The 56,712-nt window shown below is 71.3% G+C and carries 50 protein-coding genes and 1 riboswitch (1 of these 51 running past the window's edge); of the genes, 36 read left to right on the forward strand and 14 right to left on the reverse strand.

What is annotated here, in order from left to right; translation table 11 throughout:
- The 4 genes from AB0C62_RS08500 to AB0C62_RS08515 all read left to right on the forward strand — a co-directional run.
- A protein-coding gene (locus AB0C62_RS08500; RefSeq protein ID WP_362970874.1) for an LLM class F420-dependent oxidoreductase crosses the window boundary here: on the forward strand, positions 1 to 443 show its end. The gene continues 571 nt to the left of window position 1, outside the view; the window shows 443 of its 1,014 coding nt (coding positions 572-1,014); its start codon lies beyond the left edge, outside the window; its stop codon occupies positions 441 to 443.
- Positions 444 to 509: 66 nt separating this feature from the next.
- Positions 510 to 1,652 carry an acyl-CoA dehydrogenase family protein gene (locus AB0C62_RS08505; protein ID WP_362970876.1) on the forward strand — a complete coding sequence of 381 codons (1,143 nt, stop codon included), beginning with the start codon at positions 510 to 512 and terminating at the stop codon, positions 1,650 to 1,652.
- 21 nt (positions 1,653 to 1,673) lie between these two features.
- The gene (locus AB0C62_RS08510) at positions 1,674 to 2,888 is read left to right on the forward strand and encodes an acetyl-CoA C-acetyltransferase (RefSeq protein ID WP_362970878.1); all 1,215 of its coding nucleotides are present in this window, start codon (positions 1,674 to 1,676) and stop codon (positions 2,886 to 2,888) included.
- Positions 2,889 to 2,926: 38 nt separating this feature from the next.
- Positions 2,927 to 5,119 (forward strand): 3-hydroxyacyl-CoA dehydrogenase NAD-binding domain-containing protein, encoded by a 2,193-nt coding sequence (locus AB0C62_RS08515; protein ID WP_362970880.1) that lies wholly within the window; start codon positions 2,927 to 2,929, stop codon positions 5,117 to 5,119.
- 158 nt (positions 5,120 to 5,277) lie between these two features.
- Here AB0C62_RS08515 and AB0C62_RS08520 read toward each other — a convergent pair whose 3' ends face one another.
- Complete coding sequence (locus AB0C62_RS08520) at positions 5,278 to 5,976, reverse strand: MerR family transcriptional regulator (protein WP_362970882.1); 699 nt, start codon at positions 5,974 to 5,976, stop codon at positions 5,278 to 5,280.
- A gap of 423 nt (positions 5,977 to 6,399) precedes the next feature.
- Between AB0C62_RS08520 and AB0C62_RS08525 the strand changes: the two genes are divergently transcribed.
- From AB0C62_RS08525 to AB0C62_RS08535, 3 genes are all read left to right on the forward strand, one after another.
- Positions 6,400 to 7,866: an amino acid permease gene (locus AB0C62_RS08525; protein WP_362970884.1), complete on the forward strand. Its 1,467-nt coding sequence runs from the start codon at positions 6,400 to 6,402 to the stop codon at positions 7,864 to 7,866.
- Positions 7,867 to 7,919: 53 nt separating this feature from the next.
- A complete protein-coding gene (locus tag AB0C62_RS08530) occupies positions 7,920 to 8,420 on the forward strand; it encodes an Appr-1-p processing protein (RefSeq protein WP_362970886.1) in 501 nt (166 codons plus the stop codon).
- Between the two features lie 111 nt (positions 8,421 to 8,531).
- The gene (locus tag AB0C62_RS08535) at positions 8,532 to 9,452 is read left to right on the forward strand and encodes an adenosine kinase (protein ID WP_362970888.1); all 921 of its coding nucleotides are present in this window, start codon (positions 8,532 to 8,534) and stop codon (positions 9,450 to 9,452) included.
- 131 nt (positions 9,453 to 9,583) lie between these two features.
- Here the strand turns inward: AB0C62_RS08535 and AB0C62_RS08540 are convergent, their stop codons facing one another.
- The gene (locus AB0C62_RS08540) at positions 9,584 to 11,104 is read right to left on the reverse strand and encodes a M1 family metallopeptidase (RefSeq protein WP_362970890.1); all 1,521 of its coding nucleotides are present in this window, start codon (positions 11,102 to 11,104) and stop codon (positions 9,584 to 9,586) included.
- A gap of 182 nt (positions 11,105 to 11,286) precedes the next feature.
- On the opposite strand from AB0C62_RS08540, the gene AB0C62_RS08545 reads away from it, so the two are divergent.
- Complete coding sequence (locus AB0C62_RS08545) at positions 11,287 to 13,245, forward strand: Xaa-Pro dipeptidyl-peptidase (RefSeq protein WP_362970892.1); 1,959 nt, start codon at positions 11,287 to 11,289, stop codon at positions 13,243 to 13,245.
- Between the two features lie 24 nt (positions 13,246 to 13,269).
- Here AB0C62_RS08545 and AB0C62_RS08550 read toward each other — a convergent pair whose 3' ends face one another.
- Entirely contained in the window at positions 13,270 to 14,232 is a 963-nt protein-coding gene (locus AB0C62_RS08550; protein ID WP_362970894.1) for an FAD-dependent oxidoreductase, read from the reverse strand.
- 66 nt (positions 14,233 to 14,298) lie between these two features.
- On the opposite strand from AB0C62_RS08550, the gene AB0C62_RS08555 reads away from it, so the two are divergent.
- Complete coding sequence (locus AB0C62_RS08555; RefSeq protein ID WP_362970896.1) at positions 14,299 to 15,318, forward strand: oxidoreductase; 1,020 nt, start codon at positions 14,299 to 14,301, stop codon at positions 15,316 to 15,318.
- 505 nt (positions 15,319 to 15,823) lie between these two features.
- A complete protein-coding gene (locus AB0C62_RS08560) occupies positions 15,824 to 17,464 on the forward strand; it encodes an ABC-F family ATP-binding cassette domain-containing protein (protein WP_362970898.1) in 1,641 nt (546 codons plus the stop codon).
- A gap of 159 nt (positions 17,465 to 17,623) precedes the next feature.
- Here the strand turns inward: AB0C62_RS08560 and AB0C62_RS08565 are convergent, their stop codons facing one another.
- The 3 genes from AB0C62_RS08565 to AB0C62_RS08575 form a co-directional block, all read right to left on the reverse strand.
- A complete protein-coding gene (locus tag AB0C62_RS08565) occupies positions 17,624 to 20,026 on the reverse strand; it encodes a Tex family protein (protein ID WP_362970900.1) in 2,403 nt (800 codons plus the stop codon).
- Positions 20,027 to 20,153: 127 nt separating this feature from the next.
- On the reverse strand, positions 20,154 to 20,285 hold the full coding sequence (locus AB0C62_RS08570) for an LPFR motif small protein (RefSeq protein ID WP_266617602.1): 132 nt from the start codon (positions 20,283 to 20,285) through the stop codon (positions 20,154 to 20,156).
- Positions 20,286 to 20,338: 53 nt separating this feature from the next.
- A complete protein-coding gene (locus AB0C62_RS08575; RefSeq protein ID WP_362970902.1) occupies positions 20,339 to 21,205 on the reverse strand; it encodes a hypothetical protein in 867 nt (288 codons plus the stop codon).
- A gap of 111 nt (positions 21,206 to 21,316) precedes the next feature.
- Here AB0C62_RS08575 and AB0C62_RS08580 point away from each other — a divergent pair, with 111 nt between their 5' ends.
- Both AB0C62_RS08580 and AB0C62_RS08585 read left to right on the forward strand, forming a co-directional pair.
- Entirely contained in the window at positions 21,317 to 22,270 is a 954-nt protein-coding gene (locus AB0C62_RS08580) for a GlxA family transcriptional regulator (RefSeq protein WP_362970904.1), read from the forward strand.
- A gap of 130 nt (positions 22,271 to 22,400) precedes the next feature.
- Positions 22,401 to 23,036 carry a DJ-1/PfpI family protein gene (locus AB0C62_RS08585; RefSeq protein WP_362970906.1) on the forward strand — a complete coding sequence of 212 codons (636 nt, stop codon included), beginning with the start codon at positions 22,401 to 22,403 and terminating at the stop codon, positions 23,034 to 23,036.
- A gap of 5 nt (positions 23,037 to 23,041) precedes the next feature.
- Here the strand turns inward: AB0C62_RS08585 and AB0C62_RS08590 are convergent, their stop codons facing one another.
- Positions 23,042 to 23,785 carry an enoyl-CoA hydratase/isomerase family protein gene (locus AB0C62_RS08590; RefSeq protein WP_362970908.1) on the reverse strand — a complete coding sequence of 248 codons (744 nt, stop codon included), beginning with the start codon at positions 23,783 to 23,785 and terminating at the stop codon, positions 23,042 to 23,044.
- 311 nt (positions 23,786 to 24,096) lie between these two features.
- Here AB0C62_RS08590 and AB0C62_RS08595 point away from each other — a divergent pair, with 311 nt between their 5' ends.
- Entirely contained in the window at positions 24,097 to 24,600 is a 504-nt protein-coding gene (locus AB0C62_RS08595) for an ATP-binding protein (RefSeq protein ID WP_362971114.1), read from the forward strand.
- A gap of 8 nt (positions 24,601 to 24,608) precedes the next feature.
- Here AB0C62_RS08595 and idi read toward each other — a convergent pair whose 3' ends face one another.
- The 4 genes from idi to galE form a co-directional block, all read right to left on the reverse strand.
- Positions 24,609 to 25,202 carry an isopentenyl-diphosphate Delta-isomerase gene (idi, locus tag AB0C62_RS08600; protein ID WP_362970909.1) on the reverse strand — a complete coding sequence of 198 codons (594 nt, stop codon included), beginning with the start codon at positions 25,200 to 25,202 and terminating at the stop codon, positions 24,609 to 24,611.
- A gap of 123 nt (positions 25,203 to 25,325) precedes the next feature.
- Complete coding sequence (locus AB0C62_RS08605) at positions 25,326 to 25,538, reverse strand: hypothetical protein (RefSeq protein ID WP_362970911.1); 213 nt, start codon at positions 25,536 to 25,538, stop codon at positions 25,326 to 25,328.
- A gap of 56 nt (positions 25,539 to 25,594) precedes the next feature.
- Positions 25,595 to 26,533: a cation diffusion facilitator family transporter gene (locus AB0C62_RS08610; RefSeq protein WP_362970913.1), complete on the reverse strand. Its 939-nt coding sequence runs from the start codon at positions 26,531 to 26,533 to the stop codon at positions 25,595 to 25,597.
- A 150-nt stretch (positions 26,534 to 26,683) separates the two neighbouring features.
- Positions 26,684 to 27,664: a UDP-glucose 4-epimerase GalE gene (galE, locus tag AB0C62_RS08615; protein WP_362970915.1), complete on the reverse strand. Its 981-nt coding sequence runs from the start codon at positions 27,662 to 27,664 to the stop codon at positions 26,684 to 26,686.
- Between the two features lie 321 nt (positions 27,665 to 27,985).
- Here galE and AB0C62_RS08620 point away from each other — a divergent pair, with 321 nt between their 5' ends.
- The 20 genes from AB0C62_RS08620 (at position 27,986) to AB0C62_RS08715 (ending at position 49,115) form a co-directional block, all read left to right on the forward strand.
- Positions 27,986 to 29,782 carry a DUF5941 domain-containing protein gene (locus AB0C62_RS08620; RefSeq protein WP_362971116.1) on the forward strand — a complete coding sequence of 599 codons (1,797 nt, stop codon included), beginning with the start codon at positions 27,986 to 27,988 and terminating at the stop codon, positions 29,780 to 29,782.
- Positions 29,779 to 30,531: a phosphocholine cytidylyltransferase family protein gene (locus AB0C62_RS08625; protein ID WP_362970917.1), complete on the forward strand. Its 753-nt coding sequence runs from the start codon at positions 29,779 to 29,781 to the stop codon at positions 30,529 to 30,531. The genes AB0C62_RS08620 and AB0C62_RS08625 overlap by 4 nt, the downstream gene beginning before the upstream one ends.
- On the forward strand, positions 30,519 to 31,580 hold the full coding sequence (locus AB0C62_RS08630) for an iron-containing alcohol dehydrogenase family protein (RefSeq protein ID WP_362970919.1): 1,062 nt from the start codon (positions 30,519 to 30,521) through the stop codon (positions 31,578 to 31,580). Before AB0C62_RS08625 ends, AB0C62_RS08630 begins: the two co-directional genes overlap by 13 nt.
- Positions 31,558 to 32,337 carry a CDP-alcohol phosphatidyltransferase family protein gene (locus AB0C62_RS08635; RefSeq protein ID WP_362970921.1) on the forward strand — a complete coding sequence of 260 codons (780 nt, stop codon included), beginning with the start codon at positions 31,558 to 31,560 and terminating at the stop codon, positions 32,335 to 32,337. The genes AB0C62_RS08630 and AB0C62_RS08635 overlap by 23 nt, the downstream gene beginning before the upstream one ends.
- An 8-nt stretch (positions 32,338 to 32,345) precedes the next feature.
- Entirely contained in the window at positions 32,346 to 33,218 is an 873-nt protein-coding gene (locus AB0C62_RS08640) for a glycosyltransferase (protein ID WP_362971118.1), read from the forward strand.
- Between the two features lie 98 nt (positions 33,219 to 33,316).
- Positions 33,317 to 34,246 carry an ABC transporter permease gene (locus tag AB0C62_RS08645; RefSeq protein ID WP_362970923.1) on the forward strand — a complete coding sequence of 310 codons (930 nt, stop codon included), beginning with the start codon at positions 33,317 to 33,319 and terminating at the stop codon, positions 34,244 to 34,246.
- The gene (locus tag AB0C62_RS08650; protein WP_362970925.1) at positions 34,239 to 35,018 is read left to right on the forward strand and encodes an ABC transporter ATP-binding protein; all 780 of its coding nucleotides are present in this window, start codon (positions 34,239 to 34,241) and stop codon (positions 35,016 to 35,018) included. The genes AB0C62_RS08645 and AB0C62_RS08650 overlap by 8 nt, the downstream gene beginning before the upstream one ends.
- 358 nt (positions 35,019 to 35,376) lie before the next feature.
- The gene (gene hpnC, locus AB0C62_RS08655; RefSeq protein WP_362970927.1) at positions 35,377 to 36,279 is read left to right on the forward strand and encodes a squalene synthase HpnC; all 903 of its coding nucleotides are present in this window, start codon (positions 35,377 to 35,379) and stop codon (positions 36,277 to 36,279) included.
- Positions 36,276 to 37,226 (forward strand): presqualene diphosphate synthase HpnD, encoded by a 951-nt coding sequence (hpnD, locus tag AB0C62_RS08660; RefSeq protein WP_362970929.1) that lies wholly within the window; start codon positions 36,276 to 36,278, stop codon positions 37,224 to 37,226. Before hpnC ends, hpnD begins: the two co-directional genes overlap by 4 nt.
- Before the next feature lie 8 nt (positions 37,227 to 37,234).
- Positions 37,235 to 37,366, forward strand: a complete 132-nt coding sequence (locus AB0C62_RS08665; RefSeq protein ID WP_362971120.1) for a DUF6380 family protein — start codon at positions 37,235 to 37,237, stop codon at positions 37,364 to 37,366.
- Positions 37,363 to 38,769, forward strand: coding sequence for a hydroxysqualene dehydroxylase HpnE (gene hpnE / locus AB0C62_RS08670; RefSeq protein ID WP_362970931.1), 1,407 nt, complete (start codon positions 37,363 to 37,365; stop codon positions 38,767 to 38,769). The genes AB0C62_RS08665 and hpnE overlap by 4 nt, the downstream gene beginning before the upstream one ends.
- Positions 38,766 to 39,896, forward strand: coding sequence for a polyprenyl synthetase family protein (locus AB0C62_RS08675; RefSeq protein WP_362970933.1), 1,131 nt, complete (start codon positions 38,766 to 38,768; stop codon positions 39,894 to 39,896). The genes hpnE and AB0C62_RS08675 overlap by 4 nt, the downstream gene beginning before the upstream one ends.
- Positions 39,897 to 40,048: 152 nt before the next feature.
- Positions 40,049 to 42,049 carry a squalene--hopene cyclase gene (gene shc / locus AB0C62_RS08680; protein WP_362970935.1) on the forward strand — a complete coding sequence of 667 codons (2,001 nt, stop codon included), beginning with the start codon at positions 40,049 to 40,051 and terminating at the stop codon, positions 42,047 to 42,049.
- On the forward strand, positions 42,049 to 42,690 hold the full coding sequence (locus AB0C62_RS08685) for a 1-hydroxy-2-methyl-2-butenyl 4-diphosphate reductase (protein WP_362970937.1): 642 nt from the start codon (positions 42,049 to 42,051) through the stop codon (positions 42,688 to 42,690). Before shc ends, AB0C62_RS08685 begins: the two co-directional genes overlap by 1 nt.
- Before the next feature lie 5 nt (positions 42,691 to 42,695).
- A complete protein-coding gene (gene hpnH / locus AB0C62_RS08690; protein WP_081220430.1) occupies positions 42,696 to 43,718 on the forward strand; it encodes an adenosyl-hopene transferase HpnH in 1,023 nt (340 codons plus the stop codon).
- A 4-nt stretch (positions 43,719 to 43,722) separates the two neighbouring features.
- Complete coding sequence (gene ispG / locus AB0C62_RS08695; protein ID WP_362970939.1) at positions 43,723 to 44,880, forward strand: flavodoxin-dependent (E)-4-hydroxy-3-methylbut-2-enyl-diphosphate synthase; 1,158 nt, start codon at positions 43,723 to 43,725, stop codon at positions 44,878 to 44,880.
- A 27-nt stretch (positions 44,881 to 44,907) separates the two neighbouring features.
- Positions 44,908 to 46,860 carry a 1-deoxy-D-xylulose-5-phosphate synthase gene (dxs, locus tag AB0C62_RS08700; protein WP_362970941.1) on the forward strand — a complete coding sequence of 651 codons (1,953 nt, stop codon included), beginning with the start codon at positions 44,908 to 44,910 and terminating at the stop codon, positions 46,858 to 46,860.
- Entirely contained in the window at positions 46,857 to 48,257 is a 1,401-nt protein-coding gene (locus AB0C62_RS08705) for an aspartate aminotransferase family protein (protein WP_362970943.1), read from the forward strand. The genes dxs and AB0C62_RS08705 overlap by 4 nt, the downstream gene beginning before the upstream one ends.
- Before the next feature lie 61 nt (positions 48,258 to 48,318).
- Complete coding sequence (locus AB0C62_RS08710; RefSeq protein ID WP_362970945.1) at positions 48,319 to 48,969, forward strand: XRE family transcriptional regulator; 651 nt, start codon at positions 48,319 to 48,321, stop codon at positions 48,967 to 48,969.
- Positions 48,966 to 49,115 carry a DUF6126 family protein gene (locus AB0C62_RS08715; RefSeq protein ID WP_239155109.1) on the forward strand — a complete coding sequence of 50 codons (150 nt, stop codon included), beginning with the start codon at positions 48,966 to 48,968 and terminating at the stop codon, positions 49,113 to 49,115. The genes AB0C62_RS08710 and AB0C62_RS08715 overlap by 4 nt, the downstream gene beginning before the upstream one ends.
- Before the next feature lie 28 nt (positions 49,116 to 49,143).
- Here the strand turns inward: AB0C62_RS08715 and AB0C62_RS08720 are convergent, their stop codons facing one another.
- On the reverse strand, positions 49,144 to 49,941 hold the full coding sequence (locus AB0C62_RS08720) for a tyrosine-protein phosphatase (RefSeq protein WP_362970947.1): 798 nt from the start codon (positions 49,939 to 49,941) through the stop codon (positions 49,144 to 49,146).
- Positions 49,942 to 50,140: 199 nt separating this feature from the next.
- Between AB0C62_RS08720 and AB0C62_RS08725 the strand changes: the two genes are divergently transcribed.
- The 3 genes from AB0C62_RS08725 (at position 50,141) to AB0C62_RS08735 (ending at position 54,660) form a co-directional block, all read left to right on the forward strand.
- Positions 50,141 to 52,213, forward strand: coding sequence for an alpha-galactosidase (locus AB0C62_RS08725; RefSeq protein WP_362970949.1), 2,073 nt, complete (start codon positions 50,141 to 50,143; stop codon positions 52,211 to 52,213).
- 302 nt (positions 52,214 to 52,515) lie between these two features.
- Positions 52,516 to 52,673: riboswitch (cyclic di-AMP (ydaO/yuaA leader) on the forward strand.
- Positions 52,674 to 52,677: 4 nt separating this feature from the next.
- Positions 52,678 to 53,592 carry a LysM peptidoglycan-binding domain-containing M23 family metallopeptidase gene (locus tag AB0C62_RS08730; RefSeq protein ID WP_362970951.1) on the forward strand — a complete coding sequence of 305 codons (915 nt, stop codon included), beginning with the start codon at positions 52,678 to 52,680 and terminating at the stop codon, positions 53,590 to 53,592.
- Between the two features lie 282 nt (positions 53,593 to 53,874).
- Positions 53,875 to 54,660, forward strand: a complete 786-nt coding sequence (locus AB0C62_RS08735) for an SGNH/GDSL hydrolase family protein (RefSeq protein WP_362971122.1) — start codon at positions 53,875 to 53,877, stop codon at positions 54,658 to 54,660.
- Positions 54,661 to 54,740: 80 nt separating this feature from the next.
- Here AB0C62_RS08735 and AB0C62_RS08740 read toward each other — a convergent pair whose 3' ends face one another.
- Positions 54,741 to 55,361, reverse strand: coding sequence for a TetR family transcriptional regulator C-terminal domain-containing protein (locus tag AB0C62_RS08740; protein ID WP_362970953.1), 621 nt, complete (start codon positions 55,359 to 55,361; stop codon positions 54,741 to 54,743).
- Between the two features lie 49 nt (positions 55,362 to 55,410).
- Positions 55,411 to 56,589, reverse strand: coding sequence for a Glu/Leu/Phe/Val dehydrogenase dimerization domain-containing protein (locus AB0C62_RS08745; RefSeq protein WP_362970955.1), 1,179 nt, complete (start codon positions 56,587 to 56,589; stop codon positions 55,411 to 55,413).
- Between the last annotated feature and the right edge of the window lie 123 nt (positions 56,590 to 56,712).

A 56,712-nucleotide genomic window follows, 5' to 3' on the forward strand; every position in this document is an offset into this window, starting at 1 on the left:
CCCACCAGGTGTGGGGGACCGCCCTGGCCGAGGGCAGGGCGCTGCGCGACCCGTCGCTCGGCCCCCTCCAGGTCGTCGCCGGCGGCCCGCTCGCGATCGGCGAGGACGCGGTGGCCCTGCGCGACCTCGTCCGCCCCCGCGTCGCCCTCTACGTGGGTGGCATGGGCGCCCCGGGCAAGAACTTCTACAACGACCTCGCGGTGGCGTACGGCTACGAGAAGGAGGCCCGGCTCATCCAGGAGCTGTACCTCTCCGGCCGCAAGGCCGAGGCGGAGGCGGCCGTGCCGGACGAGTTCTGCGAACTGATGTCGCTGTGCGGCCCCGAGGCCTACGTCCGCGAGCGCGTCGACGCCTTCCGGGCGGCCGGGGTGACGATGCTCAACGTGACGCCCGTGGGCCCGGAACCGGCCCGGCTCATCGAGACCGTCAAGGGCTGGCTCTGACCGGCCGTCCGGCCGACACGCCCCGACCGTGGACCCCCGCACGCACACCAGGAAGGCCGTTCCCGCATGAAGCGGCAGATCTTCACCGCCGAGCACGAAGCGTTCCGTGAGACCGTCCGCACCTTCCTCGCCAAGGAGGTGCTGCCCCACTACGAGCAGTGGGAGAAGGACGGCATCGTCTCGCGCGAGGCCTGGCGGGCCGCCGGCAGGCAGGGCCTCCTCGGGCTCGCGGTGCCCGAGGAGTACGGGGGCGGCGGCAACGCGGACTTCCGCTACAGCGCCGTCCTCGCCGAGGAGTTCACCCGCGCGGGAGCCGCCGGTCTCGCCGTCGGCCTGCACAACGACATCATCGGCCCCTATCTCACCGGCCTCGCCACCGAGGAGCAGAAGCGGCGCTGGCTGCCCGGCTTCTGCGACGGCTCGCTCATCACGGCGATCGCCATGACCGAACCCGGCGCGGGATCCGACCTCCAGGGCATCACGACGCACGCCGAGGACAGGGGCGACCACTTCCTGCTCAACGGCTCCAAGACCTTCATCTCCAACGGGATCCTCGCCGACCTCGTGATCGTCGTCGCCCGGACCACCCCCGAGGGCGGCGCGCACGGGCTGTCGCTGCTGGTCGTGGAACGCGGCAGCGAGGGCTTCGAGCGGGGCCGCAACCTCGACAAGATCGGCCAGAAGTCCCAGGACACCGCCGAGTTGTTCTTCAACGACGTGCGCGTGCCCAAGGAGAACCTCCTCGGCGAGCCGAACGGCGCCTTCGTCCACCTGATGACGAACCTCGCGCAGGAACGCATGGGCATCGCGGTCGCCGCCATCGCGGGCGCCGAACACCTGCTGGAGATCACCACCGAGTACGTGAAGGAGCGCGAGGCGTTCGGCCGGCCGCTCGCCAGACTCCAGCACATCCGCTTCGAGATAGCCGAGATGGCCACCGAGTGCGCCGTCACCCGCACCTTCCTCGACCGCTGCATCGTCGACCACTCCGACGGCCAACTCGACGCGGTGCACGCCTCGATGGCCAAGTGGTGGGCCACCGAACTCCAGAAGCGGGTCGCCGACCGCTGCCTGCAACTGCACGGCGGCTACGGCTACATGACGGAATACCGGGTCGCCCGGGCCTTCACCGACGGACGCATCCAGACCATCTACGGCGGGACCACCGAGATCATGAAGGAGATCATCGGCCGTTCCCTGCTCGGCTAACCCTCCCCGAAAGGCTTACCAGTGAGCACCGAAGCGTACGTGTACGACGCGATCCGCACCCCGCGCGGCCGCGGCAAGCAGAACGGCGCCCTGCACGGCACCAAGCCCATCGACCTGGTCGTCGGGCTCATCCACGAGGTGCAGCGCCGCTTCCCGGACCTCGACCCGGCCGCCATCGACGACATCGTCCTCGGCGTGGTCGGCCCGGTCGGCGACCAGGGCTCCGACATCGCCCGTATCTCCGCGATCGCGGCGGGCCTGCCCGACACCGTGGCCGGCGTCCAGGAGAACCGCTTCTGTGCCTCGGGCCTGGAGGCCGTCAACCTCGCGGCGATGAAGATCCGTTCGGGCTGGGAGGACCTGGTCCTCGCGGGCGGCGTCGAGTCGATGTCCCGGGTGCCCATGGCCTCGGACGGCGGCGCCTGGTTCGCCGACCCGATGACCAACCTCGCGACCAACTTCGTGCCGCAGGGCATCGGCGCCGACCTCATCGCCACCATCGAGGGCTTCTCCCGCCGCGACGTCGACGAGTACGCGGCGCTCTCCCAGGAGCGCGCCGCCGCCGCCGTGAAGGACGGCCGGTTCGAGAGGTCCGTCGTCCCCGTCAGGGACCGGGCCGGTCTCACGGTCCTCGACCACGACGAGTTCCTGCGCCCCGGCACCACCGCCGACTCCCTCGCCAAGCTGAAGCCGTCCTTCGCCGACATCGGCGACCTGGGCGGATTCGACGCCGTGGCCCTGCAGAAGTACCACTGGGTCGAGGCCATCGACCACGTCCACCACGCGGGCAACTCCTCGGGCATCGTCGACGGCGCCTCGCTCGTCGCCATCGGCTCCCGCGAGGTCGGCGAGCGCTACGGCCTCACCCCCCGCGCGCGGATCGTCTCCGCCGCCGTCTCCGGCTCCGAGCCCACCATCATGCTCACCGGGCCCGCGCCCGCCACCCGCAAGGCGCTCGCCAAGGCCGGCCTGACCATCGACGACATCGACCTCGTCGAGATCAACGAGGCCTTCGCTGCCGTCGTCCTGCGCTTCGTCAAGGACATGGGCCTGTCGCTCGACAAGGTCAACGTCAACGGCGGCGCCATCGCGCTGGGCCACCCCCTCGGCGCCACCGGCGCGATGATCCTCGGCACCCTCGTCGACGAACTGGAGCGCCAGGACAAGCGGTACGGCCTCGCCACCCTGTGCGTGGGCGGCGGCATGGGCATCGCCACGATCGTCGAGCGCGTCTGACCTTCCCAACGGATCACGGATCTACGGAGCATCCCCTGATGAGCACTGAGCCCACCACCATCCGCTGGGAACAGGACGAGACCGGCGTCGTCACCCTCGTCCTCGACGACCCCGACCAGTCCGCGAACACGATGAACCAGGCGTTCCGCGCCTCCCTCGCCGCGATCACAGACCGCCTGGAGGCCGAGAAGGACTCGATCCGGGGCGTGATCTTCACCTCCGCCAAGAAGACCTTCTTCGCGGGCGGCGACCTGCGCGACCTCATCCGGGTCACCCCCGACACCGCCCAGGACCTCTTCGACGGCGGTCTCGCCATCAAGCGCGACCTGCGCCGCATCGAGACCCTGGGCAAGCCGGTCGTCGCCGCGATCAACGGCGCCGCCCTGGGCGGCGGCTTCGAGCTCGCCCTCGCCTGCCACCACCGGGTCGCCCTCGACACCTCCGGCACCAAGATCGGCTGCCCCGAGGTCACCCTCGGCCTGCTCCCCGGAGGCGGCGGAGTCGTCCGCACCGTACGGCTGCTGGGCATCGCCGACGCCCTGCTGAAGGTCCTCCTCCAGGGCACGCAGTACAACGCGACGCGCGCCCAGGAGAACGGCCTCGTCCACGAGGTGGCCGCCACCCCCGAGGAGATGCTCGCCAAGGCGCGCGCGTTCATCGACGCCAACCCCGAGTCCCAGCAGCCCTACGACAAGCCGGGCTACCGCATCCCGGGCGGCACCCCGGCCAACCCGAAGTTCGCGGCCAACCTGCCCGCGTTCCCGGCCAACCTGCGCAAGCAGACCAACGGCGCGCCCTATCCGGCCCCGCGCAACATCCTCGCGGCCGCCGTCGAGGGCTCCCAGGTCGACTTCGAGACGGCCCAGGTCATCGAGGCCCGCTACTTCGTCGAGCTGGCCGCGGGCCAGACCTCGAAGAACATGATCCAGGCGTTCTTCTTCGACCTCCAGGCCGTCAACTCCGGCGCCAACCGGCCCCAGGGCATCGAGCCGCGCCCGGTCCGCCGGGTCGCCGTGCTCGGCGCGGGCATGATGGGCGCGGGCATCGCCTACTCGTGCGCCCGTGCGGGCATCGACGTCGTCCTCAAGGACGTGACGGCGGAGGCCGCGGCCAAGGGCAGGGAGTACTCCGAGAAGCTGTGCGCCAAGGCAGTGTCCCGGGGACGGACGACGCAGGAGAAGGCCGACGCCCTGCTCGCCCGCATCACGCCCACCGCGGACCCGAACGACCTCGCGGGCTGCGACGCCGTCATCGAGGCCGTCTTCGAGGACACCTCCCTCAAGCACAAGGTGTTCCAGGAGATCCAGAGCGTCGTCGAACCCGACGCCCTCCTCTGCTCCAACACCTCCACCCTGCCGATCACCGCGCTCGCCGAGGGCGTCGAGCGGCAGGAGGACTTCATCGGGCTGCACTTCTTCTCGCCCGTCGACAAGATGCCGCTGGTCGAGATCATCAAGGGCGAACGTACCGGTGACGAGGCGCTCGCCCGTGCCTTCGACCTCGTACGGCAGATCAAGAAGACCCCGATCGTCGTCAACGACTCGCGCGGCTTCTTCACCTCCCGCGTCATCGGGCAGTTCATCAACGAGGGTGTCGCGATGGTCGGCGAGGGCATCGAGCCCGCCTCCGTCGAGCAGGCCGCCGCCCAGGCCGGCTACCCGGCCAAGGTCCTCTCCCTGATGGACGAGCTGACGCTCACCCTGCCGCGCAAGATCCGCAAGGAGTCGCAGCAGGCCGTCGAGGAGGCGGGCGGCACCTGGGAGACCCACCCGGCGGAGGCCGTCATCGACCGCATGGTCGACGAGTTCGGCCGCCCCGGCCGCAGCGGCGGCGCCGGCTTCTACGAGTACGGCGAGGACGGCAGGCGCGGCCGGCTGTGGCCGGGACTGCGCGAGCACTTCACCCAGGCCGGCCACGAGATCCCGTTCGAGGACATGAAGGAGCGCATGCTCTTCTCCGAGGCGCTGGACACCGTCCGGCTCCTGGAGGAAGGCGTCCTGACCTCCGTCGCCGACGCCAACATCGGGTCCATCTTCGGCATCGGCTTCCCCGGCTGGACCGGCGGCGTCCTGCAGTACGTCAACGGCTACGAGGGCGACGCCGGCACCGGACCGGCCGGATTCGTGGCCCGCGCCCGGCAGTTGGCCGAGCGCTACGGCGACCGGTTCACCCCGCCCGCGCTGCTCGTCGAGAAGGCGGAGAAGGGCGAGCGCTTCACCGACGCGAGCTGACCCGGCACGTGCCACGGGGTGACCCGTCACCCCGTGGCACGTGGATGCGCTCCGCGGGACGGGCGCCGGACGCCGGCCGGCGAACCGGTGGCCCGTCCCTCACCGTCGGGACCTGCACCGTCGGGACGACGAGACGGTGAGTTCCGCGTGGAGCCCGGTCAGGACTCCTTGAGCCACTCACGCAGTTCCTCCTTCAGCGACCGCTGGAACGTCGTGAGCAGTGCCTGCACCACGAGCGGCTGCATATGGGCCGACAGCGACTTCACGGCCGCCACGGACTCGCGGTCGCCCACCGCTTCCCGCAGCAGGGTGGACAACGCGTTGGCCGCCGCCCGCGAGTGTTCCAGCAGCACGGTCCGGGCGGCGAGGATCGTCTCGTGCGCGAGGGGCACGTCGAGGAGTTCCACCCCGAGCCGCAGCAGCCCGGGGTCCAGCCGCACGGAGTCGCCGGCCCGTTCGACCACCCCCATCGCGGCGAGCCGTTCCAGGTCCTCGTCGTCGAGGGGACGCCCGGCCCGCCGCTCCAGCTCCGCACGGGTCACCTCCTCCGTCGCGTCGGGCGCCCAGGAGGCCACCACGGCACGGTGGATGGCGAGATCGTGCGCACTCAGGCCGGGCGGCAACTGCGTGAGATGACGTTCGATCGCGGCCAGCGTCATGCCCCGGTGCTGCAACTCCTCGATGAGGGCGAGCCGCGCCAGGTGCTCCTGGCTGTAGTGGCCGACACGGCGAGGTCCGATCACCGGCGGCGGCAACAGGCCCCGGGCGCTGTAGAAGCGGACCGTGCGGACCGTGACACCCGCCCGTGCGGCCAGCTCGTCGACCGTGAGCGTCGGCTCCCCGGTGTCCGTCGTCATGGCAGGTCCTCGCCTCTCGCGTCGTACCGCGTTCCGGTGAACCGGTGACCGCGCGGTGCAACAGTATTGCTGTCCCACCAGTGTTGTGAAAGCGGTTGCCCAGGACCGGGGCGCAGCGGGCACCGCGCGGGACGACGCAGTGCGCGGGGCGCCGGGCACCCGCCCGGGCGGCGTGACCTGCCGGGGTCGGCCGGGTGACGTGACGGCGGCCCGGTGCGGGCCCCACACACCCGTCACAAACCGTGTGTCCTGTGATCACCGGGTGAGAAGTTCCCTGGTGTGACGCGTGCCACCGCATGGGAGGTGATCCTCCTGGGCAGGCGGCGCCTTGGTCCGCGCATCGTCGGAGACAGCGCGGACCCGGCACATCCGGACACCCGCGCACCCCCGTGTGGCGGGGCGCACCAGAAGGTAGATCCACCCGTGAGCAAGGACGCCGTAGACACGGCCGGGGCCGCCTCCCGCACCGGTGCGACCCAGTCGCCCGCCGACGCGGGCGACGCCGGTTACAGCAAGGGCCTCAAGGCCCGCCACGTCAACATGATCGCCATCGGCGGCGCGATCGGCACGGGGCTCTTCCTCGGCGCCGGCGGCCGTCTCCACGACGCCGGCCCCGCGCTCGCCGTCGCCTACCTCGTCTGCGGCGCCTTCGCCTTCTTCGTGGTCCGCGCCCTCGGTGAGCTCGTCCTCTACCGGCCCTCCTCCGGGTCCTTCGTCTCGTACGCCCGCGAGTTCCTCGGCGAGAAGGGCGCGTACGTCGCCGGGTGGATGTACTTCCTCAACTGGTCGACGACCGGGATCGCCGACATCACCGCGATCGCGCTCTACACCCACTACTGGAGCTTCTTCACCGACATCCCGCAGTGGGTGCTGGCGCTGATCGCCCTCGCGGTGGTGCTGGCCGTGAACCTGATCTCGGTGAAGATCTTCGGCGAGATGGAGTTCTGGTTCGCGATCATCAAGGTCGCCACCCTCGTCGGCTTCATGCTGATCGGCATCTTCCTGCTGGCCACGCAGCACGAGGTCGGCGGCCACACACCCGGTCCGGGCCTGGTCACCGACCACGGCGGTCTCCTGCCGCACGGCATGATGCCGGTCGTCCTCGTGATGCAGGGCGTGATCTTCGCGTACGCCGCGCTGGAACTGGTCGGAGTCGCCGCCGGTGAGACCGAGGAGCCCGAGAAGGTCGTCCCGCGCGCGGTGAACTCGATCATGTGGCGCGTCGGCGTGTTCTACGTCGGTTCGGTCGTCCTGCTGGCCCTCCTGCTGCCCGGCTCGGTCTACACGGCCGACCAGAGCCCGTTCGTCACCGTCCTGTCGAAGATCGGCGTGCCGGCGGCCGGTGACGTCATGAACCTCGTCGTCCTCACGGCGGCCATGTCGTCGCTGAACTCCGGCCTCTATTCCACCGGCCGTATCCTGCGCTCCATGGCCATGGCGGGCTCGGCGCCCCGGTTCACCGCGAGGATGAACCGCAGCCAGGTGCCGTACGGCGGCATCCTGCTCACCTGCGCGGTGTGCGTGCTCGGTGTCGTCCTGAACTACCTCATGCCGAGCCAGGCCTTCGAGATCGTCCTGAACGTGGCGTCGCTCGGCATCATCAGCACCTGGGTGATCATCATGATCTGCCACCTGGTGTTCGTCCGCCGCGCCAAGGAGGGCCTGGTGACCCGTCCCTCGTTCCGCCTGCGCGGCAGCCCGGTGACGGAGATCGTCACCATCGCCTTCCTGCTGGCCGTCCTCGGCCTGATGTGGAACGACCCCGAGGTCGGCCGCAAGACCCTCCTCCTCGTCCCCCTGATCGCCGTGCTGCTCGTCGCCGGCTGGTTCGGCGTCCGCCGCCGGGTCACCAAGACCCAGGACGAGGAACTGAGCGGACTCACGAAGTAGCGCACGGGCGACGGGCCGGGGCCACTGTCCGTGGTCGCCTCCACGGTGGCGTCATGTCGGGGATCAGCTATGTCCGGGGTGACGCCACCGTTCCGTCGGTCAAGGGCGTCAAGGTCATCGCCCATGTCTGCAACGACCTGGGGGGCTGGGGAAAGGGCTTCGTGCCGGCCCTCTCCCGCCGCCGGCCGGAGCCGGAGGCCGCGTACCGCGCCTGGCACCGCGCCCGCGCGGGCAACGACTTCGGCCTGGGCGCCGCCCAGTTCGTGCAGGTCGGACGGGACCTGTGGGTGGCGAACCTGATCGGCCGGCGGGGCATACGCACCGGCAGCAAGGGTGTCCCCGTGCGCTACGAGGCCATCGACACCGCGCGCGGGCTGCCGACGGACAAGGCGGTCGGGCTCGGGGCGTCCGTGCGCATGCCCCGCATCGGCTGCGGGCCGGCCGGCGGCAGATGGGACCGGGTGGAACCGCTCGTCGAGGCGCGTCTGGTGAGCCGTGGGCCGGCGGTGACGGTGTACGACCACGGGGACCGGCCGACGGCCGCGCGGGCGTGACGCGGCCGTCAAGCGCCGCACCACCGCAAGGATTTGCGGAACATTGCGCAACTCCTTGCAGTGATCGTCGGAGCCTGCTTGACTCGCTGGTCGCATCCGACAGGGAGAGTCATGAGCCGCGACATCGACGTCCTCGTCCTCGGCGGCGCGGGCGTGGACACCATCGTGCACGTGCCCGAGCTGCCCCTTCCGTACGCCGACAGCCACATGATCCGCCCGGGGATCGAGACACGGGCCGGACAGACCGGGGACTTCGTCGCCCTCGGGCTGCACGAGCTGGGTCTGCGCACGCACCACCTCGACATGCTCGGCGACGACCCGGAGGGCGACCTCGTCCGGGCCCTGCACCGCGACCGGGGCATCCCGCTCACGGCGGTGCCCCAGCCCGCCGGCACCAAGCGTGCGGTCAACCTCGTCGGCCCCGACGGGCGGCGGCTGTCCCTGTACGACGACACCCGCTCCCGGGACGCCGACCGGTTCCCCGAGCGGACGGTGCGGGAGCTGGCCGCGGCGAGCCGGCACGCCCACGTGTCCATCACCCACCCCTGCGCGCACGCCCTGCCGGCCCTGCGGGAAGCCGGGGTGACCCTGTCGACCGACCTGCACAACTGGGACGGCGAGAACCCGTACCACGAGCCGTTCGCGTACGCCGCCGACATAGTGTTCGTCTCCACCACCGCGCTCGCCGATCCCGAGCGGACCATGCGGCGCGTCAGGGAGCGGGGCCGGGCCGAGGTGGTCGTCGCCACGGCGGGCGCCGAGGGCGCGTACCTGCTGGCCGGGGACGATCTGATCCACGTCCCCGCGGTACCGCCCCCGGCGCCCGTCGTCGACTCCAACGGCGCCGGGGACGCGTTCGCCGCCGGATTCCTCTTCGGGCGGCTGGCCGGGGAGCCGCTCCGGCGCTGCGCCCTGTACGGCGCGGTGGCCGGCGCCCACGCCTGCACCGTGCCCTCGACCCGCGCCGAGGCTGTCAGCCGTGCTGAACTGGTTTCCCGGACGGCCGAGTTGGAGACAGCGGCCCCGGCGTGACCGGGCGGAGCCCTGAAGGCGAACGCGGGTCGGACACCGGCTCGCACGTCGGGCGGTGCGGGCGCCCCAGCCGTGGTCTCCTCGACCCGCGGGGGCGCCTCGGCCCGTCGGCGACCTGTCGAGCGGACCCCTCAGCGCGCGTGGGCCGTACCGGAGTGGACCGAGTCGGTCGCCGCGATCTTCTTCCAGGACTTGGGACGTGGCACCGAACCTCGGGCCGCCGTCTCCGCGGACTTGACCAGACCCGCACCCCGCGCCGCCGGGGCCCCTGGCTTCGACGGCTGGAACAGCCAGGTGTCGAAGAGCGCGGCGAGCGACCGCCCGGACACCCGCTCGGCGAACGTCCGGAAGTCGTCGACCGACGCGTTCCCGTACGCGTGCTCCTTCGGCCACCCCTTCAGGACGGCGAAGAAGGCGTCGTCCCCGACCTCGTTGCGCAGCGCCTGCACCGCCAGCGCGCCCCGGTCGTAGACCGCCGTGTCGAACTGGTTCTCCGCCCCGGGGTCGCCCGGCGCGACCGTCCAGAACGCGTCGTCCGCCGGGTGGGAGGCGTAGGTGTAGTCCGCGAGTTCCTGCGTCGTGCCCTCGCCCTCGTGCTCCGACCAGAGCCACTGCGCGTACCGCGCGAAGCCCTCGTTGATCCAGATGTCCTTCCAGCCCTTCAGCGACACGTCGTCGCCGTACCACTGGTGCGCCAACTCGTGCACCACCACGGAGGTGTTGGAGCCGTTCGCGAACTGCCGGGGGCTGTAGTAGACCCGCGTCTGCGTCTCCAGCGCGTACCCGGTCGTGGTGTTGGGGACGTACCCGCCCGCGGAGCTGAACGGATACGGCCCGAAGTAGCCGCTCAGCCAGTCGACCAGCTCACCGGTCCGCTCGACACTGGCGCGCGCCGCGCCGTCGTTGTCGCCGAGGTCCCTGCTGTAGGCGTTGACGACCGGGACGCCGCCGTCGGACGTGCCGGTCGTGATGTCGAACTTCCCGACCGCGAGCGTCGTCAGGTACGTGGCCTGCGGCTTGTTCGACCGCCAGTTGTAGCGGGTCCAGCCGAGCCGTGAACTCGACGACTGGAGTGTGCCGTTGGAGATCGCCTGGGTGCCGTCCGGGACCGCCACGGACACGTCGTACGTGGCCTTGTCGAGCGGATGGTCGTTGCTCGGGTACCACCACCACGCCGACTCGGGCTCGTCCGCCGCGATGGCGCCGTCCGGCGTGCGGTGCCAGGTCGAGAAGCCGTACGCGGACTTCGTGGACGGCACTCCGCTGTACCGGACCACGACCGTGATCGGCGTCCCCTTGGCGAGCGGCTTCGCCGGGGTGATCTCCAGCTCGTGCTCGCCCGACGTCGAGAACGACGCCTTCGCGCCGTTGACCCGGACCTCGCTCACGTCGAGCAGGAAGTCCAGATCGAACCGGGACAGGTCCTGCGTGGTGGTCGCCAGCAGGGTCGCCGTGCCCTCCAGTTCATCCGTGCGCGGCTGGTAGGTGAGCCGCAGATCGTAGTGGGAGACGTCGTATCCGCCGTTGCCGTAGGCCGGGTAGTAGGGGTCGCCGATGCCCGGTGCTCCGGGTGTGTAGCTTGCCGCCGATGCCGGGATCGCCAGCAGCAGGGAGGCGGCCAGGGCGCCCGGGGCGATGAGTCTGCGGTGCACGTGGGGCTCCAAGTCGTGGGGGCATGAAGTCTGTCCGGAGCCTATTGAGTCCCTGTGGCCCCGGTCATGTCCACGGCCACCCCTGTCACACGATCGCCATTCGGCCGACATGTGACGCTCCACCCCACCCGTCGCTCATCTCCCCTCTTTTGCAAGGGAGTTGACCGGGGTACCTTCCGCGCATGCCGATACCCGTGCGCCGCATGCGCTTCACGACCTGGAGATCGCTCGCGACGGCCGCCGTGGCCGCCCTGATGGCCGCGTTCCTCGCCCCCACCGCCGCACACGGCGCCCCGCGCGAGAGCACCCCGGTCTACTCGTACGAGAACGCGATCCGGGAGTCCGTCTGGGTCGACACCGGGCTCGACGGCGACAGCGACGGACAGCCCGACCGGGTCGCCGTCGACATCGTCCGCCCCCGCGAACCCGCCCGGCAGGGCCGCAAGGTTCCCGTCATCATGGACGCCAGCCCCTACTACTCGTGCTGCGGGCGCGGCAACGAGAGTCAGTTGAAGACGTACGACGCGAACGGCCACGTCGTCCAGATGCCGCTGTTCTACGACAACTACTTCGTGCCGCGCGGCTACGCCTTCGTCGGTGTCGACCTCGCCGGCACCAACCGCTCCGACGGCTGCGTCGACGTGGGCGGCCGCTCCGACGTGCGGTCGGCCAAGGCGGTCGTGGACTGGCTGAACGGCCGGGCCAGGGCCTACACCACCCGCACCGGCGCCGTCACCGCCAAGGCGGGCTGGACCGACGGCAGTACGGGCATGATCGGCAAGAGCTGGGACGGCACCGTCGCCAACGGCGTCGCCGCCACCGGCGTCAGGGGTCTGAAGACCATCGTGCCGATCAGCGCCATCTCCTCCTGGTACGACTACTACTTCGCCCAGGGCGCCCCGCTCTACGACTCCGGCCCCGACTGGCTCTCCGGCTACGTCGACAGCCCCGACGCCCGCGCCAAGTGCGCCGCGGTACAGCAGAAGTTGGTGGACGGGGCTCCGCGCACCGGCGACTGGACACCGCTGTGGACCGAGCGCGACTACGTCAAGGACGCCTCGAAGGTGCGCGCCAGCGTCTTCCTCGTCCACGGCATGCAGGACCTCAACGTCCGCACCAAGAACTTCGGCCAGTGGTGGGACGCCCTCGCCCGGCACGGTGTCGAGCGCAAGATCTGGCTCTCCCAGACCGGTCACGTCGACCCCTTCGACGTCCGCCGCGCCGCCTTCGTCGACACCCTCCACCGCTGGTTCGACCATGAACTCCTCGGCTACGACAACGGCATCGACGACGAGCCGATGGCCGACATCGAACGCCACCCCGACCAGTGGACCACCTCGACGCTCTGGCCGCCCCGCACCACCGCGGCGACCACCCTGCGCCCGGGCACGGGCACCCGGGCCGGCGTCGGCACCCTCGCACTCCGCAGAGGCTCGGGAACGGAGACCTTCACCGACGACCGGGCGCTGAGCGAGACCGACTGGGCCGCGCACATCGACCGGCCGACCCCGGAGAAGGCGGGCTTCACCACCGGGCCGCTCACCCGGGACCTGCGGCTCTCCGGCTCCTCCCGGGTCACCGTCACCGCCACCCCCACCACGTCGACGGCCCATCTCTCCGCGGTCCTGGTCGACCTCGGCCCGGACACCATCCGCGACTACGCGGGCTCCGGCGAGGGCGTCACCACGCTCACCGACCGCACCTGCTGGGGCGCGAGCACCGCGGGCGACAGCTCCTGCTACCTGGGGACCAAGGCGGTCACGGCGGACGTCGACTTCACCGTCCTGAGCCGTGGCTGGGCCGACCTCGGCCACCGCACCTCGGGCCACGGCGTCCCGCTCACGCCCGGCAAGGCCTACACGATCACCCTCGACCTCGCGGCGACCGACCACGTCGTGCCGAAGGGCCACCGCCTCGCGCTGATCGTCGCGGGCACCGACAAGGACCTCATCGACCCGCCGTCCAGCACACCGACCCTGACCCTCGACCTGGCCCGTACGTCCGCGCGCGTCCCGCTCGTCGGCGGCGCGGCGGCCTTCGCGCGGGCGACGGCGGGTTCCGCCCCGGCTCCCGCCGCGTCCGTCCTCGACGGCGTACGCGATCCGGGCGCCGCCCTGCGCGTCCCGGGAGAGGGACGCTGACCCGCAGCCCCTGAAGGACCGCTCTCAGCGGGAGGCCGCCGCGCTCACGAGCCCGGCCGCCTCCCGCGCGCAGCCCCACGCCACGGTGACCCCGGCGCCCCCGTGACCGTAGTTGTGCACCAACACCCTCCCGTCGGCCAGGACTTCACGCTCCAGTCGGACCGTCTCCCGTACCGGACGCAGGCCCACCCGGTGGTCGAGCACCCGTGCCCCGGAGATCTCGGGCCGCAGCGCCGCGCACCGCTCGACGATCGCCGCCGCCACGTCCGGGTCGGGGTCCCGCGACCAGTCGTCCTCGTCGGTGGTGCCGCCGAGGACGAGCCGGTCCGGTTGCGGGAAGACGTACGTCGTGGTTCCGGCCGCCGGGTCCGTGGCGACGAGCCAGTCGCGTATCCCCGGGTTCTCCACGATGACGAGCTGCCCGCGCACGGGCCGTACGGCGGGATCCGGGACGAGCGAACGGGCCCCGAGCCCCGTGCAGTTGACGACGGCCGCCGCCGGCACCTCGGACAGGTCCGTCACCGCCCGCTCCTCGATCGTGCCACCGGCCTCGAGGAGCCGGTCCTGGAGCAGACGGAGATGTACGGGCATGTCGATCAGCGGGAGTCGCGCCCACAGCGCCGTCCCCGGGTACTCGTCCGCCGTCGCCGTGCGCAGCCCCGGCACCCGGGCCGCCCAGTCACCGAGTTCGTCCAGCCGCGTCTCGCCCATCACCCCCTCGACCACGCGTACGCCCGTCCGGGCGGGCCGGGCCGCCAACTCCTCGTACACGGCGAGGGAGGTGAGCGCCCACGCGCGGGCGCGGGCCTTCGGTTCGATGCGGTACGGCCACCACAGCGCTCCGGCAACCGCCGAGGTGGTCCGCTCGGCGGGCTCCCGCGTCCACACCCGGACCCGCCGTCCGGCCTCGGCCAGCACCACGGCCGTCGTCAGACCGACGACCCCGCTGCCGACCACGATCACATCGTCGTTCCCGGGCTGCTCCATGCGGCGACGCTAACGGAATGAGCCATGCCGTGCTCGGACCGGTCCCCGTGCGGGAATACTCACAGCATGTCTGCCGAGTACGCGACCTTCGGCCTGGCACCGGCGATGCGTGCCGGTGAAGTCCTCGCCAACGGTGACTTCCAAGTGCACCGGGACTTCGTCGACTTCGTCGTCGACGGACGCCCGCTGCTGTTCCAGCTCTCCGACCTCGACGCGGTGTCCCCGCTCGCCTCCGACGTCCCGCCCGCCATCTTCACCGCACAGGTGCGCGGCCTTCTGCTGGAGGCCGACGCCCCGCTCACCGACGGCCGTCACGTCATCTACGGCTGCCCCGAGTGCGAGGGCATCGAGTGCGGTGCCGTCACCGCGCGGATCGAGAGGGAGGACGACGACTACGTCTGGCGCGACTTCGCCTGGCAGACGGGGGAGCGGCCCGACCTGGAGCTCAACGGCTACCACGGGATAGGGCCGTTCCGTTTCCACGGCACCGAGTACCGCGCCGCCCTGAACTCCCTGCTCGACGGCGACGCGGGCCCCCGACCCCGCATCCTCCTGATCGGCCCCCGGGTCGCCCTGCTCGCCAAACTCGCCGCGGCGCTGCGCGCCATCGGCATCGGCGCCGACATCGCGCGCGACACCACCGGGGTCCCGGCCGACGAACTGCGCGTCTACGGAGCGGTGGTGTACGGACCGTCCGTGGGCGCGGCGGAACGGGCCGCCGTACGGGAGGCCTTCGACGCCGCGGACATCGAGGTCCCGCACGTCGAGGGGCTCGCGCCCATCGTCCCGCTGCTGGTCGCCCAGGTCGAGCACGCGCTGGACCGCGGTCCCCTGGAGCTGCGCCGCCTCACCCGCCTGGTGGCCGCCGACGGCGAGGCCGGGATCGAGGTCACCTCGACCTGCCGGGTCCGGCTGACCGCGTATCGGCTCGACCGCCTCGCCCGCGGCCACGCGCACGACGTCTTCGACGGGGTCCTGGAAACCGGGCGGCACCGGATCCCGCTGGAGGCCCGGGCGGTGAGGGGCGCGTCGTTCGTCGTGGCCCGGACGTCGGGGAGCGTACTGGTGGAGGCGATGGCCCGCTGACCCCCGGACCGCGAGCGCGGTGACGCCGGGAACAAGGAAGGCCGAGGCCGCCAGGAGCCGGCTGACCCCGGAACGAGAAACCGGCGAAGCGGGCCGACGCCGGCACCCCGGCCCCACCCGACCAAGCTCCGCCGAGCCGCCCGGCCCGACCAAGCCGCCCTGGTCCGGGAAAACGCCCGGCCGGACCAAGCTCTGCCGCGCGGCCCGGCCCGACCAAGCTTCGCCGAGCTGCCTGGCCCGCCGCTGCTCCGCCGAGCGGCCCGACCCGACGCCGCTCCGCCGAGCGGCCCGACCCGACAGCGCTTGACCAAGCCGTCGGCCCGGTCCGCGAAGCCGACCGGCCCGGTCTGGTCGGCCAGAGGCGCCGGTGACGCCAGCGAGGTAGTGCGGGGGCCCTGAGATCCGCGGAAAAGCCGGTCCGCCGGGGCTCCGCGGCGAGGGGGCGGAGGCCCGTCCGGATCGGCGGCGCGGAGTGCGGCGGCAGGCCGTTAAAATCGGGTCCCTGATGACTGCCACCCTCGTCGCCAAGAACCTCACCGCCGGACACGGCGACCGCGCCCTCTTCGCCGGACTCGACCTCGTCGTCGCTCCCGGTGACGTGATCGGGCTCGTCGGCGCCAACGGCGCGGGCAAGTCCACGCTGCTGCGCCTGCTCGCCGGCCTCCTCACCCCGGAGGAGGGCGAACTGAAGCTCTCCCCGCCGACCGCGACCGTCGGACACCTGCCGCAGGAGCCGGAACGCCGGGAGGGCGAGACCGTCCGGGACTTCCTCGCGCGCCGCACGGGCGTGGACGAGGCCCAGCGCGTGATGGACGAGGCGACGCAGGCCCTCGTCGACGGAGCGCCCGGCGCGGACGACGCCTACGCGAACAGCCTGGAGCGCTGGCTCGACCTCGGCGGTGCCGACCTCGACGAACGCGCCGCGGAGGTCGCCGACTCCCTCGGCCTCGGTGTCGGCCTCGACCAGCCGATGACCTCCCTGTCCGGCGGCCAGGCGGCCCGCGCCGGGCTCGCCTCCCTGCTCCTGTCCCGCTACGACGTCTTCCTGCTCGACGAGCCGACGAACGACCTCGACCTGGACGGCCTGGAGCGCCTCGAACGCTTCGTCTCCGGACTGCGCGCGGGCACCGTCGTCGTCAGCCACGACCGCGAGTTCCTCACCCGCACCGTCACCAAGGTCCTCGAACTCGACCTCGTACAGCAGCAGATCACGCTGTACGGCGGCGGCTACGAGGCGTACCTGGAGGAACGCGACACCGCGCGCCGGCACGCCCGCGAGGACTTCGAGGAGTACGCCGACAAGCGTTCGGCGCTCGAAGGCCGGGCTCAGATGCAGCGCGGCTGGATGGACAAGGGCGTCAAGAACGCGCGGCGCAAGGCGGGCAACGACAACGACAAGCTCGGCCGCAAGTTCCGCAGCGAGGCCAGCGAGAAGCAGGCGTCCAAGGCCCGGCAGACCCAGCGCATGATCGAGCGTCTCGACGTCGTCGAGGAGCCGCGCAAGGAGTGGGAACTGCGCATGGAGATCGCGGCGGCACCGCGGTCGGGCGCGGTCGTGGCCACCCTGCGGGACGCCGAGGTGCAGCGCGGTGACTTCACCTTCGGTCCGGCGACGCTCCAGATCGACTGGGCGGACCGCGTCGCCGTGACCGGTGCCAACGGCGCGGGCAAGTCGACCCTGCTGGGCGCCCTGCTCGGCCGGGTGCCGCTCGACGCGGGCCACGCCACCCTCGGCCCCGGTGTGGTCGTCGGTGAGGTCGACCAGGCCCGCAAGCTCTTCCACGGCCCCGAGTCGCTGATGGACGCGTTCGGCGCGGCCGTGCCGGACACCGAACCGGCCGAAGTCCGCACCCTGCTGGCCAAGTTCGGGCTGAAGGCGGACCACGTCACGCGCCCGGCGGCCACCCTCTCCCCGGGCGAGCGCACCCGCTCCGCCCTCGCCCTGCTCCAGGGCCGGGGCGTCAACCTGCTGGTCCTGGACGAACCGACCAACCACCTCGACCTGCCGGCCATCGAGCAGCTGGAGTCGGCGATGGACTCGTACGAGGGCACGCTCCTGCTGGTCACCCACGACCGCCGGATGCTGGACGCGGTCCGTACGACCCGCCGCCTGGAGGTGGCGGACGGCAAGGTGACCGAGCGCTGAGCCGGGACGGCACACCGCCGCGCCGGGGCAGGGGGCGTCGAGGGCGCCGCGACCACACGCCGGAGGGGCGGCAGCCGATCACGGCTGCCGCCCCTCCGTCCGTCTCACCGAGGGCGTTCACCCCCGCCGGCGCCGGGCACGGATGCCCAGGACCCGGTGTCAGCCCCGGCCGCCCTTGGGGTCGGTCAGGCCCGCGCGCCGCAGGGCGTCAGCCATCGCGCTGTTGGCGGGCGGCGGAGCCTGTCGCGAGCCCCCGCCGGTGCCGCCGCTTCCGCGACCGCCCCCGCCCTGTCGCTGGCCGCCCTGCCGCTGCCCGCGCTGCTGGGGCGGCCGTCCGCCCCGCTGCGGACGGCCGCCGCCCTCGGCGGGAGCCGGTGCCGCCGCCTCGTCGTCCAGCCGCAGCGTCAGCGAGATCCGCTTGCGCGGGATGTCGACGTCCTGGACCTTCACCTTGACGATGTCACCGGGCTTCACCACGTCACGCGGGTCCTTGACGAACGTCCTGGACATCGCGGAGACGTGCACGAGTCCGTCCTGGTGGACGCCGACGTCCACGAAGGCGCCGAACGCGGCCACGTTCGTCACGACGCCCTCCAGGATCATCCCGGGGGCCAGGTCGGAGATCTTCTCGACGCCGTCCTTGAAGGTGGCCGTCTTGAAGGCGGGTCGCGGGTCGCGCCCCGGCTTCTCCAGCTCCCTGAGGATGTCCGTCACGGTCGGCAGGCCGAACTTCTCGTCGACGAAGTCGGCGGGCTTCAGCGAGCGCAGCACGCCCGTGTTGCCGACCAGCGAACCGACCTCACCGCCGGCCGTCTTCACCATCCGCCGCACCACGGGGTACGCCTCGGGGTGCACGCTGGAGGCGTCCAGCGGGTCGTCGCCGCCCCGGATGCGCAGGAAGCCGGCGCACTGCTCGTACGCCTTCGGGCCCAGCCGGGCCACGCTCTTGAGGGCCGTACGCGAGGTGAAGGGTCCGTTCGCGTCGCGGTGCGTCACGATGTTCTCCGCGAGGCCCGAGGTGATGCCGGAGACGCGGGCCAGCAGCGGGGCGGAGGCGGTGTTCACGTCCACCCCCACGCCGTTCACACAGTCCTCGACCACCGCGTCCAGCGAGCGGGAGAGCTTCACCTCGGACAGGTCGTGCTGGTACTGCCCGACACCGATCGACTTGGGGTCGATCTTCACCAGTTCGGCCAGCGGGTCCTGGAGGCGGCGCGCGATGGAGACGGCACCGCGCAGCGACACGTCCATGTCGGGCAGCTCCTGCGAGGCGAACGCGGACGCGGAGTACACCGACGCCCCCGCCTCGGACACCATCACCTTCGTGAGGTTCAGCTCGGGGTGCTTGGTGATCAGCTCCCCGGCGAGCTTGTCGGTCTCGCGGGAGGCCGTGCCGTTGCCGATCGCGACCAGGTCGACCGCGTGCTCCTTGGCGAGGCGCGCGAGCTTGGCGACGGCCTCGTCCCAGCGGTTGGCCGGGACGTGCGGGTGGATGACGTCGGTGGCGACGACCTTGCCGGTCGCGTCCACGACGGCGACCTTCACGCCCGTACGGAAACCGGGGTCGAGGCCCAGCGTCGCGCGCGTGCCCGCCGGAGCGGCGAGCAGCAGGTCCCGCAGGTTCGCCGCGAAGACGTTCACCGCCTCGTCCTCGGCAGCCGTGCGCAGCCGCAGCCGCACGTCGATGCCGAGGTGCACGAGGATGCGGGTGCGCCAGGCCCAACGGGCGGTGTCCTTCAGCCACTTGTCACCGGGCCTGCCTCGGTCGACGATGCCGAAGCGGTGGGCGACGGTTCCCTCGTACGACGAAGGGCCCTCGGTCGGCTCCTCGGGCTCCAGTACGAGGTCGAGGACGTCCTCCTTCTCGCCGCGCAGCATCGCGAGGACGCGGTGCGAGGGCAGGTCCTTGAAGGGTTCGGCGAAGTCGAAGTAGTCGGCGAACTTGGCGCCCGACTCCTCCTTGCCCTCACGGACCTTGGCGGCCAGCCGGCCGCGCACCCACATGCGCTCGCGCAGCTCGCCGATCAGGTCGGCGTCCTCCGAGAACCGCTCGGTGAGGATCGACCGGGCGCCGTCCAGCGCGGCCTGCGGGTCGGCGACGCCCTTGTCCGCGTCGACGAACGCCGCGGCGGCGGCGAGCGGATCGACGGACGGGTCGCCGAGCAGGCCGTCGGCCAGCGGTTCGAGACCCGCTTCGCGGGCGATCTGCGCCTTGGTGCGCCGCTTCGGCTTGAACGGGAGGTAGATGTCCTCCAGGCGGGCCTTCGTCTCGGCGCCCCTGATCTGCGCCTCCACCTCGGCGGTGAGCTTGTCCTGCTCGCGCACCGAGTCGAGGATCGCGGCGCGCCGCTCCTCCAGCTCCCGCAGATAGCGCAGCCGCTCCTCGAGCGTGCGCAGCTGCGCATCGTCGAGCATCTCGGTCGCTTCCTTGCGGTAGCGGGCGATGAAGGGCACGGTCGAGCCGCCGTCGAGCAAGTCGACGGCGGCCTTGACCTGCCGCTCCCGTACGCCGAGTTCCTCGGCGATCCTGCCTTCGATGGACCCTACGAGGGGTGTCGTCACGATCCCGTACCGCCTTCTCCACTGGGGTTGCGCGGCAATTGTGGCAGGTGACACCGACAACGGTGGATCAGGGCGGCGCTCGGGGCGGTCGCGCGCCGGGGGGCGGCGCCGGGGGAGGTGCCGTCCCTCACGCCTTGCGGGTCCGACCGGAGCCGGAGGCTCCGCCGAACAGCCGGGCCAGAGCCCGGAACGGCAGCGTGACGACGGTGGCGATGGCCCCGCCGATCTGACGAAGAACGTCGGCTATGGCACGCAGCATGGTCTTTCCCCTTTCGTCTTCCGGCACGGAGAAGCCGGTGACGTACGGGTACCTCAGTTCTTGCCGATCATGTCCGCCGGGAACGCCCCGTTGCCGAGCGCCGTCATCAGCAGCCCCTTCGCGATCTCGGTGAGCCGCTCCACCCCGGCCGCGCCGAGGTGCTCGTAGGGGCCGCGGTCGAGGCGGTCCGTGCGGACCTCGATGTCCTGTCGCAGGGCCAAGCCCGCCTCCGTCAGCTCGCCCCGCGCGTCGAGCAGCCCGCGCTCGCGCAGCCGTTCGGACGCCGCCTCCCAGTCCTGCCGGTTCCAGCCGCGGGTGCCGAGCGCCCACTTCGGAGCCATGCCCTTGCCGGTCGCGGTGTGGCTGACCAGGGCCTCCACCGGGTCCAGCTCCGCGTCGAGCAGCGCGGCGAGGTGGCCGTCACCGCGGTGCTCGCGGAGCAGGGTCGCCGCGTGCCACAGCGCCAGATGGGGCGCCTCGGGCACCGGGAGGTCCGCGTGGGCGGAGTACAGCGGCCGTGCCGTCGCGTCGCAGGCCTCGGCCGCCCGCAGCGCGAGCCGCGCGGCCTCGGCCACCTCCTCGGAGGCGACGAGGTCCTCGCCGAGCAGCCGCCTGAGCGTCGCGTCCACGGCCCGCAGGCGTGCCGCGAGGACGGTCGCCGGGGAGGCCTTCTCCCATACGTCGGGCAGGTGGTCGGCCACCAGCCCGTGCCGGAAGTTGTAGAACGTCGCCGTCACCGTGCCGGCGCCGACCGCGCCCATCGCGGCGGACCGCGCGGCGAAGTACGCGGCCCGGTCGTCCGCGATACCGACCGCGGCCAGCTCACGCCCGAGATCGGGTGAGAAGTAGTGCGTCGAGTGCAGCGGGTTGAGGACGTTGTGGCAGCGGCGCCCGGCGCGCTCCGGCAGTGGAGTGGTCATACCCCGCACATTACCGACTGGTCGGTACGGTGTGAACCGTGGTGCCCGTATGGCAGGAAAGGTGGGTTACGCGTCATTGCGGCCATCGGGGCGCCGGTCGAGAATCGAGGCATGCGAACGGTCCTGATCGTCCTCTTCGACGGCGTGCAGAGCCTCGACGTCACCGGCCCGCTGGAGGTGTTCGCGGGCGCCGAGGCCCACCGCGCCGACTCGTACCGCATCCGCACCGCCTCGCTGGACGGCGCCCCGGTGCGCTGCTCCAGCGGACTCGTCCTCGTGCCGGACCACGCGCTCGCCGAGGCGCCCGCGCCGCACACCCTGCTCGTGCCCGGAGGCAAGGGCACCCGGCACCCCGACCCCCGCCTCGTCGACTGGCTGCGCGCGCACGGCCCGGGCGCCGAGCGTCTCGTCTCCGTCTGCACCGGCGCGATCCTGCTCGCGGCGGCGGGCCTGCTCGACGGCCGCCGGGCGACGACCCACTGGGCGTACTGCGACCGGCTCGCCCGCGACCATCCGGCGGTCGAGGTGGACCCCGATCCGATCTACGTCCGTGACGGCCACGTGGCCACGTCGGCGGGGGTCACCTCCGGCATCGACCTGGCCCTCGCCCTCGTGGAGGACGACCTGGGCCGTACCACCGCCCTCACCATCGCCCGCCACCTCGTCGTCTTCCTCCGACGCCCCGGGAACCAGGCCCAGTTCAGCGTCCAGCTCGCCGCCCAGACCGCGCGGCGCGAACCGCTGCGCGAGGTCCAGCAGTGGATCTCCGAACACCCCGGCGGCGATCTGAGCGTCGAGTCGCTCGCCGCCCGGGCCCGCCTCTCGCCCCGCCACTTCGCCCGCGCCTTCCAGGCCGAGACCGGTACGACGCCCGGCCGGTACGTCGAGCGCGTCCGGCTCGAACACGCCCGCCGGCTCCTGGAGGACACCCCCGACGGGGTCGAGGAGATCTCCCGCGCCTGCGGCTACGGCACGCCGGAGGCCATGCGCCGCGCCTTCGTGAAGACCCTCGGCTCCGCGCCGGCGGAGTACCGGCGCCGCTTCCGGCCGGCACCGACCGGCTGACGCCACACCGGAGTTCACCCTCGGCACCAGACTGCCCGACCACCGGCCCACCCGAACCGGCGGATCCCGCGCCGGGCCCGGGCGCACCCCGCCCTGCCCCCCGCCCCATCCACCCACCGAAAGGACCCCGATGCAGATCGCCATCGTCCTCTACGACCGTTTCACCGCTCTGGACGCCGTCGGCCCCTACGAGACGCTCGGCCGGCTCCCCGACGCGGACACCGTCTTCGTCGCCGAGCGCACCGGGCCCCTCCGCTCCGACACCGGACGGCTCGCGCTGACCGCGGACAAGAGCCTCGCCGAGGTCCCGCACCCCGACATCGTGGTGGTCCCGGGCGGGCCGGGCCAGGGGGCCCAGATGGACAACCAGGTCCTCCTCGACTGGCTCCGCGCCGTGGACGGCACCAGTGTCTGGACGACCTCGGTGTGCACCGGGTCCCTGCTGCTCGCGTCCGCCGGGCTCCTCGCGGGGCGCCGGGCCACCTCGCACTGGCTGGCCCTGGACGGACTGAAGGCATTCGGCGCCGAACCGACGGGGGAGCGGGTCGTGTTCGACGGCAAGTACGTGACCGCTGCGGGCGTCTCGTCCGGCATCGACATGGGACTCACCCTGCTCGGCCGGATCGCCGGGGACGAACACGCCCAGGCCGTCCAGCTGTTGACCGAGTACGACCCCCAGCCGCCGTACGACGCCGGCTCACCGGAGAAGGCGCCCGCCCACCTCGTCGACAGGTTCCGCAACGGCAGCCACGTCGTTCTCGACTAGGGCCGTCACGGAGTCCAGGTGAAGCGTGGCTGCCTGCGTTCCAGGAAGGCGGCGACACCCTCCGCGGTGTCGCCGCCGCCGCGCGCCTGCTCCGTCCAGTACGCGTCGCGGTCGGTGCGCCCGTTCGTGAACTCCTTAGCCGACGCCTGCGTCAACAGGGAACGCGTGGCGAGAAGGCGGGTGAACTCCCCGACCCGCTTGTCGAGTTCGCCGTCGGGAAGCACCTCGTCCACCAGGCCGGTGCGCAGCGCGCGCCCCGTGTCGATCAACTCGCCCGAGAAGAGCAGGTACTTGGCGGCGGAAGGTCCCACCAGGGCCGCCAACCTCCGGGTGGAGGAGGCGGGATAGACGATCCCGAGCTTCGCCGGGGTCACGCCGAACAGTGATCCCTCCTGCGCGAACCGCAGGTCGCAGGCGGCCGCGAGCTGGGCGCCGCCGCCCACGCAGTAGCCGCGGATCGCGGCGAGCGTCGGCTTCGGGAACGCGGCGAGGGCCTCCTCGGCGAGCACGGCCAGACCCTGGGCCTCGTCCGGGGAGCCGCGCAGCGTGGAGATGTCGGCCCCGGCGCAGAAGGTCGTGCCCGCGCCGGTGAGCACCAGCGCGTGGACGTCGGGACGGCCGGTCAGCTCGTCCAGCAGCGGTGGCAGCGCACGCCACATCTCCGTCGTCATGGCGTTCCGCTTGGCGGGATGGTCGATGACGACGGTGGCGACTCCGTCGCCGACGTGGTGCGACAGCTGCGGCTCCATGAGCCGGGATGCTATCCGCACCCCGGAGGGCGGCCGGAAGGCGGCCGAGGAGCCGGACGGGAGCGAGGCGCAGGGCGGCGGAGGCGAGGGGGAACGATTCAGGCCAGCTCCGGGACAAACCCGTACAACCTGAATACTTTCGGAAGTCGGCACCAGGAGGGCAGGAGCTGTCGTGGAACTGACCGTGTCATACGCAGACGGTCAGAAGGCGTCGATAGTCGCTGACTTCTGTTCAGTTCTCCGGTACGGACCAGCGCATTACCAACACTCGACGTGTGGTGACAATCGAGCGCAAGGGTGGCGACCGGACGATGGAGAACCTCGGGCGGGGGTCCGACCCGAGCCCCGAAGGCGGGGGCGTGACACCCGGCGTCAGATCGCCGGAGCCGCTGCCGTACGAGGGGGTGTGGAGGTTCACCGCGCCCGCCGTCGACGCCTCCGTGCCGCAGGCACGGCATGCCGTCCGTGACCTGCTGGCCCGCCAGGGGGTCCCGGTCTCGGACGAACTCGTCCAGGGACTGCTGCTGATCGTCTCCGAACTGGTCACGAACGCCGTCAAGCACGCGGCACTCCTGTCGCCGATGCTCGCGGTCGAGGTCGCCGTCGGAGCCGAGTGGGTGCGGGTGTCCGTCGAGGACAACCACCCCTACCGTCCGACCGCGCTGGAGGCCGACCACGGCCAGACCGGCGGCCGCGGCCTGCTGCTGGTGCGCGAGGTCACCAGGGAGTCCGGGGGTGCGTGCGACGTCGAGCACACCGCGAGCGGCGGCAAGGTGATCTGGGCCGCCCTGCCGCTCACCCCGGGTGTCGTGTAGCGGACCCGCTACCAGCCCGCGGACGGGCCCGTCAGTTCACGGACGGCCGGACGGGCCGCGTCCAGCACCGTCATGAACCACGCCGAGAACGGGTCCTTCGCGTGCCGCTCGGCCAACTCGGCGGCGGTCACGAAAGCCGTCGAGCCGACCTCCTCGGGATCGGGCCGCAGCGCGGACTGCACCATGCCGACGAAGAGGTGGTTGTACTCCTGCTCCACCAGACCCGAGTCCGGGTCCGGGTGGTTGTAGCGGACCGTGCCCGCCTCGGCCAGCAGCGTCGGCGACACCCCCAGCTCCTCGTACGTCCGCCGGGCCGCCGCCGCGAACGGCGCCTCGCCCGGGTACGGGTGGCCGCAGCAGGTGTTGGACCAGACACCGGGGGAGTGGTACTTGCCGAGGGCGCGCTGCTGGAGCAGCAGCCGGCCCTGCTCGTCGAAGAGGAACACCGAGAACGCTCTGTGCAGCTGCCCCGGCGTCTGGTGGGCGGCGAGCTTCTCCGCCGTACCGATCGTGTTGCCGTCCTCGTCGACCAGTTCCAGCAAGATCGCTTCAACGGTGCCGTTCGACGAACTGTGCGTCGCGGTGGCAGGTGTGATCGGCATACCCATCCTTCGCATCGGTCTTCAAGCCCCAAGTCTGCCGTACGAAAGCGGCACTCCCGGCACTTCGCGGCTCCCGCATGTCCCGCCCCGGGAGCCCGGAACGGGACACGCGGCCGGTGTGCGTCAGACGCCGAAAGCCGCTGGATACCTGATCGTGCCCGGTGCCACCGGCCAGGAACCGCCGAGGACGAGGGCCATCAGATGTTCGGACGGCACGTCGAATCCGGGCCGGATGCCGTACGCGGCGGCGGGCCCGAAGCCGAACCTCGCGTAGTACCCGGGATGCCCGCGTACGAGGACGAGCCGCTCTCCCCGCGCGTGTGCCGCGTCCAGCACCGCGCGTACGACGGCCGATCCGGCGCCCCGGGTTTTACGGGAGCCCCGCCGCGCGGTCAGTGGCAGAGTCGCGCCTCGTGCTCGGCGTGGCCGCTCGGTTCCAGCTGGAAGGTGCAGTGCTCCACGTCGAAGTGGACGCCGAGGCAGCCCTGGAGTTCGTGGAGCACCTTCTCGTGCCCTATGGCGTTCAGCACGTCGGAACTGACGACGACGTGCGCCGAGAGCACCGGCATGCCCGACGTGATGGTCCAGGCGTGCAGGTCGTGGATGTCCTCGACCCCGTCGAGAGCCAGGATGTGGGCGCGTACCTCCGCCATGTCGACCCCCTTGGGAGCCGCCTCCAGCAGCACGTCGAGCGTCTCGTGCAGCAGCTTCCAGGTGCGCGGGACGATCATCAGCGCGATGGCGATCGAGGCGATGGGGTCCGCGGCCTGCCAGCCGGTGGTGATGATGACCACCGCCGCGATGATGACCGCCAGCGAGCCCAATGCGTCGGCCGCCACCTCCAGGAAGGCCCCCCGCACGTTCAGGCTGTCCTTCTGGCCGCGCATCAGCAGCGTCAGCGACACCGAGTTGGCGACCAGACCGATCGCGCCGAACACGATGGCCAGGCCGCCCTGGGTGTCGGCGGGCGTCACGAAACGCTGGATCGCCTCGACGAGCACGTAGCCGCCGACGACGAGCAGCAGCAGACAGTTGGCGAGCGCGGCCAGGATCTCGGCCCGGGCCAGCCCGAAGGTGCGGTTGCGGCTCGGGGGCCGCGCCGCGAAGTGGATCGCGAGCAGGGCCATGCCGAGCCCCAGCGCGTCCGTCGCCATGTGTGCCGCGTCCGCGACCAACGCGAGCGAGTCGGCCAGCAGACCGCCGAAGATCTCGACGACCATGACGGCGAGCGTGATGCCCAGGGCGACGCGCAGCCTCCCGCGGTACGCGGCCGCCGCCGTGCCCGTCGGGGGAGCGCCGTGCGCGTGCCCGTGGTCGTGCCCAGCCCCCATGGAAAGCCGCCTCCCGTGCCTCGGTCCGGAACAACAGGTCCGGATTCACAGTGAACTACGGGAACCGGCTCCTGGGCAACGCGGCACTGAACACCGTTGTCATATGCTCTGACCTGCGGAAACGATCCGCAGGTCAGAGCGTTGACAAGATCATCCGGTGGTGGTTCCCGGGTGGTGGAACCGCCAGCCGCGCCAGGCCGACTCGACCATCTCGGGGACCCCGCGCCGTGCGCTCCAGCCGAGCCGTTCGCCGGCCAGGGCGGCAGAGGCCACCGCGCGCGGCGCGTCGCCCGGACGGCGCGGCTCGACGACGGGCTGCCGGGGGTCTCCGGTCACCTCGGAGACGAGCGTCATGAGCTCCCGCACGGAGACGCCCTGGCCCGTGCCGATGTTGACGGTCAGGTCGCCGCTCGCGCCTTCGGCCAGCCGCCTGGCCGCCGCGAGATGTGCCTCGGCGAGGTCGGCGACATGGATGTAGTCACGGACGGCGGTCCCGTCCGGCGTCGCGTAGTCGTCCCCGAAGATCCGCGGGGCCTCGCCCCGGGTGAGCCGGTCGAACACCATCGGGACGATGTTGAAGGCGCCCGTGTCGGCGAGTTCCGGCGAGGCGGCGCCCGCCACGTTGAAGTAGCGCAGACACATGGTCGCGATGCCGTGCGCCCGGCCCGTCGCCCGCACCAGCCACTCCCCGGCGAGCTTCGTCTCGCCGTAGGGGCTCATCGGGGCGCAGGGGGTGTCCTCCGTGATGAGGTCCACATCGGGGTTGCCGTAGACGGCCGCCGACGAGGAGAACACGAAGCGCTTCACGCCCGCCCCGGCGACCGCCTCCAGGACGGTCGCGAGGCCGCCCACGTTCTCCTGGTAGTAGCGCGTCGGCTGGGCCACCGACTCACCGACCTGCTTGCGCGCCGCGAGGTGCACCACACCCGTGATCGCGTGCTCGGACAGCACCCGCTTGAGCAGGTCCCCGTCCAGCGAGGAGCCCTGCATCAGCGGGATGTCCTCCGGAAGCCGGTTCGGCACCCCGGACGAGAGGTCGTCGAGGACGACGAGGCGTTCCCCCGCCTCCGCCATCGTCCGCGCCACATGTGCCCCGATGTATCCGGCTCCGCCGGTGATCAGCCATGTCATGGACGCCAACCCTATGCCGGTCGAAAGAGGTGTCCGCCCTGCCCCGCTCCGGGGGGTGCGGGAGGGTGTCGGACGTCATGCCGAGAATGCGCCGGTCTGCGAACGCGGGTTTGTGAGCGGGGACCGCGATCCCCGATGATGATCGCGGCGCGGGCAGTGCAGAAGCGGTTGATCGGGCCGTGAACGGGCGGTGAACGCCCTCTTCCGTTCATCCGATAGCCTCTGCCGACACGCCGCCCGGGCCGCCTCTGCAGGCCGGGGGTCTTCCCACCACGCACACGCCCGGCGCGAGGCCGCGCCGGCACCCAGGGAGTGAGTTCGCTGTCGACCGCCATCCTCACCGGTCAGCCGGTCCCCGGATCGTCGCTCGAAGGCGATCTGCGGTCGCTCGGCTTCGACGTGCGGCTCGCCTCCGACGCGGGTGAGACCGAGAGCCTGCTCGCCGCCGTGCCGGCGAGCGAGCGGGTCGCCGTCGTCGACACCCGCTTCGTGGGCCACGAGCACGCCCTGCGGCTCGGTCTCACCGACCCGCGCTTCGCGGCCTCCGCGCTGCCCGGTGCCGTCTCCGTACAGCCCGAGGCCCGGCGGGCGCTGACCCGCGCCCTGGCCCGCGAGAGCTCCGCGAGCGGCGGCCTCGCCGTCGCCACGGAGAACCTCGCCGAACGCCTCACCGCCGCCCTCGACGCGGACGACGTCGCCGTGCACCGCCCGGAACTCGGCGCCCTCGTCGCCATCGTCCCGACGGACCCGCAGGAACGCAACGAGGCCCGGCAGGCCGTCTCCGCCGTGGACGACGAGGCGATCCGGCTGCGCAGCGCCGTGAAGGCCCGCGACGGCTTCTTCACCACCTACTGCATCAGCCCGTACTCGCGCTACATCGCCCGCTGGTGCGCCCGCCGCGGCCTGACCCCGAACCAGGTCACCACCGCGTCGCTGATCACCGCGCTGATCGCCGCGGGCAGCGCCGCCACCGGCACCCGCGCCGGCTTCGTCGCCGCCGGACTGCTCCTCCTCTTCTCCTTCGTCCTGGACTGCACGGACGGACAGCTCGCCCGCTACTCCCTGCAGTACTCCACCCTCGGCGCCTGGCTGGACGCGACCTTCGACCGGGCCAAGGAGTACGCCTACTACGCGGGCCTCGCGCTCGGCGCGGCCCGCGGCGGCGACGACGTCTGGGCGCTCGCCCTCGGCGCGATGATCCTGCAGACCTGCCGCCACGTCGTGGACTTCTCCTTCAACGAGGCGAACCACGACGCCACGGCCAACACCAGCCCCACCGCCGCCCTCTCGGACAAGCTCGACAGCGTCGGCTGGACGGTCTGGGTGCGCCGGATGATCGTCCTGCCCATCGGTGAGCGCTGGGCGATGATCGCCGTGCTCACCGCGTTCACGACGCCCCGCATCACCTTCTACGCGCTGCTGGTCGGCTGCGCCTTCGCGGCGACCTACACCACGGCCGGCCGGGTGCTGCGCTCGCTCACCCGCAAGGCACACCGCACCGACCGTGCCGCCCAGGCCCTCGTGGACCTCACCGACTCCGGCCCGCTCGCGGAGCTCCTGACCCGTGCCGCCCGCGGTGTCCCGCGCCTCGCGCCCGCCGTCGTCGCGTTCGTCGCCGGGGCGATCGTCGTGATCTGCGCCGCACTCGCCCCCTACGGAAGCTGGTGGCCGGTCCTCGGCGCCGCGGTGTACGTCCTGCTCTCGCCAGCCGCCCTGCTCAGGCCCCTGAAAGGCGCCCTGGACTGGCTCGTTCCGCCCTTCTACCGCGCGGCGGAGTACCTCACCGTGCTGGTCCTGGCGGTCAACGCGGACGTGAACGGAGCCCTTCCGGCGGCTTTCGGCCTGGTGGCCGCGGTCGCCTACCATCACTACGACACGGTGTACCGCATTCGCGGAAACGCCGGCGCCCCCCCGCACTGGCTGGTGCGGGCGACCGGCGGGCACGAAGGCAGGACGCTGCTGGTCACCGTCCTGGCCGCGCTGCTCACCGCCGCACAGTTCAAGGTCGCGCTCACGGTGTTCGCCGTGGCCGTGACGCTGCTGGTGCTCACCGAGAGCATCCGTTTCTGGGTGTCCTCCGGGGCCCCCGCCGTACACGATGAAGGAGAACCCGCATGATCGGCCTCGTGCTGGCGGCTGGCGCCGGACGGCGTCTGCGTCCCTACACCGACACTCTGCCGAAGGCTCTGGTGCCGGTGGGTCCGGAGGGTGCGGAGGACTCGATCACGGTCCTGGACCTGACGCTGGGGAACTTCGCGGAGATCGGTCTGACGGAGGTCGGCATCATCGTCGGCTACCGCAAGGAGGCCGTGTACGACCGTAAGGCGGCGCTGGAGGAGAAGTACGGCCTCAAGATCACGCTGATCGACAACGACAAGGCCGAGGAGTGGAACAACGCCTACTCCCTGTGGTGCGGCCGGGACGCGCTGAAGGACGGCGTGATCCTCGCGAACGGTGACACCGTGCACCCGGTCTCCGTCGAGCGGACGCTGCTGGCCGCGCGCGGCGAGGGCAAGAAGATCATTCTCGCTCTCGACACGGTGAAGGACCTCGCCGACGAGGAGATGAAGGTCGTGGTGGACCCCGACAAGGGTGTCCGGAAGATCACGAAGCTGATGGACCCGGCGGAGGCGACGGGCGAGTACATCGGCGTGACCCTCATCGAGGGCGCCGCCGCCGACGAGCTCGCCGACGCGCTGAAGACGGTGTGGGAGACGGACCCGCAGCAGTTCTACGAGCACGGCTACCAGGAGCTGGTGGACCGCGGCTTCCAGATCGACGTCGCGCCCATCGGTGACGTGTCCTGGGTGGAGATCGACAACCACGACGACCTGGCCAAGGGGCGTGTGATCGCGTGCCAGTACTGACGAGGCTCATCCCCTCGCCGGTCGTGGTCGACATCCGCGCGGGTGCCCTGGACGACCTGGCGAGCGTCCTGTACGACGAGCGGATCTCCCACTCCGGGAAGATCGCCGTCGCGGTCAGCACCGGGTCGGGCGCGAAGCTCCGCGAGCGCCTGACCCCGGCCCTGCCGGGTGCCACCTGGTACGAGGTCGGCGGTGGAACGCTCGACGACGCGATCCGGCTGGCCGACGAGATGCGGTCCGGGCACTACGACGCCGTCGTGGGCCTGGGCGGCGGCAAGATCATCGACTGCGCGAAGTTCGCCGCCGCACGCGTCGGGCTGCCGCTCGTCGCCGTGCCGACCAACCTCGCGCACGACGGACTGTGCTCGCCCGTCGCCACCCTGGACAACGACGCGGGCCGCGGCTCCTACGGCGTGCCGAACCCCATCGCGGTCGTCATCGATCTCGACGTGATCCGCGAGGCGCCGATCCGCTTCGTCCGGTCCGGCATCGGCGACGCCGTGTCCAACATCAACGCGGTCGCGGACTGGGAGCTCTCCAACCGCGTCAACGGCGAGAAGATCGACGGTCTCGCCGCCGCGATGGCACGCCAGGCGGGCGAGGCCGTCCTCCGGCACCCCGGCGGTGTCGGCGACAACGACTTCCTCCAGGTCCTGGCCGAGGCGCTGGTCCTCACCGGCATCTCGATGTCGATCTCCGGCGACTCCCGGCCCGCCTCGGGCTCCTGCCACGAGATCAACCACGCCTTCGACCTCCTCTTCCCCCAGCGCGCGGCGAGCCACGGCGAGCAGTGCGGCCTGGGAGCGGCCTTCGCGATGTACCTGCGCGGGGCGCACGAGGAGTCGGTGTACCAGGCCGAGGTGCTGCGCCGACACGGACTGCCGGTGCTGCCCGAGGAGATCGGCTTCACCGTGGACGAGTTCGTCCAGGTCGTCGAGTTCGCTCCGCGGACCCGGCCCGGGCGCTACACGATCCTCGAACACCTCGACCTGAAAACCCACCAGATCAAGGACTTCTACTCCGACTATGCCAAGGCCATCAGTAGCTGAACTCCGCCCGGTCGTTCACCCCGCGGGGGTCAAGGACCGGCGCAGCGGTGAGCACTGGGCGGGACGCCTGTACATGCGAGAGATCTCGCTGCGCTGCGACCGCTACCTGGTGAACACCAGGATCACGCCCAACCAGCTCACGTACCTGATGACCCTGTGCGGTGTGCTCGCGGCCCCGGCCCTGCTGGTGCCGGGGATCGCGGGCGCCGTGCTCGGCCTGGTGATGGTCCAGCTGTACCTGCTGCTCGACTGCGTCGACGGCGAGGTCGCCCGCTGGAAGAAGCAGTTCTCGCTCGGCGGGGTCTACCTCGACCGCGTCGGCGCCTACCTGACCGACGCCGCGGTCCTCGTCGGCCTCGGCCTGCGCGCCGCCGACCTGTGGGGCGGCGGCCGGATCGACTGGCTGTGGGCCTTCCTCGGCACCCTGGCCGCCCTCGGCGCGATCCTGATCAAGGCCGAGACCGACCTCGTCGGCGTCGCCCGCCACCAGGGCGGACTGCCCCCGGTCCAGGAGTCCGCCGCCGAGCCCCGCTCCTCCGGCATGGCGCTCGCCCGCCGGGCCGCCGCGGCACTCAAGTTCCACCGGCTGATCCTCGGCATCGAGGCGACCATGCTGATCCTGGTCCTCGCGATCGTCGACCAGATCAGGGGCGACCTGTTCTTCACCCGGCTCGGCACCGCCGTGCTCGCCGGCATCGCGATCGTGCAGACCCTGCTGCACCTCGTGTCCATCCTCGCTTCGAGCAGGCTCAAGTGAGTACGGCCATGAAGGTCGGCGCGGTCGTCATCACCATGGGCAACCGCCCCGACGAGCTGCGGGCCCTGCTCGACTCGGTCGCCAAGCAGGACGGCGACCGTGTCGAGGTGGTCGTCGTCGGCAACGGCTCTCCCGTCCCCGACGTCCCCGCGGGCGTCCGTACGGTCGAGCTGCCCGAGAACCTCGGCATCCCCGGTGGCCGCAACGTCGGTATCGAGGCATTCGGCCCCGGCGGCGCCGACGTCGACGTCCTGCTCTTCCTGGACGACGACGGACTGCTGGCCCATCACGACACCGCCGAGCTGTGCCGCCGCGCCTTCACCGACGACCCCCGGCTCGGGATCATCAGCTTCCGCATCGCCGACCCCGAGACGGGCGAGACCCAGCGGCGCCACGTGCCCCGGCTGCGCGCCGCCGACCCGATGCGCTCCTCGCGCGTCACCACGTTCCTCGGCGGCGCCAACGCGGTGCGTACGAGGGTCCTCGCCGAGGTGGGCGGACTGCCGGACGCGTTCTTCTACGCCCATGAGGAGACCGACCTCGCCTGGCGGGCCCTCGACGCCGGCTGGATGATCGACTACCGGTCCGACATGGTGCTGTACCACCCGACGACCGCCCCCTCGCGGCACGCGGTGTACCACCGCATGGTGGCCCGCAACCGCGTGTGGCTCGCCCGCCGCAACCTCCCCGCGCTCCTCGTCCCGGTCTACCTCGGCGTCTGGATGCTCCTGACGCTGCTGCGCCGCCCCTCGCGAGCGGCGCTGAAGGCCTGGTTCGGGGGATTCCGGGAGGGCTGGAGCAGTCCGTGCGGACCCCGCCGTCCCATGAAGTGGCGTACGGTGTGGCGGCTGACTCGACTGGGCCGACCTCCCGTCATCTGACAAGCTCGATTCCGAGAGCGTCGGGGCCGGCAACGGTCCCCTGCTCTCGCCTCTGCCCGATCCGGCTGTGCGCATCTTGAAGACGAAAGTTTCCACTTGTGAGTGAGACAACGCATGACGGTGGAGTCGCGGTGAGCGACCGACCGTCGCCCGACGACGGGCTCTCCGCGGCCGAGCTGGCCGCCAAGTACGGGCTCGCGGTCAGCGGCGCCCGGCCCGGCCTCGCCCAGTACGTTCGTCAGCTGTGGGGCCGGCGGCACTTCATCCTCGCCTTCTCCCAGGCGAAGCTCACCGCCCAGTACAGCCAGGCCAAGCTCGGCCAGCTCTGGCAGGTGGCGACGCCGCTGCTGAACGCGCTCGTCTACTACCTGATCTTCGGCCTGATCCTGAAGGCCAACAAGGGGCTGTCGCACGATGTGTACATCCCCTTCCTGGTGACGGGCGTCTTCGTCTTCACGTTCACCCAGAGCTCGATCATGGCGGGTGTCCGGGCGATCTCCGGCAACCTCGGCCTGGTGCGCGCGCTGCACTTCCCGCGCGCCTCGCTGCCGATCTCCTTCGCGCTCCAGCAGCTCCAGCAGCTGCTGTTCTCGATGATCGTGCTGTTCCTGGTGGTGATCGCCTTCGGCAGCTATCCGGGCCTGTCCTGGCTGATGATCCTCCCCGTGCTGTTCCTGCAGTTCCTCTTCAACACGGGCCTCGCGCTGATCGTGGCGAGGATGGGCTCCAAGACACCGGACCTCGCCCAGCTCATGCCGTTCATCCTGCGCACCTGGATGTACGCGTCCGGCGTCATGTTCTCCATCAGCGCCATGCTCGCGAGCAGCCCGGAGTGGGTCGCCCGCGCGCTGCAGGCCAACCCGGCCGCGGTCTACATGGACCTGATGCGCTTCGCGCTCATCGACGGATACGGCTCCTCCAACCTGCCGCCGCACGTGTGGGCCATCGCCGTCTTCTGGGCCGTGACCGTCTCCGTCGGCGGGTTCGTGTACTTCTGGAAGGCTGAAGAGAGGTACGGCCGTGGCTGAGCTCGAGAAGAGGTCGCACATTCCGACCGTCATCGCGGACGAACTGCACATCGTCTACCGCGTGAACGGCGCCAAGACCGGCAAGGGCAGCGCCACCTCCGCCCTCAGCCGCATCGTCAAGCGCGGCGAGGAGCGCGGGGTACGCAAGGTGCACGCCGTCAGGGGCGTCTCCTTCACCGCGTACCGGGGCGAGGCCGTCGGCCTGATCGGTTCGAACGGCTCCGGCAAGTCCACGCTCCTGCGCGCCATCGCCGGCCTGCTCCCCGCCGAGAAGGGCAAGGTCTTCACCGACGGCCAGCCCTCGCTGCTCGGCGTGAACGCGGCCCTGATGAACGACCTGACGGGCGAGCGGAACGTCATATTGGGCGGGCTCGCGATGGGCATGTCCCGCGAGCAGATCCGGGAGCGCTACCAGAGCATCGTCGACTTCTCGGGCATCAACGAGAAGGGCGACTTCATCACGCTGCCGATGCGGACCTACTCGTCCGGCATGGCGGCCCGGCTGCGCTTCTCCATCGCCGCGGCCAAGGACCACGACGTCCTGATGATCGACGAGGCGCTCGCCACCGGTGACCGCTCCTTCCAGAAGCGGTCCGAGGCCCGTATCCGCGAGCTGCGCAAGAGCGCCGGCACGGTGTTTCTGGTCAGTCACAACAACAAGTCGATCCGCGACACCTGCGATCGCGTGTTGTGGCTGGAGCGCGGCGAACTGCGCATGGACGGACCCACCGAAGAGGTCCTCAAGGAGTACGAGAAGTTCACGGGCAAGTAACCCGTTTCGCCCAGGGCCCCGCCGGAACTCTCCGGCGGGGCCCTGCGTCTGCAAAGGAAAGGCCAACTCCGGTCGGCCGTAGGAATCTTGACGCCAATCGGTGTGTTGTTGTGATGTGCAGGACACCCCGGCGGAGTGTGCCGCGTTGTACAACGTAAGCTGTACCGGTGCTGAATCGCGTCAAGTAGGGCGATAATACGCGACACCCGGCACCGTCTCGCTGTGCGGATCTCCGGGCGGCGTGTCCGAAATGGGCAGTGTTGGGTCGGCAGTGTAGAACGGGAGATGTGACGGCAATGGCTACGGTGACTCTCCAGCTCCGCGATGCGTCTGCCGTCCCCGCGCCGGGCGGCCGGCGGTGACCGAAGCCGATACGGCCCGCACCGGTGATCCGGGGCGCGGCACGCTGGACAAAGCCGCGGACGAGAACTTTCCCGTGGCGCCCTTCTTCCTGCCCAAGGCCTGGCGTGACGACCTGATGGCCGTCTATGGCTTCGCACGCCTCGTCGACGACATCGGTGACGGCGACCTCGCCCCCGGTGGAGCCGACGCCCGCCTTCTCGGCGTGTCGACCGCCGAGGCCGAGGACACGCCGGTCCTGCTGGACGCCCTGGAAGCCGATCTTCACCGCGTGTTCGACGCGACCCCCCGCCACCCCCTGCTGCTCCGTCTGCAGCCCACCGTCCGCCGCGCGGGCCTCACCCCCGAGCCGTTCCTCGGCCTGCTCGCGGCCAACCGTCAGGACCAGCTTGTCAAGCGGTACGAGACCTACGACGACCTGCTCGCCTACTGCGAGCTGTCCGCGAACCCCGTCGGCCGCCTGGTCCTCTCCGTGACCGGGACGTCCACCCCCGAGCGGGTCCGCCACTCCGACGCGGTGTGCACGGCACTGCAGATCGTCGAGCACCTCCAGGACGTCGCCGAGGATCTCGGCCGCGACCGTGTCTATCTTCCCGCCGAGGACATGAAGCGCTTTCATGTCCTCGAAACGGATCTCGCCGCCCCCACAGCAGGCGCATCGGTGCGAGCACTGGTTGCATACGAAGCAGAACGCGCCTTGAACCTCCTGAATGAAGGCACCCCCCTCGTGGGTAGCGTCCACGGCAGGCTGAAGCTGCTGCTCGCGGGGTTCGTTGCGGGGGGGAAGGCGGCGATCCGTGCGATCGCCGCCGCCGAATACGACGTACTTTCAGGCCCGCCCAAGCCCGGCAAGCTCCAGTTGCTGCGCGAGGTGGGAGTGACTCTGCGAGGAAAGGGGTGATCCGGACCGTGGAGTCGGAACAGCACGTGTCCGCACCGGTACTCGCCGCGTACAGCTACTGCGAGGCAGTGACCGGTCAGCAGGCCCGCAATTTCGCGTACGGCATCAGGCTGCTGCCTACGGCCAAGCGCCGTGCGATGTCGGCGCTCTACGCGTTCTCCCGGCGGGTCGACGACATCGGCGACGGCACGCTGGCACCGGACGTGAAGGCGGTCCGTCTCGAGGAGACGAAGGCGCTGCTCGCCCGCGTCCGCGCGGGCGCCGTCGACGAGGACGACACCGACCCGGTCGCCGTCGCCCTCACGCACACCGCCGAGTACTTCCCGGTTCCCCTCGGGGGCCTGGACGAGCTCATCGACGGCGTGCTGATGGACGTACGCGGCGAGACCTACGAGACGTGGGACGACCTGAAGGTCTACTGCCGGTGCGTGGCCGGGGCGATCGGGCGGCTCTCGCTCGGTGTCTTCGGTACCGAACCGGGGGCCCGCGGCGCCGAGCGAGCGCCGGAGTACGCCGACACGCTGGGGCTCGCGCTCCAGCTCACGAACATCCTGCGGGACGTCCGCGAGGACGCGGAGGGCGGGCGTACGTACCTGCCGGCCGACGACCTGGCGAAGTTCGGCTGCTCGGCCGGCTTCGACGGGCCGACCCCGCCGCCGGGCTCCGACTTCGCGGGCCTGGTGCACTTCGAGGTGCGGCGCGCCCGCGCGCTGTTCGCCGAGGGCTACCGGCTGCTGCCCATGCTCGACCGGCGCAGTGGCGCCTGTGTCGCCGCGATGGCGGGTATCTACCGGCGGCTGCTCGACCGCATCGAGCGCGAGCCCGAGGCCGTGCTGCGCGGCCGGGTCTCGCTCCCCGGACGTGAGAAGGCGTTCGTCGCCGTTCGCGGTCTCTCCGGACTCGACGCCCGCCACGTCTCTCGACGCACCGTCCGGAGGCGCGTCTGATGGACAATATGGGCCAAGGTGACACGACCGGCGAAAAGCGGCACGCAACCCTCCGGAGCCGGACGGCGTCCCTGACTGCAACGGCCTGCCGTGCGTCGTCGGATCACGACGGCGCGGCCCCAGGGGAGGGTGCACGATGAGCGAGGTCAAGGAGTCCGCCGACGACTCCGCCCGGTCCGCCGTGGTGATCGGCGGCGGACTCGCCGGGATCACCGCGGCGCTCGCGCTCGCCGACGCCGGGGTGCGCGTCACCCTGCTCGAAGGCCGGCCGCGGCTCGGCGGTCTCGCGTTCTCCTTCCAGCGCGGCGACCTCACCGTGGACAACGGCCAGCACGTCTATCTGCGCTGCTGCACCGCCTACCGCTGGTTCCTCGACCGCATCGACGCGGCCTCGCTGGCGCCTCTGCAGGATCGTCTCGACGTGCCCGTTCTCGACGCGGAGGCCGCTCCCGGGCGCAGACTCGGCAGAATCGGCCGCGACGCGCTGCCGGTGCCGCTGCACCTGGCGCGCAGCCTCGCCACCTACCCGCACCTCTCGCTCGCCGAGCGTGCCAAGGTCGGCCGTGCCGCGCTCGCGCTCAAGGGTCTGGATCTCACCGATCCATCGCTCGACACGCAGAACTTCGGCGACTGGCTCGCCGGGCACGGTCAGTCACGACGGGCCATCGAAGCGCTGTGGGACCTCGTGGGGGTCGCCACCCTCAACGCGGTGGCCGGCGACTGCTCGCTCGCCCTCGCCGCGATGGTGTTCAAGACGGGTCTGCTGTCCGACCCGGGCGCGGCCGACATCGGCTGGGCGCGCGTCCCGCTGGGTGAACTGCACGACACCCTGGCCCGCAAGGCGCTCGACTCCGCGGGCGTACGTACCGAGATCCGTACACGCGTCACCTCCGTCTCCCCTTACGAGAACGGGCGTTGGAGTGTTCAGGTTCCCGGCGAGCGCATCGACGCCGACGCCGTCGTGCTCGCCGTACCGCAGCGCGAGGCCCACGATCTTCTGCCCCAGGGCGCGCTCGACGCCCCCGAGCGGCTGCTGGACATCGGCACCGCGCCGATCCTGAACGTCCACGTCGTCTACGACCGCACCGTCCTCACCGCGCCGTTCTTCGCAGCGCTCGGCTCCCCGGTGCAGTGGGTCTTCGACCGCACGGAGGCCTCCGGGCTGCGCGAGGGCCAGTACCTAGCGCTGTCGCAGTCGGCGGCGCAGGACGAGATCGACGAGCCCGTGTCGGCGCTGCGGGAGCGGTACCTCCCCGAGCTGGAGCGGCTGCTGCCCGGTGCGCGCGGCGCCGAGGTGAAGGACTTCTTCGTGACCCGGGAGCGCACCGCGACGTTCGCCCCCGACCCGGGCGTCGGGCGGCTGCGCCCCGGTGCCCGGACCAAGGCCCCCGGCCTGTACCTGGCCGGAGCGTGGACCGCCACAGGGTGGCCCGCGACCATGGAGAGTGCGGTCCGCAGCGGCGTCGGCGCGGCGGATGCCGCGCTGGGCGCGCTGGGACGGTCCCGCGATCATCTCCTCGGACTCTTCGAGGAGGCGGCATGACGCTCGAACAGAGCACGACAGGCCCCCGCACCCCCGGTATCGCAACAAGAGGAGAGACTGTGCCCACTGTGCCCCCGGCCGAAACGGCTGCCGACGCGGTGGACGTGACCGCGCTCCTGGAGCGCGGCCGGACCCTGTCCACACCGGTGCTGAAGGCGGCCGTGGACCGCCTGGCGGCGCCCATGGACACTGTCGCCGCCTACCACTTCGGCTGGATCGACGCCGAGGGCAACCCCGCGGACGGTGACGGCGGCAAGGCGGTCCGTCCGGCGCTCGCCGTGCTCTCCGCGCAGGCCGCGGGTGCCGAGCCCGAGGTCGGCGTCCCCGGCGCGGTCGCGGTCGAGCTGGTGCACAACTTCTCGCTGCTGCACGACGACCTGATGGACGGCGACGAACAGCGCCGGCACCGCGACACCGTCTGGAAGGTGCACGGCCCCGCCCAGGCGATCCTGGTCGGCGACGCCCTGTTCGCACTGGCCAACGAGGTGCTGCTGGAGCTCGGCAGTGTCGAGGCCGGCCGCGCCACCCGGCGCCTGACCACCGCCACCCGCGCCCTCATCGACGGCCAGGCCCAGGACATCTCCTACGAGCACCGCGACCGGGTCAGCGTCGAGGAGTGCCTGGAGATGGAGGGCAACAAGACCGGCGCCCTGCTCGCCTGCGCCTGCTCCATCGGCGCGGTCCTCGGCGGCGCCGACGACCTGACCGCCGACACCCTGGAGCGGTACGGCTACCACCTCGGCCTGGCCTTCCAGGCCGTCGACGACCTCCTCGGCATCTGGGGCGACCCGGAGTCCACCGGGAAGCAGACCTGGAGCGATCTGCGCCAGCGCAAGAAGTCCCTGCCCGTCGTGGCCGCGCTCGCGGCGGGCGGTCCCGCCTCCGAGCGGCTCGGCGACCTGCTCGCCGAGGACGCCAAGGCCAGCGACTTCGAGAACTTCTCCGAGGAGGAGTTCGCCGTGCGCGCGGCGCTCATCGAGGAGGCGGGCGGCCGCGACTGGACCGCCCAGGAGGCGCGCCGGCAGCACGCCATCGCCATCGAGGCGCTCGACGCCGTCCCGATGCCCGATCGTGTGCGGGCCGAGCTCGTGGCACTCGCCGACTTCGTCGTCGTACGAAAGAGATGATCACTATCGGTCGAATACACCTCGCGTAGTCGCCGGCCGGTGTTTCCCCCGGGCTTCGAACCTCGTTCGAGCACGGGATCACCATCGGGAACGGAAGCACCGGCCGACGGCGGACCCACAGCAGAGTCGTACCACTGCACGAAGGGGAAGCCATGACAGCGACGACCGACGGAAGCACCGGGGCACTTCCTCCCCGCGCTGCCTCGGCCAGCGAAATCCAGCACGACACTCCCGCGGCGGCCGGGACGGTCGAGACCCGAGACGCCGCCACGCGCGCCATGGCGCGTGCCACGGACTTCCTGCTCGCGCTGCAGGACGACCAGGGCTGGTGGAAGGGCGACCTCGAGACGAACGTCACCATGGACGCCGAGGACCTCCTGCTCCGCCAGTTCCTGGGCATCCGCGACGAGCCGACCACGCGTGGCGCCGCCCTGTTCATCCGCGGCGAGCAGCGCGAGGACGGCACCTGGGCCTCGTTCTACGGCGGCCCGGGTGAGCTCTCCACCACGATCGAGGCGTACGTCGCGCTGCGGCTGGCCGGGGACGCCCCGGACGCACCGCACATGGCGCAGGCGTCCGCCTGGATTCGTGAGCGCGGAGGGATCGCCGCGGCCCGGGTCTTCACCCGGATCTGGCTCGCCCTCTTCGGCTGGTGGAAGTGGGACGACCTCCCCGAACTGCCTCCGGAGCTCATCTACTTCCCGAAGTGGATGCCGCTGAACATCTACGACTTCGGCTGCTGGGCGCGGCAGACGATCGTGCCGCTCACCGTGGTGTCGGCGAAGCGACCGGTGCGGCCCGCGCCGTTCCCGCTCGACGAACTGCACACCGATCCCCGCCATCCCAACCCGGCCAAGCCGCTCGCCCGGGTGGCCAGTTGGGACGGGGCGTTCCAGCGTCTCGACAAGGCCCTGCACCAATACCGCAGGGTCGCGCCGCGCGCCCTGCGCAGGGCGGCGATGAACACGGCGGGACGCTGGATCATCGAGCGGCAGGAGAACGACGGCTGTTGGGGCGGCATCCAGCCGCCCGCGGTCTACTCGGTCATCGCCCTGCACCTGCTCGGCTACGACCTCGAACACCCCGTGATGCGCGCGGGACTTGCCTCGCTCGACCGGTTCGCCGTGTGGCGCGAGGACGGCTCCCGGATGATCGAGGCATGCCAGTCCCCGGTGTGGGACACCTGCCTGGCGACCATCGCGCTCGCCGACGCCGGGGTCCCCGCCGACCACCCGCAGCTCGTCAAGGCCGTGGACTGGATGCTCGGGGAGGAGATCGTCAGGCCCGGTGACTGGTCCGTCAAACGGCCCCAACTGCCGCCGGGTGGATGGGCGTTCGAGTTCCACAACGACAACTACCCCGACATCGACGACACCGCGGAGGTCGTCCTCGCGCTGCGCCGCGTCCGGCACCACGATCCGGACCGCGTCGAGAACGCCATCGGACGCGGGGTCCGCTGGAACCTCGGTATGCAGTCCAAGGACGGCGGCTGGGGCGCGTTCGACGTCGACAACACCAGCCCGTTCCCCAACCGGCTGCCGTTCTGCGACTTCGGCGAGGTGATCGACCCGCCCTCCGCGGACGTCACGGCGCACGTCGTGGAGATGCTGGCGGTCGAGGGACTCTCCCACGACCCCCGGACCCGCCGGGGCATCGAGTGGCTGCTCGCCAACCAGGAGACCGACGGCTCCTGGTTCGGGCGCTGGGGCGTCAACTACGTCTACGGCACGGGGTCGGTGGTCCCGGCGCTCGTGGCGGCGGGGCTGCCCGGATCGCACCCCGCGATCCGCCGGGCCGTGGCCTGGCTGGAGAACGTGCAGAACGAGGACGGCGGCTGGGGCGAGGACCTGCGCTCCTACGACGACGTCGGCGGGTGGAGCGGGCGCGGCGCCTCCACCGCCTCCCAGACCGGCTGGGCGCTGCTCGCCCTGCTGGCCGCGGGGGAGAGCGAGTCCAAGACGGTGGAGCGCGGGGTCGGCTGGCTCGCCGAGACGCAGCTGGCCGACGGCTCCTGGGACGAGCCGTACTTCACGGGGACCGGCTTCCCGTGGGACTTCTCGATCAACTACCACCTCTACCGGCAGGTCTTCCCGCTCACCGCGCTCGGCCGCTATGTCAACGGGGAGCCCTTCTCCGTCAAGGAGGGCGGCTGATGACCGGTCGGCCCGCTCCGGCACCGCTGCTGATCGCCTGCGCGCTCGGCATCGAGCACCTCGCGCTGCGCAGCGGCGACCGGAGCGGCGCCGACGGACCCGTCACCGTGCTGCGTACGGGGATGGGCCCGAGGGCCGCCGAGCGGTCCGTCACCCGGGTGCTCGACGACCCGGCACTGCGTACGGCGGCCGTGCTGGCCACCGGGTTCTGTGCGGGGCTCGCCCCGGGCATGCACCCCGGTGACCTGGTCGTCGCCGAGGAGACCCGGGCCCCGGACGGCACCACGCCGTGTGTGGGGGCCGATCTCCTCGTGAAGGAACTGGTGCGGGCCCTGCCCGGCCGCACCGTGCACAGGGGGCCGCTCACCGGCTCCGATCACGTCGTCCGTGGTCACGAGCGGTCGGATCTGCTCGCGACCGGAGCCATCGCCGTGGACATGGAGTCCGCGGCCACGCTTCTCGCCGCGGTCCGCGCGGGCACCCGCCCGGTTGCGGCCGTACGGGTGGTCGTGGACGCTCCAGAACATGAACTCGTCCGTATCGGCACGGTCCGCGGTGGAATATCAGCTTTCCGTGTTCTTCGTGCCGTGCTTCCCGCTTTCTTTGAATGGCACCGTTCTTTGTTGCTCCCTCGGAGGTGAGCCAGATGGCCATGCCGCTTCGGCAGTCCATGAAGGTCGCTGCATACCTGTTTGAACAGAAGCTCAAGAAGCGGGACAAGTTCGCGCTGATCGTCGAGTTGGAACCCCTCTTCGCGTGCAACCTCGCGTGCGAGGGCTGCGGGAAGATCCAGCACCCGGCGGGTGTGCTCAAGCAGCGCATGCCCGTGGCGCAGGCCGTGGGCGCGGTGCTGGAGTCCGGCGCGCCGATGGTGTCCATCGCCGGCGGCGAGCCGCTGATGCACCCTCAGATCGACGAGATCGTGCGGCAGTTGGTGGCCAAGAAGAAGTTCGTCTTCCTGTGCACCAACGCGATGCTGCTGCGCAAGAAGATGGACAAGTTCAAGCCCTCGCCGTACTTCGCGTGGGCCGTGCACATCGACGGGCTGCGTGAGCGGCACGACGAGTCCGTCGCCAAGGAAGGTGTCTTCGACGAGGCGGTCGAGGCCATCAAGGAGGCCAAGCGGCGCGGCTTCCGCGTCACCACCAACTCGACCTTCTTCAACACCGACACCCCGCAGACCATCATCGAGGTCCTCAACTTCCTCAACGACGACCTGAAGGTCGACGAGATGATGCTCTCGCCCGCCTACGCCTACGAGAAGGCTCCCGACCAGGAGCACTTCCTCGGCGTCCAGCAGACCCGGGAACTGTTCAAGAAGGCCTTCGCGGGCGGCAACCGGCGCCGCTGGCGGCTCAATCACAGCCCGCTCTTCCTGGACTTCCTGGAGGGCAAGGTCGACTTCCCGTGCACGGCCTGGGCGATCCCCAGCTACTCGCTCTTCGGCTGGCAGAAACCCTGCTATCTGATGAGCGACGGGTACGTGCAGACGTACCGGCAGCTCCTGGAGGAGACCGACTGGGACTCCTACGGCCGCGGCAAGGACGACCGGTGTGCCAACTGCATGGCGCACTGCGGCTACGAGCCGACGGCCGTCCTCGCCACGCTGGGCTCCCTCAAGGAGTCCATCCGCGCCTCCCGCGAGACCTTCTCGGAAAGCCGCGTGTGACGTCATGACCGCCGTTTCCTTGGGCCTCCCCGAGGTGCCGGTCCGGCCGATCGCGGAGCGCCGTGTCTCGCGGCAGATCCAGGTCGGACCGGTGGCGGTCGGGGGCGGTGCGCCTGTGTCGGTGCAGTCGATGACGACGACCCGTACGTCGGACATCGGTGCCACCCTGCAGCAGATCGCGGAACTGACCGCGTCCGGCTGCCAGATCGTCCGCGTCGCCTGCCCCACGCAGGACGACGCGGACGCCCTCGCGACCATCGCCCGGAAGTCGCAGATCCCGGTGATCGCGGACATCCACTTCCAGCCGAAGTACGTGTTCGCGGCCATCGAGGCCGGCTGCGCCGCGGTGCGCGTCAATCCGGGCAACATCAAGCAGTTCGACGACAAGGTGCGGGAGATCGCGAAGGCCGCGGGCGACGCCGGCATCCCGATCCGGATCGGCGTCAACGCCGGATCGCTCGACCGGCGGCTGCTCGAGAAGTACGGCAGGGCGACGCCCGAGGCGCTCGTCGAGTCGGCGCTGTGGGAGGCGTCGCTCTTCGAGGAGCACGGGTTCCGTGACATCAAGATCTCGGTCAAGCACAACGACCCGGTGATCATGGTCAACGCCTACCGGCAGCTGGCCGCCCAGTGCGACTACCCGCTGCACCTCGGTGTGACCGAGGCGGGCCCGGCGTTCCAGGGCACCATCAAGTCCGCCGTGGCGTTCGGGGCGCTGCTCGCCGAGGGCATCGGGGACACCATCCGGGTCTCCCTGAGCGCGCCGCCCGCCGAGGAGTGCAAGGTCGGCATCCAGATCCTGGAGTCGCTCGGGCTGCGGCAGCGGCGCCTGGAGATCGTCTCGTGCCCGTCGTGCGGACGCGCCCAGGTCGACGTCTACAAGCTGGCCGACGAGGTCAGTGCCGGCCTGGAGGGGATGGAGGTCCCGTTGCGCGTCGCGGTCATGGGCTGCGTCGTCAACGGCCCCGGCGAGGCGCGGGAGGCGGATCTGGGGGTCGCCTCCGGCAACGGCAAGGGGCAGATCTTCGTCAAGGGCGAGGTCATCAGGACCGTCCCCGAGTCGAAGATCGTGGAGACCCTCATCGACGAGGCGATGAAGCTCGCCGAGCAGATGGAGAACGACGGCGTCGCCTCCGGCGAACCGGCCGTCACCGTGAGCTGATCAGCACGGACCGAGAGGGGGCCCGACGTGACGATGCTGGAGAACATCCGGGGACCACGCGACCTGAAGGCGCTGTCCGAGAAGGAACTCGGCGAACTAGCCGAGGAGATAAGGGAGTTCCTGGTGCACGCGGTCGCCAGGACCGGCGGACACCTCGGACCCAACCTGGGGGTGGTGGAGCTGTCCATCGCCCTCCACCGGGTCTTCGAGTCGCCCGTCGACCGCATCCTGTGGGACACCGGCCACCAGAGCTACGTGCACAAGCTGCTGACGGGGCGTCAGGACTTCTCGAAGCTGCGCGGCAAGGGCGGCCTCTCCGGCTACCCCTCGCGCGAGGAGTCCGAGCACGACGTCATCGAGAACAGCCACGCCTCCACGGCGCTCGGCTGGGCCGACGGGCTCGCCAAGGCCCGCCAGGTGCAGGGGGAGAAGGGACACGTCGTCGCGGTGATCGGCGACGGCGCCCTGACGGGCGGCATGGCCTGGGAGGCGCTGAACAACATCGCCGCCGCCAAGGACCGGCCGCTGATCATCGTCGTCAACGACAACGAACGCTCGTACGCGCCGACCATCGGCGGTCTCGCGAACCACCTCGCGACCCTGCGGACGACCGACAGCTACGAGCAGGTACTCGCCTGGGGCAAGAAGGTCCTGCTGCGCACGCCCCTGATCGGCAACACCGTCTACGAGTCGCTGCACGGCGCGAAGAAGGGCTTCAAGGACGCCTTCGCGCCGCAGGGCATGTTCGAGGACCTCGGGCTCAAGTACGTCGGCCCGATCGACGGCCACGACCTCGGCGCCGTGGAGTCCGCGCTGCGCCGGGCGAAACGCTTCCACGGGCCCGTCCTCGTCCACTGCCTGACGGAGAAGGGCCGCGGCTACGGGCCCGCGCTCGCCCACGAGGAGGACCACTTCCACACCGTCGGCGTGATGGACCCGCTCACCTGCGAGCCCCTCGCGCCGTCCAACGGCCCTTCCTGGACCTCGGTGTTCGGTGAGGAGATCGCGAGGATCGGTGAGGAGCGCGCGGACGTCGTGGCGATCACCGCGGCCATGCTGCATCCGGTCGGGCTCGGGAAGTTCGCCGAGCGGTTCCCCGACCGGGTGTGGGACGTCGGCATCGCCGAGCAACACGCCACCGTCTCCGCGGCCGGACTCGCGACCGGCGGGCTCCACCCCGTCGTCGCCGTGTACGCGACCTTCCTCAACCGGGCGTTCGACCAACTCCTCATGGATGTCGCCCTGCACCGCTGCGGGGTGACCTTCGTCCTCGACCGGGCCGGCGTCACCGGCGTCGACGGCGCCTCGCACAACGGCATGTGGGACATGTCGATCCTCCAGGTCGTGCCCGGCCTGCGGATCGCCGCGCCGCGCGACGCCGACCAGCTGCGGGCGCAGCTGCGGGAGGCGGTCGCCGTCGACGACGCGCCGACCCTGGTCCGCTTCCCGAAGGAGTCGGTCGGGCCCGCGGTCCCCGCCGTGGACCACGTGGGCGGACTCGACGTGCTGCACCGGGGTGAGCGCCCCGAGGTACTGCTCGTCGCCGTGGGCGTGATGGCGCCGGTCTGCCTGCAGACCGCGGAGCTGCTGGAGGCCCGCGGCGTCGGCTGCACCGTCGTCGACCCGCGGTGGGTCAAACCCGTCGACCCGGCGCTGCCCGGGCTGGCGGCCGAACACGCCTTGGTCGCCGTCGTCGAGGACAACAGCCGGGCGTCGGGCGTCGGTGCCGCCGTCGCCCTGGCCCTCGGGGACGCCGACGTCGACGTGCCCGTACGGCGGTTCGGCATTCCGGACCAGTTCCTCGCCCACGCCAAGCGGTCCGAGGTGCTGGCCGACATCGGGCTCACCCCCGTGGAGATCGCCGGGCGCATCAGCGCCGGCCTGGCCGTCAGGGACGAACGGGCCCGGGCCGCGCAGGAGAAGTCGAAGGCCGCCGACGCACCGGCCCGGAACCAGTCGTCCAAGGAGAAGAAGGAATGACCGACCCAGCGGAGAAGGGGGAGTTCGACCTCGGCGCGCTCCTCGCCGAACGCGGAGCCGAGCGCTACGAGCTGCACACGAAGTACCTGAACCACCAGCTCCCGCGCATGCTGCACACCATCGGCTTCGACAAGGTCTACGAGCGGGCCGAGGGCGCCCACTTCTGGGACGCGGACGGCAACGACTACCTGGACATGCTCGCCGGGTTCGGCGTGATGGGCCTCGGCCGTCACCACCCCGTCGTCCGGCAGGCGCTGCACGACGTCCTCGACGCCTCGCTCGCCGACCTCACCCGCTTCGACTGCCAGCCCCTGCCGGGACTGCTCGCGGAGCGGCTGCTGGCCCACAGCCCGCACCTGGACCGGGTGTTCTTCGGCAACAGCGGCACGGAGGCGGTCGAGACGGCGCTGAAGTTCGCCCGGTTCGCCACCGGCAGGCCGCGGATCCTGTACTGCTCGCACGCCTTCCACGGTCTGACCACCGGCTCCCTGTCCGTGAACGGCGAGGACGGCTTCCGCGACGGCTTCGCCCCGCTGCTGCCCGACACCGCCGTCCCGCTGGGCGATCTCGACGCCCTGGCACGGGAGCTGAAGAAGGGTGACGTCGCCGCGCTGATCGTCGAGCCGATCCAGGGCAAGGGCGTCCTCGAAGCCCCGCCCGGATACCTGCGCGCGGCCCAGGAACTGCTGCACCGGCACAAGGCCCTGCTCATCGCCGACGAGGTGCAGACGGGCCTCGGGCGGACCGGGGACTTCTACGCCTACCAGCACGAGGAGGGCGTCGAACCGGACCTGGTGTGCGTCGCCAAGGCACTCTCCGGCGGCTACGTACCGGTCGGCGCGACCCTCGGCAAGGACTGGATCTTCAAGAAGGTCTACTCCTCGATGGACCGGGTCCTCGTCCACTCGGCGAGCTTCGGCTCCAACGCGCAGGCCATGGCGGCGGGGCTCGCGGTGCTCTCCGTCATGGAGAACGAGCAGATCGTCGCCAACGCCCGGGCCACCGGCGAGCAGCTCAAGTCCCGGCTGACCGCGCTGATCGAACGCTACGAGCTGCTCAGCGACGTACGCGGCCGGGGTCTGATGATCGGCATCGAGTTCGGGCGCCCCAAGTCGATCAAACTGCGCAGCCGCTGGACCATGCTCCAGGCCGCGCGCAAGGGCCTGTTCGCGCAGATGGTGGTCGTCCCGCTGCTTCAGCGGCACCGCATCCTCACCCAGGTCTCCGGCGACCACCTCGAAGTGATCAAGCTGATCCCGCCGCTCGTCATCGACGAGGGCGACGTCGACCGGTTCGTGGAGGCCTTCACCGCGGTGATGGACGACGCGCACAGTGGCGGCGGGCTGATGTGGGACTTCGGGAAGACCCTGGTGAAACAGGCGGTCGCGAACCGCTGAGCCTTTTTGCCTCTGGGGCAAGAAAATTGCCCCAGAGGCAATCCTCGGGCTCAATGGACCTATGAGTCCTGTCGATCCGGGGACGGCCGACGAACCGTCCGACGAAGCGTCCGCCGAGCTGCACGCCGTGGCGCCCCAGCTCCGTGCGCTGCGCCGCCGCGCCTCCCTCACACTGGAGGCCGCCGCCCGCGCCGCCGGACTCTCCCCGGCGCACCTCTCCCGACTGGAGACCGGTCAGCGCCAGCCTTCCCTGCCGATGCTGCTCGCCGTGGCCCGTGTCTACGGTACGACGGTCTCCGAACTGCTCGGCGAGACGGTCGCCGACCGCGACGCCGTCGTGCGCGCCGCCGACATGGACCCGACGCCCGCCGGCGGCTGGATCTACCGGCAGGCAGGCTCCTCCGGGCGCGGTATGCAGGCGCTGCGCGTGCACGTCCCGTACGGCTCGCAGGGCGACATCGTGCGGGTCCATCCCGGCGAGGAGTGGCTGTACGTCCTCGAAGGGCGGCTCCGGCTGCGTCTCGGGGACACCGCGCACGTCCTCGAACCCGGGGACAGCGCGCACTTCGACTCGCTGACCCCGCATCGCATCGCCGCCGCCGAGCGCGCCGGAGCCGAGCTCCTCTTCGTCCACACCCTGCTGCAGAGTCCGACCGCCGCGCTGTGCCTCGGCCCGGCGACCGGCCACCCGAACCCGGGAGAGACGTCATGACCGAACCCACCGAACCGCGCAAGCCGTCCATGGAGGAGAAGTTCCCGCGCGCCCTGTGGGTCCGGCTGATCATCTACGTGGCCGTCGGCCATCTCTTCGCGGCCTTCGTCTACCTGCTCTTCACGCTGGGTGCGCAGAACCAGTAGTCCGCGGCCGGCGGCGCGGGCACGTGGCTCAGTCCAGCAGGCGCTCGCGCAGGCGGTCGCGCAGCTCCGGGGTCAGCCCCAGCCCCTTCTCCAGGTAGGCGTCGACCCCGCCCCAGGTCTCCTCGATCGTCTCGAAAGCCGCCGTCAGATACTCCGCACGCGCGTCGAAGAGCGGGCTGAGCAGCTCCATGACCTCGGGGGAGTACGCGGAGGCGGCCGAGCTGGTGCGGTGCACCTTGTAGCGCCGGTGCGCGGCGTTCGACTCCAGGTAGTCGGCGACGATCGCGTCCCGCTCGACGCCGAGGGCGAGCAGGGTGATCGCGATGGACAGCCCCGCCCGGTCCTTTCCGGCCGCGCAGTGCATCAGCGCGGGCACGCCGTCCTCCGCCATCGAGCGCAGCACCCGGGAGTGCTCCGCCGTGCGCTCCGTGATGATCGCGCGGTAGGAGCCGATCATGCGGGCCGCCGCCTTGCCGTCGCCGAGGATGGCGCGCAGCTGGTCCAGATCGCCGTCACGGACCATCTTCCAGAACTCGCTGCCGTCCGCCGGGTCGGTCAGCGGCAGGTTCACGTTCCGCACGCCCGGCAGCTCGACGTCCGGGCCCTCCAGCTTCTGGTCCGCGGCGTTGCGGAAGTCGAAGATCGTGTGCAGGCCCAGGGAGGAGAGGAACGCGGCGTCCTCCTCGGTGGCGTGCGCGAGGTGGCCGCTGCGGAACAGCTGTCCCGGGCGCACGCGCCTGCCGTCCGTGGTGGGCAGGCCGCCCACGTCGCGGAAGTTGCGAACTCCGCCGAGCTCGGGCTCGGTCGACGGGACCTGCTGCGTCACGGGGGCTCCTCATCTTCGGCCGCGGGGGCCGCCGGACGGGGCCCGGTCGGCGCCCGGCGGCTGGTGTCTTCGGTCGCGCATCCGACGATACGACATGGGTTCCTGGGGCAATGAGTTGTCCACAGGCGTTGCCTCGCGCCCACGACTGCCCTGATGATGTTGATCCCTGATCGCACGTGTTCGCATCTGTGGGGGATTGATGATTGAGATCGGCGCCGACGGCCGGACCTGGCTCCTCACCGGAACGACCAGCGGCTACGCGCTGCACCTCACGGAACGCGACGAGCTGCTCCACCTGCACTGGGGCCCGCGGATCACGCTCGCCGACGCCGAGGCCCTCGCCGCCCGGCCGGCGCCGCCGTACCGGCCCTTCGACTCCCCGCTCGACGGACGCGAGGAGTACCCCGTCGAGGGCGGCCCCCGCTTCGTCCGCCCCGCCCTGTCCGTGCGGACCGACGAGCGGCGCGGCACGGAATGGCGCTTCGAGGACGCGACGACCGAGCGGGACGAGCTGCGGCTGCGCTTCTCCGACGCCGGGCTCCGCATCACCCTGCACTACCGGCTGCGCGGCGACGTCGTCGAACGCCATGTCACGCTCGCCAACGACGGGAGCGAGAGCCTGGAGCTGCTGCGCGCGGACTCCGCGACCTGGACGCTTCCCGAGCGGGACGGCTGGCGGCTGTCCCAGCTGCACGGCCGGTGGGCCGCCGAGTCCCGGCTGGTGCGCTCGCCCCTCACCTACGGCGAGAAGGTCGTCGGCAGCCGCCGCGGGCACACCGGACACCAGCACCTGCCCTGGGTCGCCCTCGACGTCGAGGCGAGCGAGGAGAGCGGCGAGGTGTACGGATGCGCGCTCGGCTGGTCCGGCTCCTGGCGGATCTCCGTCGCCCAACTGCCCGACGCGCGCGTGCAGATCACCGGCGGCGCGGGACACGACGACTCCGGACTGCTGCGCCTCGGACCGGGGGAGACCTTCGCGACACCCGTCTTCGCCGGGCTGTGGAGCGACGCCGGGTTCGGCGGCGCGAGCCGGGCCTGGCACGCGTACCAGCGGACGTACGTCATCCCGGACGCGGAGCGGGACCGGCCGGTGCTCTTCAACTCCTGGGAGGCCACCACCTTCGACATCTCGGAGGAGCAGCAGCGGGCCCTGGCGCGACGCGCGGCCGCGATGGGCGTCGAGCTGTTCGTGGTCGACGACGGCTGGTTCGGGGCCCGCACCCACGACCACGCCGGGCTCGGGGACTGGACACCCAACCCGGACCGCTTCCCCGCCGGACTCAAGCCGCTCGCCGACGAGGTGCACGCCCTCGGCATGCAGTTCGGCATCTGGGTCGAGCCCGAGATGGTCAACCCCGACAGCGACCTCTACCGCGCGCATCCCGACTGGGTGCAGTACCAACAAGGACGAACCAGGACGGAATTCCGCAATCAGCTCATACTGAACCTCGCCCGGCCGGACGTTCAGGAGTATCTCTGGGAGCGGCTCGACACCCTGCTCTCCGGCGCGCCGATCGACTACGTGAAATGGGACTTCAACCGCTCCTTCACGGACGCCGGCTGGCCCGGCGAGCGCTATCCGCAGAAGCTCTGGGTGGCCCACGTCGAGGCCTTCTACTCCCTCCTCGACCGGCTGCGCGCGGCGCACCCCGGCGTCGCCTTCGAGTCGTGCTCCGGCGGCGGCGGGCGGATCGACCTCGGTGTCATGGCCCGTACCGACCAGGTGTGGACCTCCGACAACACCGACCCGCTCGACCGGCTCGCCATCCAGCACGGCTTCAGCCAGGTCCATCCGGCCCGGATCATGGCCGCCTGGGTCACGGACAGCCCGAACGACCTGCTCAACGGCCGGGTCAGCTCGCTGCGCTTCCGCTTCGTGAGCTCCATGGCCGGGGTCCTCGGCGTCGGCGGCGACCTCAGCCGGTGGAGCGCGGAGGAGCTGGCCGAGGCGCGGGGCTGGGTCGAGCTCTACAAGGAGATCCGGCCGGTCGTGCAGCAGGGTGACCTCTACCGGCTGCGGCCCCCGGAGGGCGGGCTGAGCGCCGTGCAGTACGTGCTCGGCGACGAGGCCGTGGTCCTCGCGTGGCTGCAGGCGCAGCATCACGGAGTGCGCCCCGCCCCGCTCAGGCTGCGCGGGCTCGACCCGGCGGGCATCTACGAATGGGTCGAAACGGGCGAAGTGCACCGCGGCGCGGTGCTGCTGCATCACGGACTGCACACCGGACTGCGGGGCGATCTCGATGCGACGGTTATCCGCCTGCGTCGCATCTGACTGTTCTGTCCGAAATAGTGCCTTCATTCCAACTGGCCCTGGAATAAGGCGGCGTGAGCCGGGTCGCGTGAGCAGGGTCATATTCGTGACGATGTGTTGCCGTCGGCTTTTCTCAACGCACCGTTGATTATGGGCGAATTCAAAGCCGGGAAAGATCGTCTTTCCACGGAGTGTGACGGCGAATTCTCCATGGATCAAGAAAGGCGAGCGCACAGAATCCGCACATGGTTGTCGACGTGCTCGCATCTCGCTTACGTTCTGCCTCAATCCGGACGGACGCCCAATCCTGCCGCCGCCCGGAATCCGCACACTCACCCGTCCACGGCAGGAGCGGGGGACCCACAGGTTCCGCGCCTGGTCCGGTCTCCGGAACAGGCTAGGGGTACAGCCATGCAGCCGCGTGGCCGGGCATCTCCAGCCCGCACCCGACAGCTCACCTCGCAGGCGCCGGAGAGGAATTCGCCATGCCCGCGAAGGGTAAGCACCGCCGTCCCAAGTCCCTGCGTCTCACCCGCTCGATCGCCGTGGCCGGAACCGGTGGCGCCGCACTCGCGCTGCCGCTGTTGGGAGCCACCGGCGCCCACGCCGCGACCCCGGCCGCCGCCGTCACGCAGCACACCCAGAAGTCCGCCACCGTCGCCCCGGCCGCCGCGAAGGCCGGCACGTCGAAGACGTACGCGGTGAAGGCCGGCGACTACCTCGCCAAGATCGCCGACGACCAGCACGTCAGCGGCGGCTGGAAGAAGATCTACTCGGACAACCGCTCCGCCATCGGCAGCGACCCGTCCCTGATCCACCCGGGTCTGAAGCTGTCCCTCGGCGCGCGGGCCGCCACTCCGCAGGCCTCCGCCCCGGCGAAGCCCTCGGCCGCCAAGCCCTCGGCCGCCAAGCCCTCCGCCGCCAAGCCCGCGGCGGAGAAGGCCGACACGGCGAGCACGGCCACCAAGACGGCCGCCACCAGCAACAGTTCGGGCTACACCCTCCCCGTGGACGGCGCCGTCATCGGCACCAACTACAAGGTGGCGGGCAGCATGTGGTCCAGCGGCTACCACACGGGCACGGACTTCGTCGTCCCGACCGGCACCACCATCAAGTCCATCGCCGCCGGCACCGTCGTCTCCGCCGGCTGGGGCGGCGCCTACGGCAACCAGGTCGTCATCCAGCACGCCGACGGCCGGTACTCGCAGTACGCCCACATGTCGGCCCTGTCCGTCTCGGCGGGCCAGACCGTGACCGAGGGCCAGCAGATCGGCGTCTCCGGAGCGACCGGCAACGTCACCGGACCGCACCTGCACTTCGAGATCCGGACCACGCCCGACTACGGCTCGGACATCGACCCGGTCGCGTACCTGCGCTCGCACGGTGTCGCCGTCGGCTGACACCCCCTCGCCCGACCTGCTCCTGACGGCAGGCCCGCCTCCGAAGGCCGGACCCCACGATCCCCGGGGTCCGGCCTTCGGTGCCGTCCGACGCCTGCCCGGGTCGCTCTTCGCAGCGGCTGCCCCAACAGCCCTGACGAGAGCCTTATTCCACGGTTGACCAACACTTGACGAGTGGCTTATCTCACCGGCCGTCAACCCTTCCCTACGGTCGCGTAGCTCACATCCGAAGGTGAATCATGGGCCGACGTGGCAGACGATTCGAAGAGTGACGACAGATCAGTGATCGGGTCGTACGTGGCGGTGGGGGACAGCTTCACCGAGGGCGTCGGCGACCTGGGGCCGGACGGGGCCTTCGTCGGTTGGGCGGACCGCTTCGCGGTTCTGCTCGCGGACCGGCGACCCGAGGGCGACTTCAACTACACCAACCTCGCCGTGCGCGGGAGACTGCTCGACCAGATCGTCGAGACCCAGCTCGTCCGCGCCAAGGAACTCGGCCCGGACCTGGTCTCCTTCTCCGCGGGCGGCAACGACATCATCCGGCCCGGCACCGACCCCGACGAGGTCGCGGAGCGCTTCGAGCGAGCCGTCGCCGACCTCACCTCGGCCGTCGGCAAGGTCATGGTGACCACCGGCTTCGACACCCGTGGCGTTCCCGTGCTCAAGCATCTGCGCGGCAAGATCGCCACGTACAACGGCCATGTGCGGGCCATCGCGGACCGCTACGGATGTCCGGTCCTCGACCTGTGGTCCCTCAGGACGATCCAGGACCGCCGCGCCTGGGACGGCGACCGGCTCCACCTCTCGCCCGAGGGCCACACCCGGGTGGCGCTGCGCGCCGGACAGGTGCTCGGCCTGGAGGTGCCGGCCGACCCGGACCAGCCCTGGCCGCCGCTGCCGCCGCGCGGCACCTTCGAGGTGCGACGGGACAACATCCACTGGGCCCGCGAGTACCTGGTCCCGTGGATCGGCCGACGCCTGCGCGGCGAGTCCTCCGGCGACCATGTGGCCGCCAAGGGCGCGCTGTCCCCGGGCGACATCAAGTCACGCATCGAGTCGGTCGCCTGACCGGGAACCTCCCCGTTCACCGCGCCCCGGGCCCGTCGGGCCCGGGGCCGACTTGTCCGCGGCGAGCCGCGTCCGCGTCCCTACCGCACCCCCGCCACCAACTCGGCCCTCTCCAGCCCCAGTTCGCGGGCCAGGGCCTCGTCCGCCCATTGCTGGGTCCGGGCTCGGGAGACCGTGCCGCCGTAGGCGGTCATCTGGACGGCCAGGCCGTCGAGGAGGGCGGTGAGGCGCAGGGCCGCGCCGACCGGGTCGGGACAGTGGAACTCACCCGCGGCGACGCCCTCGGCGATCACTTCGGTGAGGGCCGCCTTCCACTGGCGGTCGAGATCGCGGGTGACCTCCAGCAGGGCCGGCTCGCGCAGCGCGGCCGCCCAGCCCTCGATCCACAGGCGCCACCCCTTGGCCTGGCCGGTGGGGGCGTACCAGCGGACGGCGGTCCGCAGCCGGCGCAGCGCGGTCGTGCGGCGGCCGAGCAGTTTGCGCAGGTGGGCGAGGTCGTCCTCGGCCGCGTAGGTGAACGCCGCCGCGACCAGCTTCTCCTTGGTGGAGAAGTGGTACAGGACGAGCGCGTTGCTGACGCCGAGGGACGAGGCCACGTCGGCGATCCGTACCGCCGCCACGCCCCGTGCCTCGATCTGTTCGACGGCGGCCCGCAACAATTCCTCGCGCCGCTCCGCCACGCTCAACCGCACTCTCGCCACGCGGCAACCCTACACAGCGCGGCCCCCCGCGGTCGGACACGAGTTCGCGTCATCCGTACCAGCCGAACCGCTCCGCGATGACCGGCAGCCGGTCGGTGACGATGGCGTGGGCGGCGGCCCGCGGTGTCGTCCCGTCGGCCTCCGCGCGGGCGAGCGTCTGGTCGATCAGCGCACGCATGGAGCGGCGGATGTGGGCGAACGCCTCGTCCGCGTCCGCGCCGATGTCGCCGAACAGCGTCCACCACCACCAGGCGTTCGTACCGGAGTTGACCACCACGTCCGGCAGGACGACGACCCCACGGGCGGCCAGCAGCTCCTCCGCGTCCGCCAGAACCGGCATGTTGGCCGCCTCGACCACCCAACGCGCCCTGATTCCGCCCTGGTTCAGCGTGTCGACGGCGTACGAGACCGCGGCGGGCACCAGCACCTCCGCGTCGGCGGACAGCCAGGCGTCGCCCGGCAGTTCACGGTCGCCGGGGCGCAGTGCGGCGCGGTCGACGGTCCCGTACGCGTCCCGGGCCGCGAGCAGCGCCTCGACGTCGAGGCCGTCCGGGTTCGCGAGGGTCCCCTTGACGTCGGCGACGGCCACCACCTTCAGACCGGCGCGCACGAGGAACCGTGCCGTGGCTCCGCCCATCGTGCCGAGCCCCTGGACCGCGACCCGCGTCCCCGCGTACGGGACCCCCGCCCGGTCCAGCGCGGCGAGCACCGACTCGGCGACGCCGCAGCCGCCGGCCAGTTCGTCGAGGCCGATGCCGTCGACCTCGACCGCGAAGGCGTCCGCGAGCCGTCGCCGGGCCGCCGTCTCGTCGTCGAGGAGCGGGTAGACCGCCTGGATGGACGAGACGAGCCCGGCCTCCGTGGCGGCCCGGTCGACCAGGTCCTGGGAGAGGCCGAGATCCTCGCCGGTCGTCCAGAAGGACTCGATGTACGGACGCATCGCCCGCAGGTAGCGCACCAGCAGGTCGTACGCCCCCGGGTCCTGGGGGTCGCAGTCGATGCCGCCCTTGGCGCCGCCCAGCGGGACGTACCGGCCGTCCGGGTCGTAGTGCAGCGCCTCCTTCATGGTCATCCCCCGGGCCAGCCCGGTGACCTCGTCCAGCGTGCAGCCGGGCCGCATCCGCAGGCCCCCGCTCGCCACGCCACGGACGAGCCGGTCGACGACGAGGTAGCCCTGGCGGCCGGTGACGTGGTCCGTCCAGGTGAGCGACATGAGGGGGGTGGTCATCGGATCTCCTCGGGGACGGCCGGCAGGGTGGTACGTGGGTGAACGGGGGTTTCCCCCTTGAGATCTCGGATGACATCCCGGATCAGTACTGAATCATCGTTCAGTATCGAAACCGGTGCGTCG

The sequence above is a fragment of the Streptomyces sp. NPDC048643 genome, assembly GCF_040650615.1.
Taxonomy (GTDB): domain Bacteria; phylum Actinomycetota; class Actinomycetes; order Streptomycetales; family Streptomycetaceae; genus Streptomyces.

Excerpts from the sequence above, each read along its gene's own strand:
- AB0C62_RS08505 (WP_362970876.1), top strand. The coding sequence starts at position 510 with ATGAAGCGGCAGATCTTCACCGCCGAGCACGAAGCGTTCCGTGAGACC.
- AB0C62_RS08515 (WP_362970880.1), top strand. The coding sequence starts at position 2,927 with ATGAGCACTGAGCCCACCACCATCCGCTGGGAACAGGACGAGACCGGC.
- AB0C62_RS08520 (WP_362970882.1), bottom strand. The coding sequence starts at position 5,976 with ATGACGACGGACACCGGGGAGCCGACGCTCACGGTCGACGAGCTGGCC.
- AB0C62_RS08530 (WP_362970886.1), top strand. The coding sequence starts at position 7,920 with ATGTCGGGGATCAGCTATGTCCGGGGTGACGCCACCGTTCCGTCGGTC.
- AB0C62_RS08535 (WP_362970888.1), top strand. The coding sequence starts at position 8,532 with ATGAGCCGCGACATCGACGTCCTCGTCCTCGGCGGCGCGGGCGTGGAC.
- AB0C62_RS08545 (WP_362970892.1), top strand. The coding sequence starts at position 11,287 with ATGCCGATACCCGTGCGCCGCATGCGCTTCACGACCTGGAGATCGCTC.
- AB0C62_RS08550 (WP_362970894.1), bottom strand. The coding sequence starts at position 14,232 with ATGGAGCAGCCCGGGAACGACGATGTGATCGTGGTCGGCAGCGGGGTC.
- AB0C62_RS08555 (WP_362970896.1), top strand. The coding sequence starts at position 14,299 with ATGTCTGCCGAGTACGCGACCTTCGGCCTGGCACCGGCGATGCGTGCC.
- AB0C62_RS08560 (WP_362970898.1), top strand. The coding sequence starts at position 15,824 with ATGACTGCCACCCTCGTCGCCAAGAACCTCACCGCCGGACACGGCGAC.
- AB0C62_RS08570 (WP_266617602.1), bottom strand. The coding sequence starts at position 20,285 with ATGCTGCGTGCCATAGCCGACGTTCTTCGTCAGATCGGCGGGGCCATC.
- AB0C62_RS08575 (WP_362970902.1), bottom strand. The coding sequence starts at position 21,205 with ATGACCACTCCACTGCCGGAGCGCGCCGGGCGCCGCTGCCACAACGTC.
- AB0C62_RS08580 (WP_362970904.1), top strand. The coding sequence starts at position 21,317 with ATGCGAACGGTCCTGATCGTCCTCTTCGACGGCGTGCAGAGCCTCGAC.
- AB0C62_RS08585 (WP_362970906.1), top strand. The coding sequence starts at position 22,401 with ATGCAGATCGCCATCGTCCTCTACGACCGTTTCACCGCTCTGGACGCC.
- AB0C62_RS08590 (WP_362970908.1), bottom strand. The coding sequence starts at position 23,785 with ATGGAGCCGCAGCTGTCGCACCACGTCGGCGACGGAGTCGCCACCGTC.
- AB0C62_RS08595 (WP_362971114.1), top strand. The coding sequence starts at position 24,097 with ATGGAGAACCTCGGGCGGGGGTCCGACCCGAGCCCCGAAGGCGGGGGC.
- idi (WP_362970909.1), bottom strand. The coding sequence starts at position 25,202 with ATGCCGATCACACCTGCCACCGCGACGCACAGTTCGTCGAACGGCACC.
- AB0C62_RS08610 (WP_362970913.1), bottom strand. The coding sequence starts at position 26,533 with ATGGGGGCTGGGCACGACCACGGGCACGCGCACGGCGCTCCCCCGACG.
- galE (WP_362970915.1), bottom strand. The coding sequence starts at position 27,664 with ATGACATGGCTGATCACCGGCGGAGCCGGATACATCGGGGCACATGTG.
- AB0C62_RS08625 (WP_362970917.1), top strand. The coding sequence starts at position 29,779 with ATGATCGGCCTCGTGCTGGCGGCTGGCGCCGGACGGCGTCTGCGTCCC.
- AB0C62_RS08635 (WP_362970921.1), top strand. The coding sequence starts at position 31,558 with ATGCCAAGGCCATCAGTAGCTGAACTCCGCCCGGTCGTTCACCCCGCG.
- AB0C62_RS08640 (WP_362971118.1), top strand. The coding sequence starts at position 32,346 with ATGAAGGTCGGCGCGGTCGTCATCACCATGGGCAACCGCCCCGACGAG.
- AB0C62_RS08665 (WP_362971120.1), top strand. The coding sequence starts at position 37,235 with ATGGGCCAAGGTGACACGACCGGCGAAAAGCGGCACGCAACCCTCCGG.
- hpnE (WP_362970931.1), top strand. The coding sequence starts at position 37,363 with ATGAGCGAGGTCAAGGAGTCCGCCGACGACTCCGCCCGGTCCGCCGTG.
- AB0C62_RS08675 (WP_362970933.1), top strand. The coding sequence starts at position 38,766 with ATGACGCTCGAACAGAGCACGACAGGCCCCCGCACCCCCGGTATCGCA.
- shc (WP_362970935.1), top strand. The coding sequence starts at position 40,049 with ATGACAGCGACGACCGACGGAAGCACCGGGGCACTTCCTCCCCGCGCT.
- AB0C62_RS08685 (WP_362970937.1), top strand. The coding sequence starts at position 42,049 with ATGACCGGTCGGCCCGCTCCGGCACCGCTGCTGATCGCCTGCGCGCTC.
- hpnH (WP_081220430.1), top strand. The coding sequence starts at position 42,696 with ATGGCCATGCCGCTTCGGCAGTCCATGAAGGTCGCTGCATACCTGTTT.
- ispG (WP_362970939.1), top strand. The coding sequence starts at position 43,723 with ATGACCGCCGTTTCCTTGGGCCTCCCCGAGGTGCCGGTCCGGCCGATC.
- AB0C62_RS08705 (WP_362970943.1), top strand. The coding sequence starts at position 46,857 with ATGACCGACCCAGCGGAGAAGGGGGAGTTCGACCTCGGCGCGCTCCTC.
- AB0C62_RS08710 (WP_362970945.1), top strand. The coding sequence starts at position 48,319 with ATGAGTCCTGTCGATCCGGGGACGGCCGACGAACCGTCCGACGAAGCG.
- AB0C62_RS08715 (WP_239155109.1), top strand. The coding sequence starts at position 48,966 with ATGACCGAACCCACCGAACCGCGCAAGCCGTCCATGGAGGAGAAGTTC.
- AB0C62_RS08725 (WP_362970949.1), top strand. The coding sequence starts at position 50,141 with ATGATTGAGATCGGCGCCGACGGCCGGACCTGGCTCCTCACCGGAACG.
- AB0C62_RS08730 (WP_362970951.1), top strand. The coding sequence starts at position 52,678 with ATGCCCGCGAAGGGTAAGCACCGCCGTCCCAAGTCCCTGCGTCTCACC.
- AB0C62_RS08745 (WP_362970955.1), bottom strand. The coding sequence starts at position 56,589 with ATGACCACCCCCCTCATGTCGCTCACCTGGACGGACCACGTCACCGGC.